Source organism: Amycolatopsis sp., from assembly GCF_025464955.1.
Taxonomy (GTDB): domain Bacteria; phylum Actinomycetota; class Actinomycetes; order Mycobacteriales; family Pseudonocardiaceae; genus Amycolatopsis.
The window spans coordinates 56,468-112,843 of record NZ_JAODNM010000037.1; the positions used below are offsets into that span (position 1 = coordinate 56,468).

General features: G+C 68.8%; 55 protein-coding genes (2 of these 55 only partly in view). 30 read left to right on the plus strand and 25 right to left on the minus strand.

Annotated features, from left to right (window positions below; translation table 11 throughout):
- Positions 1–578: the 5' end (the start) of a GTPase HflX gene (hflX, locus tag JWQ81_RS07520; protein ID WP_297538975.1), read on the minus strand. Its footprint begins 850 nt before the window's first position; 578 of the gene's 1,428 nt are visible here — the first part of the coding sequence; it begins with the start codon at positions 576–578; the stop codon falls past the left edge of the window.
- A 43-nt stretch (positions 579–621) separates the two neighbouring features.
- The gene (locus tag JWQ81_RS07525; protein ID WP_297538977.1) at positions 622–1,119 is read right to left on the minus strand and encodes a winged helix-turn-helix domain-containing protein; all 498 of its coding nucleotides are present in this window, start codon (positions 1,117–1,119) and stop codon (positions 622–624) included.
- A 61-nt stretch (positions 1,120–1,180) separates the two neighbouring features.
- Here JWQ81_RS07525 and JWQ81_RS07530 point away from each other — a divergent pair, with 61 nt between their 5' ends.
- Positions 1,181–2,419, plus strand: coding sequence for an MFS transporter (locus tag JWQ81_RS07530; RefSeq protein ID WP_297538979.1), 1,239 nt, complete (start codon positions 1,181–1,183; stop codon positions 2,417–2,419).
- Here the strand turns inward: JWQ81_RS07530 and dapF are convergent.
- Complete coding sequence (gene dapF / locus JWQ81_RS07535) at positions 2,416–3,243, minus strand: diaminopimelate epimerase (RefSeq protein WP_297538981.1); 828 nt, start codon at positions 3,241–3,243, stop codon at positions 2,416–2,418. The two genes, JWQ81_RS07530 and dapF, sit on opposite strands and share 4 nt — an antisense overlap.
- A 9-nt stretch (positions 3,244–3,252) precedes the next feature.
- Positions 3,253–4,155: a tRNA (adenosine(37)-N6)-dimethylallyltransferase MiaA gene (gene miaA, locus JWQ81_RS07540; protein ID WP_297539107.1), complete on the minus strand. Its 903-nt coding sequence runs from the start codon at positions 4,153–4,155 to the stop codon at positions 3,253–3,255.
- Between the two features lie 287 nt (positions 4,156–4,442).
- Between miaA and JWQ81_RS07545 the strand changes: the two genes are divergently transcribed.
- The gene (locus JWQ81_RS07545) at positions 4,443–5,759 is read left to right on the plus strand and encodes a DUF349 domain-containing protein (RefSeq protein WP_297538983.1); all 1,317 of its coding nucleotides are present in this window, start codon (positions 4,443–4,445) and stop codon (positions 5,757–5,759) included.
- 104 nt (positions 5,760–5,863) lie between these two features.
- Here the strand turns inward: JWQ81_RS07545 and JWQ81_RS07550 are convergent, their stop codons facing one another.
- Positions 5,864–6,310 carry a hypothetical protein gene (locus JWQ81_RS07550; protein WP_297539109.1) on the minus strand — a complete coding sequence of 149 codons (447 nt, stop codon included), beginning with the start codon at positions 6,308–6,310 and terminating at the stop codon, positions 5,864–5,866.
- Between the two features lie 41 nt (positions 6,311–6,351).
- Positions 6,352–7,833 (minus strand): tRNA (N6-isopentenyl adenosine(37)-C2)-methylthiotransferase MiaB, encoded by a 1,482-nt coding sequence (gene miaB / locus JWQ81_RS07555; RefSeq protein WP_297538985.1) that lies wholly within the window; start codon positions 7,831–7,833, stop codon positions 6,352–6,354.
- 70 nt (positions 7,834–7,903) lie between these two features.
- On the opposite strand from miaB, the gene JWQ81_RS07560 reads away from it, so the two are divergent.
- Positions 7,904–8,857: a TAXI family TRAP transporter solute-binding subunit gene (locus JWQ81_RS07560; RefSeq protein WP_297538987.1), complete on the plus strand. Its 954-nt coding sequence runs from the start codon at positions 7,904–7,906 to the stop codon at positions 8,855–8,857.
- On the opposite strand, the gene JWQ81_RS07565 is transcribed toward JWQ81_RS07560, so the two are convergent.
- Positions 8,847–10,259, minus strand: coding sequence for a HAMP domain-containing sensor histidine kinase (locus tag JWQ81_RS07565; protein ID WP_297538989.1), 1,413 nt, complete (start codon positions 10,257–10,259; stop codon positions 8,847–8,849). The genes JWQ81_RS07560 and JWQ81_RS07565 overlap by 11 nt on opposite strands.
- A 4-nt stretch (positions 10,260–10,263) precedes the next feature.
- Positions 10,264–10,950, minus strand: a complete 687-nt coding sequence (locus JWQ81_RS07570) for a response regulator transcription factor (RefSeq protein ID WP_297538991.1) — start codon at positions 10,948–10,950, stop codon at positions 10,264–10,266.
- A 180-nt stretch (positions 10,951–11,130) separates the two neighbouring features.
- On the opposite strand from JWQ81_RS07570, the gene JWQ81_RS07575 reads away from it, so the two are divergent.
- From JWQ81_RS07575 to JWQ81_RS07590, 4 genes are all read left to right on the plus strand, one after another.
- On the plus strand, positions 11,131–11,859 hold the full coding sequence (locus tag JWQ81_RS07575; protein WP_297539111.1) for an amino acid ABC transporter ATP-binding protein: 729 nt from the start codon (positions 11,131–11,133) through the stop codon (positions 11,857–11,859).
- Between the two features lie 35 nt (positions 11,860–11,894).
- Entirely contained in the window at positions 11,895–12,752 is an 858-nt protein-coding gene (locus JWQ81_RS07580) for a glutamate ABC transporter substrate-binding protein (RefSeq protein WP_297538993.1), read from the plus strand.
- Positions 12,753–12,838: 86 nt separating this feature from the next.
- Positions 12,839–13,525, plus strand: a complete 687-nt coding sequence (locus JWQ81_RS07585; protein ID WP_297538995.1) for an amino acid ABC transporter permease — start codon at positions 12,839–12,841, stop codon at positions 13,523–13,525.
- Positions 13,522–14,412, plus strand: a complete 891-nt coding sequence (locus tag JWQ81_RS07590) for an amino acid ABC transporter permease (protein WP_297538997.1) — start codon at positions 13,522–13,524, stop codon at positions 14,410–14,412. The genes JWQ81_RS07585 and JWQ81_RS07590 overlap by 4 nt, the downstream gene beginning before the upstream one ends.
- A 289-nt stretch (positions 14,413–14,701) precedes the next feature.
- On the opposite strand, the gene JWQ81_RS07595 is transcribed toward JWQ81_RS07590, so the two are convergent.
- The 4 genes from JWQ81_RS07595 to JWQ81_RS07610 are packed head-to-tail and all read right to left on the minus strand — an operon-like array spanning position 14,702 to position 18,533.
- Positions 14,702–15,448, minus strand: a complete 747-nt coding sequence (locus JWQ81_RS07595; protein ID WP_297538999.1) for a succinate dehydrogenase/fumarate reductase iron-sulfur subunit — start codon at positions 15,446–15,448, stop codon at positions 14,702–14,704.
- Entirely contained in the window at positions 15,445–17,361 is a 1,917-nt protein-coding gene (locus JWQ81_RS07600) for a fumarate reductase/succinate dehydrogenase flavoprotein subunit (RefSeq protein WP_297539001.1), read from the minus strand. Before JWQ81_RS07600 ends, JWQ81_RS07595 begins: the two co-directional genes overlap by 4 nt.
- Before the next feature lie 57 nt (positions 17,362–17,418).
- Positions 17,419–18,252: a hypothetical protein gene (locus tag JWQ81_RS07605; protein ID WP_297539003.1), complete on the minus strand. Its 834-nt coding sequence runs from the start codon at positions 18,250–18,252 to the stop codon at positions 17,419–17,421.
- Positions 18,249–18,533: a hypothetical protein gene (locus JWQ81_RS07610; RefSeq protein WP_297539005.1), complete on the minus strand. Its 285-nt coding sequence runs from the start codon at positions 18,531–18,533 to the stop codon at positions 18,249–18,251. Before JWQ81_RS07610 ends, JWQ81_RS07605 begins: the two co-directional genes overlap by 4 nt.
- A gap of 250 nt (positions 18,534–18,783) precedes the next feature.
- On the opposite strand from JWQ81_RS07610, the gene edd reads away from it, so the two are divergent.
- The 5 genes from edd to JWQ81_RS07635 all read left to right on the plus strand — a co-directional run bounded on the left by edd (position 18,784) and on the right by JWQ81_RS07635 (position 24,781).
- Positions 18,784–20,670, plus strand: coding sequence for a phosphogluconate dehydratase (gene edd / locus JWQ81_RS07615; protein ID WP_297539007.1), 1,887 nt, complete (start codon positions 18,784–18,786; stop codon positions 20,668–20,670).
- Positions 20,667–21,293: a bifunctional 4-hydroxy-2-oxoglutarate aldolase/2-dehydro-3-deoxy-phosphogluconate aldolase gene (eda, locus tag JWQ81_RS07620; RefSeq protein ID WP_297539009.1), complete on the plus strand. Its 627-nt coding sequence runs from the start codon at positions 20,667–20,669 to the stop codon at positions 21,291–21,293. Before edd ends, eda begins: the two co-directional genes overlap by 4 nt.
- Positions 21,294–21,495: 202 nt before the next feature.
- Positions 21,496–22,728, plus strand: coding sequence for a hypothetical protein (locus JWQ81_RS07625; protein ID WP_297539011.1), 1,233 nt, complete (start codon positions 21,496–21,498; stop codon positions 22,726–22,728).
- Positions 22,729–22,767: 39 nt separating this feature from the next.
- The gene (locus JWQ81_RS07630) at positions 22,768–23,496 is read left to right on the plus strand and encodes a PEP/pyruvate-binding domain-containing protein (RefSeq protein WP_366942270.1); all 729 of its coding nucleotides are present in this window, start codon (positions 22,768–22,770) and stop codon (positions 23,494–23,496) included.
- A gap of 34 nt (positions 23,497–23,530) precedes the next feature.
- Complete coding sequence (locus tag JWQ81_RS07635) at positions 23,531–24,781, plus strand: MFS transporter (RefSeq protein WP_297539015.1); 1,251 nt, start codon at positions 23,531–23,533, stop codon at positions 24,779–24,781.
- Positions 24,782–24,822: 41 nt separating this feature from the next.
- Here JWQ81_RS07635 and JWQ81_RS07640 read toward each other — a convergent pair whose 3' ends face one another.
- Positions 24,823–25,356, minus strand: coding sequence for a CGNR zinc finger domain-containing protein (locus JWQ81_RS07640; RefSeq protein WP_297539017.1), 534 nt, complete (start codon positions 25,354–25,356; stop codon positions 24,823–24,825).
- An 86-nt stretch (positions 25,357–25,442) separates the two neighbouring features.
- Between JWQ81_RS07640 and JWQ81_RS07645 the strand changes: the two genes are divergently transcribed.
- Positions 25,443–26,261, plus strand: a complete 819-nt coding sequence (locus JWQ81_RS07645; protein WP_297539019.1) for a trans-aconitate 2-methyltransferase — start codon at positions 25,443–25,445, stop codon at positions 26,259–26,261.
- Positions 26,262–26,317: 56 nt separating this feature from the next.
- Here JWQ81_RS07645 and JWQ81_RS07650 read toward each other — a convergent pair whose 3' ends face one another.
- The 4 genes from JWQ81_RS07650 to JWQ81_RS07665 all read right to left on the minus strand — a co-directional run bounded on the left by JWQ81_RS07650 (position 26,318) and on the right by JWQ81_RS07665 (position 30,586).
- Positions 26,318–26,896, minus strand: a complete 579-nt coding sequence (locus JWQ81_RS07650; RefSeq protein WP_297539021.1) for a regulatory protein RecX — start codon at positions 26,894–26,896, stop codon at positions 26,318–26,320.
- Between the two features lie 12 nt (positions 26,897–26,908).
- Entirely contained in the window at positions 26,909–27,952 is a 1,044-nt protein-coding gene (gene recA, locus JWQ81_RS07655) for a recombinase RecA (protein WP_297539023.1), read from the minus strand.
- A gap of 218 nt (positions 27,953–28,170) precedes the next feature.
- Positions 28,171–28,365 (minus strand): DUF3046 domain-containing protein, encoded by a 195-nt coding sequence (locus tag JWQ81_RS07660; protein ID WP_297539025.1) that lies wholly within the window; start codon positions 28,363–28,365, stop codon positions 28,171–28,173.
- Positions 28,366–28,672: 307 nt separating this feature from the next.
- Positions 28,673–30,586: an Hsp70 family protein gene (locus JWQ81_RS07665; RefSeq protein ID WP_297539027.1), complete on the minus strand. Its 1,914-nt coding sequence runs from the start codon at positions 30,584–30,586 to the stop codon at positions 28,673–28,675.
- Between the two features lie 173 nt (positions 30,587–30,759).
- Here JWQ81_RS07665 and JWQ81_RS07670 point away from each other — a divergent pair, with 173 nt between their 5' ends.
- The 3 genes from JWQ81_RS07670 (at position 30,760) to def (ending at position 36,760) form a co-directional block, all read left to right on the plus strand.
- Positions 30,760–35,382 carry an ATP-dependent helicase gene (locus JWQ81_RS07670; RefSeq protein ID WP_297539029.1) on the plus strand — a complete coding sequence of 1,541 codons (4,623 nt, stop codon included), beginning with the start codon at positions 30,760–30,762 and terminating at the stop codon, positions 35,380–35,382.
- A 163-nt stretch (positions 35,383–35,545) separates the two neighbouring features.
- Positions 35,546–36,205 carry a GPR1/FUN34/YaaH family transporter gene (locus tag JWQ81_RS07675; protein WP_297539031.1) on the plus strand — a complete coding sequence of 220 codons (660 nt, stop codon included), beginning with the start codon at positions 35,546–35,548 and terminating at the stop codon, positions 36,203–36,205.
- Between the two features lie 54 nt (positions 36,206–36,259).
- Complete coding sequence (gene def / locus JWQ81_RS07680) at positions 36,260–36,760, plus strand: peptide deformylase (protein WP_297539034.1); 501 nt, start codon at positions 36,260–36,262, stop codon at positions 36,758–36,760.
- A gap of 21 nt (positions 36,761–36,781) precedes the next feature.
- Here def and JWQ81_RS07685 read toward each other — a convergent pair whose 3' ends face one another.
- The 3 genes from JWQ81_RS07685 to JWQ81_RS07695 all read right to left on the minus strand — a co-directional run bounded on the left by JWQ81_RS07685 (position 36,782) and on the right by JWQ81_RS07695 (position 39,201).
- Positions 36,782–37,801, minus strand: coding sequence for a GNAT family N-acetyltransferase (locus JWQ81_RS07685; protein WP_297539113.1), 1,020 nt, complete (start codon positions 37,799–37,801; stop codon positions 36,782–36,784).
- Positions 37,802–37,996: 195 nt separating this feature from the next.
- Positions 37,997–38,746, minus strand: a complete 750-nt coding sequence (locus tag JWQ81_RS07690; RefSeq protein WP_297539036.1) for a maleylpyruvate isomerase family mycothiol-dependent enzyme — start codon at positions 38,744–38,746, stop codon at positions 37,997–37,999.
- Positions 38,747–38,760: 14 nt separating this feature from the next.
- Positions 38,761–39,201, minus strand: a complete 441-nt coding sequence (locus JWQ81_RS07695; RefSeq protein ID WP_297539038.1) for an SAV_6107 family HEPN domain-containing protein — start codon at positions 39,199–39,201, stop codon at positions 38,761–38,763.
- Here JWQ81_RS07695 and JWQ81_RS07700 point away from each other — a divergent pair.
- The 3 genes from JWQ81_RS07700 to JWQ81_RS07710 all read left to right on the plus strand — a co-directional run bounded on the left by JWQ81_RS07700 (position 39,200) and on the right by JWQ81_RS07710 (position 40,574).
- On the plus strand, positions 39,200–39,361 hold the full coding sequence (locus tag JWQ81_RS07700) for a hypothetical protein (RefSeq protein ID WP_297539040.1): 162 nt from the start codon (positions 39,200–39,202) through the stop codon (positions 39,359–39,361). The two genes, JWQ81_RS07695 and JWQ81_RS07700, sit on opposite strands and share 2 nt — an antisense overlap.
- A gap of 128 nt (positions 39,362–39,489) precedes the next feature.
- On the plus strand, positions 39,490–40,011 hold the full coding sequence (locus JWQ81_RS07705) for a YbaK/EbsC family protein (protein WP_297539042.1): 522 nt from the start codon (positions 39,490–39,492) through the stop codon (positions 40,009–40,011).
- On the plus strand, positions 40,008–40,574 hold the full coding sequence (locus JWQ81_RS07710; RefSeq protein ID WP_297539044.1) for a GNAT family N-acetyltransferase: 567 nt from the start codon (positions 40,008–40,010) through the stop codon (positions 40,572–40,574). The genes JWQ81_RS07705 and JWQ81_RS07710 overlap by 4 nt, the downstream gene beginning before the upstream one ends.
- A gap of 188 nt (positions 40,575–40,762) precedes the next feature.
- On the opposite strand, the gene JWQ81_RS07715 is transcribed toward JWQ81_RS07710, so the two are convergent.
- Together JWQ81_RS07715 and JWQ81_RS07720 are read right to left on the minus strand one after the other, a co-directional pair.
- A complete protein-coding gene (locus JWQ81_RS07715; RefSeq protein WP_297539046.1) occupies positions 40,763–42,448 on the minus strand; it encodes a DUF885 domain-containing protein in 1,686 nt (561 codons plus the stop codon).
- Positions 42,449–42,490: 42 nt separating this feature from the next.
- Positions 42,491–43,375 carry a methylenetetrahydrofolate reductase gene (locus JWQ81_RS07720; protein ID WP_297539048.1) on the minus strand — a complete coding sequence of 295 codons (885 nt, stop codon included), beginning with the start codon at positions 43,373–43,375 and terminating at the stop codon, positions 42,491–42,493.
- 143 nt (positions 43,376–43,518) lie between these two features.
- Between JWQ81_RS07720 and merB the strand changes: the two genes are divergently transcribed.
- The 6 genes from merB (at position 43,519) to JWQ81_RS07750 (ending at position 48,815) form a co-directional block, all read left to right on the plus strand.
- Positions 43,519–44,220, plus strand: coding sequence for an organomercurial lyase (gene merB / locus JWQ81_RS07725; RefSeq protein ID WP_297539050.1), 702 nt, complete (start codon positions 43,519–43,521; stop codon positions 44,218–44,220).
- Positions 44,221–44,230: 10 nt separating this feature from the next.
- A complete protein-coding gene (locus JWQ81_RS07730) occupies positions 44,231–44,452 on the plus strand; it encodes a hypothetical protein (RefSeq protein WP_366942268.1) in 222 nt (73 codons plus the stop codon).
- Positions 44,453–44,522: 70 nt separating this feature from the next.
- Positions 44,523–45,614, plus strand: coding sequence for a polyprenyl synthetase family protein (locus JWQ81_RS07735; protein WP_297539052.1), 1,092 nt, complete (start codon positions 44,523–44,525; stop codon positions 45,612–45,614).
- On the plus strand, positions 45,614–47,089 hold the full coding sequence (crtI, locus tag JWQ81_RS07740; protein ID WP_297539054.1) for a phytoene desaturase family protein: 1,476 nt from the start codon (positions 45,614–45,616) through the stop codon (positions 47,087–47,089). The genes JWQ81_RS07735 and crtI overlap by 1 nt, the downstream gene beginning before the upstream one ends.
- On the plus strand, positions 47,089–48,030 hold the full coding sequence (locus tag JWQ81_RS07745; RefSeq protein WP_297539056.1) for a phytoene/squalene synthase family protein: 942 nt from the start codon (positions 47,089–47,091) through the stop codon (positions 48,028–48,030). The genes crtI and JWQ81_RS07745 overlap by 1 nt, the downstream gene beginning before the upstream one ends.
- Positions 48,027–48,815, plus strand: coding sequence for an LLM class F420-dependent oxidoreductase (locus tag JWQ81_RS07750; protein ID WP_297539058.1), 789 nt, complete (start codon positions 48,027–48,029; stop codon positions 48,813–48,815). The genes JWQ81_RS07745 and JWQ81_RS07750 overlap by 4 nt, the downstream gene beginning before the upstream one ends.
- Positions 48,816–48,873: 58 nt before the next feature.
- On the opposite strand, the gene JWQ81_RS07755 is transcribed toward JWQ81_RS07750, so the two are convergent.
- A complete protein-coding gene (locus tag JWQ81_RS07755; protein WP_297539060.1) occupies positions 48,874–49,440 on the minus strand; it encodes a CGNR zinc finger domain-containing protein in 567 nt (188 codons plus the stop codon).
- A gap of 23 nt (positions 49,441–49,463) precedes the next feature.
- Between JWQ81_RS07755 and JWQ81_RS07760 the strand changes: the two genes are divergently transcribed.
- A complete protein-coding gene (locus JWQ81_RS07760; protein ID WP_297539062.1) occupies positions 49,464–50,483 on the plus strand; it encodes an MFS transporter in 1,020 nt (339 codons plus the stop codon).
- Here JWQ81_RS07760 and JWQ81_RS07765 read toward each other — a convergent pair.
- Positions 50,452–50,820 carry an Rv2175c family DNA-binding protein gene (locus JWQ81_RS07765; protein ID WP_297539064.1) on the minus strand — a complete coding sequence of 123 codons (369 nt, stop codon included), beginning with the start codon at positions 50,818–50,820 and terminating at the stop codon, positions 50,452–50,454. The genes JWQ81_RS07760 and JWQ81_RS07765 overlap by 32 nt on opposite strands.
- Before the next feature lie 134 nt (positions 50,821–50,954).
- On the opposite strand from JWQ81_RS07765, the gene JWQ81_RS07770 reads away from it, so the two are divergent.
- Positions 50,955–53,030, plus strand: a complete 2,076-nt coding sequence (locus JWQ81_RS07770) for a Stk1 family PASTA domain-containing Ser/Thr kinase (RefSeq protein ID WP_297539066.1) — start codon at positions 50,955–50,957, stop codon at positions 53,028–53,030.
- A gap of 47 nt (positions 53,031–53,077) precedes the next feature.
- Positions 53,078–53,803 carry a hypothetical protein gene (locus JWQ81_RS07775; protein ID WP_366942269.1) on the plus strand — a complete coding sequence of 242 codons (726 nt, stop codon included), beginning with the start codon at positions 53,078–53,080 and terminating at the stop codon, positions 53,801–53,803.
- Positions 53,804–54,309: 506 nt separating this feature from the next.
- On the opposite strand, the gene JWQ81_RS07780 is transcribed toward JWQ81_RS07775, so the two are convergent.
- Positions 54,310–54,684, minus strand: coding sequence for a helix-turn-helix domain-containing protein (locus JWQ81_RS07780; protein ID WP_297539068.1), 375 nt, complete (start codon positions 54,682–54,684; stop codon positions 54,310–54,312).
- Between the two features lie 48 nt (positions 54,685–54,732).
- Here JWQ81_RS07780 and JWQ81_RS07785 point away from each other — a divergent pair, with 48 nt between their 5' ends.
- Together JWQ81_RS07785 and JWQ81_RS07790 are read left to right on the plus strand one after the other, a co-directional pair.
- On the plus strand, positions 54,733–55,575 hold the full coding sequence (locus tag JWQ81_RS07785) for an SDR family NAD(P)-dependent oxidoreductase (protein ID WP_297539070.1): 843 nt from the start codon (positions 54,733–54,735) through the stop codon (positions 55,573–55,575).
- Between the two features lie 92 nt (positions 55,576–55,667).
- Positions 55,668–56,376, plus strand: the 5' portion of a protein-coding gene (locus JWQ81_RS07790) for a glycosyl hydrolase family 18 protein (protein ID WP_297539072.1). 887 nt of this gene lie beyond the right edge of the window; the window shows 709 of its 1,596 coding nt (coding positions 1–709); its start codon is at positions 55,668–55,670; its stop codon lies beyond the right edge, outside the window.

The window sequence follows — 56,376 nt, forward strand, 5'->3', positions numbered from 1 at the left end:
CCACCGCCCTGCCGGGACAGCGCGTCACCCCACCCGCGCAGTCGCGGGATCAGATACTGCAGCTGGGCCAGCTCGACCTGGGCCTTGCCCTCGCGGGACTGGGCGTGCTGGGCGAAGATGTCGAGGATCAGGGCCGTTCGGTCGATCACCTTGACCTTCACCTTGGCTTCGAGCTGCCGCAGCTGGCCGGGCGAAAGCTCGCCGTCGCAGATGACGGTGTCGGCGCCGGTGGCGACGACGATGTCGAACAGCTCGCGGACCTTGCCGGAGCCGATGTAGGTGGCCGGGTCGGGATGGACGCGGCGCTGGACCAGGCCTTCCAGTACCTCGGAGCCAGCCGTTTCGGCCAGGCGCGCGAGTTCGGCGAGTGAAGCCTCCGACTGTGCCGCCGTACCCTCTGCCCACACGCCGACCAGTACCACGCGCTCCAGCCGGAGCTGCCGGTACTCGACTTCGGTGACGTCCGCGAGTTCGGTGGACAGCCCGGCGACCCTGCGGAGCGAAGCTCGTTCCTCCAGCTCCAGTTCGCCGGTCGAGAGGTCCTTGGCGATTGTGTCTTCGTGTGTCAGTTCCGTCATCGTCCTTCCATAGTCCCACGGTTCCCCGCGGGCGCCGAGCCGATTACCTGCTCGGATACGTTGCGACGTAGATCGCGAGACGCTCCCCGGCCGGTCCCGGGCGCCTGGTGCGGAATTCTTCCAGCAAGTCGGCCAGCCGTCGCCGGAATTCCTCCCGATCGTCTTCGGTGACGTCCACGACCAGCCTGGTCTGGTCCAGATCGCCGGCTTCAAGCTCGCCGACCTCGGCGAGGTAAGCCTCCAGCATGGCCTGATCGACGACGTCGCCCGGCGCCCTGACGTGCCAGGACAACCCGGTCGAAAGATAGGGGATCTCCTTGGCGCCGCGAGCGCCCCGACGCGGCTGCTGAGCGGTCAGGAAGCCCGCGTCGGCCAGCTTGCGCACGTGGTAGAGGGTGGTCGCCGGGTCCTTGTCCAGCCGTGCTGCCAGCTCCTTGTTCGTCAGCGCTTCCCCGAAGGTCAACCGGATGATCCTGAGGCGTATTCCGGAGGCGAGCGCGCTCGCCTCCGCATCAGTCGCCTTACGTCGTTGCCTGGCCACCCGATCAGCGTAGAACGTTAAGTGATTGACACTCTCCAATCACTCCTCCAGAGTGATTCCCGTGCGCAGCGACTCCCTGTTCTTCCATCGCGACTTCCGCCGCCTGTGGGCCGGCGACACGGTCAGCCAGCTCGGCTCGTTCGTGGGGCAGATCGTCATCCCGTTGCTGGCGGCGACCGTGCTGGCCGCGACGCCGTTCGAGATGGGCGTCCTCACTTCGGCCGAGACCGCGGCCTTCCTGATCATCGGGCTCCCGGCCGGAGTATGGGTGGACCGGCTGCGCCGCCGGCGGCTGATGCTCCGAGCCGACTTCGCCCGTTCCGCGCTGCTGCTCACGGTGCCCATCGCCTGGTGGGGCGGCTGGCTGACGCTGGCGCAGCTGATCGTGGTCGCGCTGCTGGTCGGGGTCGGCACGGTGTTCTTCGACGTGGCTTACCAGTCGTACCTGCCTTCGCTGGTCGGTCGCGAGAACCTGGTCGAGGGCAATACGAAGCTGCAGGCGAGTCAGTCCGTCGCCCAGGTCGTCGGGCCGGGTATCGGCGGAGTACTCACGCAACTGGCCGGCGCGGCGAACGCTGTCCTTGTCACCGGACTCGGCTTCCTGACCTCGGCGTTGTGCCTGCTGCGCATCCAGAAATCCGAGCCCGAACCCGAGCGGCACGAAAACCCCAAACTGTGGCCGCAGATCACCGAAGGCCTCCGGTTCGTCTTCGGCAACCCCACTTTGCGGGCCATCACCTCCACCACGGCGACGGCCAACCTGGCCGCCGGCATGTTCAGCGCGGTCGAGGTGCTGTACCTGACCAGGTCGCTCGGGCTGAGCCCGGCCGGAGTCGGCACCATGTTCGCGCTCAGCGGCGTTGGCGGGGTCCTCGGCGCACTCACCGCGGGCCGGGTCACCAAGAAGTTCGGCCAGGCGAGGTCGATCTGGCTGGTCCCGGCGCTGACCTCACCGATCCTGCTGCTGGTGCCACTGGCCGAACCCGGGTGGCGGATCGGACTGGTGGCCGTCGGGCTGGCGACTTTCTCCTACGGCGTCATCGTCTACAACATCGCGCAGGTCAGCTACCGCCAAGCGATCTGCCCGGACCGGTTGCTGGGGCGCATGAACGCGAGCGTCCGGTTCGTCGTCTGGGGAATCACCCCGTTCGGCGGCCTCGCCGGAGGCGCCCTCGGCGAGTGGATCGGCCTGCGGGGCACCGTGTGGATCGCCACGGCCGGTGAGACGCTGGCGCTGCTCTGGGTTATCTGCTCACCGCTGCGTCAGCAGCGCGATATCCCCGACGCGGTCGCGGTTTAGGCGTCCGCTGCGGCCCACCAGGCCTCGTCCAGCTCGCCGCGCGCGACGATCTCGGCCGGGCCGGTGAGCGTCGAAGCGCCGCGGGCGATGGTCACCGTGACAACACCACCGGGGATCTCGACGACGGCCTCGCCGGTGTCCGTGCCCGCAAGGTGCAGGCTCGCCGCCACCGCGGCGACGGTGCCGGTGCCGCACGCCCTGGTCTCGCCGACCCCGCGCTCGTGGACGCGCATCCGCAGCGCGCCGTCGGCGAGCGGGTTGACGAACTCCAGGTTGACACCGCCGGGGAAGAAGTCGTGATCGAAGTCGGGCTGGTCGCGCAGGTCCAGCAGGGCGACGTCGTCATCCACAATGGACACCAGATGCGGGTTGCCGACGTCGACGGAGATCCCGGAGAACGGACGGCCGGCCACCACGGTGACCGAAGATCCGGTGATCGCGGCCGGTCCCATGTGGACTGTCACGGTGCCGTCGGGACACACCTGGACCTGCTTGTCCCCAGCGCGGGTGCCGATCGGGAAGTCGGTCCCGGTGACCAGGCCCGCCTCCACCAGGTACCGGACGAAGACCCGGACCCCGTTGCCGCACATCTCGGCGATCGAACCGTCGGCGTTGCGGTAGTCCATGAACCAGTCGCCACCGGAGGTTTCACCGATCGCCTCCGGCCGCACGACACGCAGGACGCCGTCCGCGCCGATGCCGCGCCGCCTGTCGCACAGCGCGGCCACCCGGGCCGCCGTCAGGTCGAGGCGGCCAGTCGGGTCGGGCAGGAGAACGAAGTCGTTCTGCGTGCCGTGCCCCTTGAGAAATTCGATACCGCCCATCGGTCCAGATTACTTGGCCAGGAGTGACAACACGCTATCGGCCAGGTGCTCTTCGCCACCGTCGAGCCAGTGGATCCGGTTGTCGCGCTTGAACCAGGCACGTTGCTTCCGGACGAACCTCCGCGTCGCCTGCGCGGTGGCCGCCGCGGCCGCTTCGAAGTCGAGGTCGGTGTCCATCGCGGCCAGCACCTGCTGGTAGCCCAGGGCCCGCGACGCCGTCTTCCCGCGGCGCAACCCGCGTTCGGTGAGCGCGCTCACCTCGTCCACCAGGCCGCCGGCGAACATGCGCTCGACGCGGAGGTCGACCCGCGCGTCGAGTTCGCCGACGGCGCGGTCGATCCCGATCATCACGGTGTCGTACCGGGCGGGTCCCGGCTTGGGCAGGTTCGCCGAGAACGGCTGCCCGGTGATCTCGATGACCTCCAGCGCGCGCACGATCCGGCGGACGTTGGACGGCAGGATGGCCGTCGCGGCGGCCGGGTCCAACGTCGTCAGCCTGCGGTACAGGGACTCGACGCCGCCTTCGGCCGCTTCGGCGTCCAATCGCGCGCGGACCTCGGGGTCGGTGCCTGGGAAACGTAGATCGTCGACGACGGCCTGGACGTAGAGGCCGGACCCGCCGACGAGGATGGGAACACGACCGGACGCGAGAAGCGCCTCGATGCGTTCGCGGGCGTCACGCTGGTAAGCCGCGACGGACGCGGTCTCGGTTACGTCCAATACGTCGAGCAGGTGGTGCGGGACCCCGCGCGTCTCGTCATGGCTGATCTTCGCGGTTCCGATGTCCATCCCGCGGTAGAGCTGCATGGCGTCGGCGTTGACGACCTCGCCGCCGAGGGCGAGCGCGAGCGCCACGGCCAGGTCGGACTTGCCGGTTGCGGTCGGCCCGACCACCGCGACGGGACTAGGGATGGGACTAGTCACGCGTGATCACGTTTGACGACGATACCGGCCACCTTCGGGCGCGCGCGCACCCAGTCCTCACCCGCAGTCACCCCGTTCGTCGATCGCGGGGACCCCTGACGAAGTAGGATCACTGGCTCGGGTGGCACTTCGGAGTACCACGGCGGACCCTGAGCTGCTTGAATGCGGCAAGGGGATCGCTGTCCCGAACACGATCCGCGTATCCGCATGACCCGGCCCCACTCGAAGAGTGGGGCGCCCGCCACGGCGGGCGTACAGGCGATAAGGAGCCTGCGATGGCCCAGGAGAACACCCCCACCGGTACCCCGGCACCACACCCGATGCCCCACGCGCTCGGCGGTGGACACGCGACGATGCCGCCGGTGCCGCCCGCGGAGCCGCACCCGGCCAAATGGGGCCGCGTGGACGAAGAGGGGACGGTGTACGTCTTCACCGCCGAGGGCGAGCGCACGGTCGGGATCTGGCAGGCCGGCACCCCCGACGAGGGCCTGCTCCACTTCGCACGCCGGTTCGACGACCTCCGCACCGAGATCGAGCTGCTGGAAACCCGCCTGGCCTCCGGCGCCGGCGACCCGAAGCACGCTCTCTCCAGTGCCACCCAGATGAGGGATGGGCTAGCCGACGCCGCTGTCGTGGGTGACCTGGTCGCTCTCGGTAACCGGATCACGCACGTCATCACCCACGCCGAGAAGGCACTGGCCAGCGCCAAGCAGGAGCGCGACGAAGCCCGCACGGCCGCGGTGGCACGCAAGCAGGAGCTCGCGGAGGAGGCGGAGAAGCTCGCCGCCGAGTCGACACAGTGGAAGTCCGCCGGGGACAGGTTGCGCACGATCCTCGACGAGTGGAAGAGCGTCAAGGGCGTCGACAGGAAGACCGACGACGAGCTGTGGAAGCGGTTCTCCAAGGCCCGCGAGGCGTTCAACCGGCGTCGCGGATCGCACTTCGCCGAGCTCGACAAGCAGCGCGCCACGGCCAAGACGCGCAAGGAAGAGCTGATCGTCGAGGCCGAGAAGATCGCCGAGTCCGACGAGTGGGGTGACACCGCCAGCCGGTACAAGGACCTGATGAACGACTGGAAGGCCGCCGGCCGCGCGCCGAAGGACAGCGACGAAGCGCTCTGGCAGCGGTTCCGCGCGGCGCAGGACAAGTTCTTCGCTCGTCGCTCGTCCGCGTTCAACGAGCGCGACGCCGAGTTCACCGACAACGCGACGAAGAAGGAAGAACTGCTCAACGACGCCGAGAAGATCGACCCCGCGGTCAACCTGGAAGCGGCGAAGAACCAGCTGCGCAAGATCCAGGATCTCTGGGACGAGATCGGCAAGGTGCCCCGCGAGCGCATCCGCGATCTGGACGGCAGGCTCAAGATCGTCCAGGACAAGGTGAAAGACGCCGAAGAGAGCAAGTGGCGCCGCACCGACCCCGAGGCCGAGGCCCGGGTCGCACAGTTCCGCGAGCGGATCGCGCACTTCGAGTCTCAGGCTTCGAAGGCTCGCACCGCCGGGGACGAGCGCCGCGCGAAGAAGGCCGACGAGCAGGCCGCGCAGTGGCGCGAATGGCTCGAAGCGGCCGAGAACGCCGTCGCCGACCGGTAGTAGTCGAGAACGCCGTAGTCGTCACCGAGCTGAATCAGGGGACCCCTGGTACGAATCATTCGTACCAGGGGTCCCCTGATTCAGTTTTGAAGCCGGCGGATCAGCTAGTCGCGGGACCAGGCGGTGCGCATCCACTGGACGGCCAGGACGATGATCGCGAGCCACGCGATGATCATGCCGATCCCCGGGCCGCCGCCGGCGGCGCCGTTGGCGTGCGAGGACTGCTGCGACCAGATCGACAGCACCCCGTCGACACAGGAGAACCAGCCGCCGACGGCGCAGACCCAGGCGAGCGCCCAGCGCCGGGTCGCCAGCGCGAGCGCCGAGGCCAGGATGCCGATCACGGTCGACGTCGCGGCGAACAGCTGCGGCACCGGGCCGCCGCGCCCGACCAGCACCTCCCAGCCGACGTGTCCGCCGACCCAGGGCAGCAGCTGGCCGATGATCAGCACGAACACCAGCACCGAGATGACGAAGCCGCGTTTCCCGAGCTCGACCGTGCGGGAGACCTTGCGGTTCGACTCCTCGATCTGGGCGACCAGATCGGCCACCTCGGCGGAATTGTTGTTGATCGCCCCGACCGGGTTTTCCCTCACAGCGCACATCCCTCTGTCGTCACGGATCCGGGGCTCGGCGCGCCGAAGGACGGCAGGCCGAGGCCGACGCCGTTCGTCTTCGGCCGAAGACCGGCTTCGACGTTGTCACCCGCTTTGGTCCGGCGGTGCGATAGCAGTACGCCGTCGGCCACCAGGTGGTGCGGAGCGCCGTAGGTCACCACTGTTTCCACCACGTCGCCTGGGCGCACCGAGCGATCGACCGCCGCTCCCGCCGGGGCGAAGTGGACGAGCCTGCCGTCTCGCGCGCGGCCGCTCATCCGGTGCGTCGCCGCGTCTTTGCGGCCTTCGCCGGTGGCGACCAGCAGCTCGACCTTGCGCCCCACCAGGTTCTTGCTCTCCCGCCAGGCCATTTCTTCCTGCAGCTCGATCAAGCGCTCGTAGCGTTCCTGCACGACCGCCTTGGGCACCTGGCCGTCCAGCTCGGCGGCCGGCGTCCCCGCGCGCTTCGAGTACTGGAACGTGAACGCGTTCGCGAACCGGGCCTGGCGTACGACGTCGAGCGTGGCCTGGAAGTCTGCCTCGGTCTCGCCGGGGAACCCGACGATGATGTCGGTGGTGATGGCCGCGTCCGGCATGACCTCACGGACGCGGTCGAGGATCGAGAGATAGCGGGCAGAGCGGTACGAACGCCGCATTTCCTTGAGCAGTCTGTCCGAACCGGACTGCAGCGGCATGTGGAGCTGGTGGCAGACGTTCGGGGTCTCGGCCATCGCCTCGATGACGTCGTCGCTGAACGCGGCCGGATGCGGTGAGGTGAACCGGACGCGCTCGAGGCCGTCGACCGCGCCGCAGGCCCGCAGCAGCTTGCCGAAGGCCAGCTTGTCCCCGAACTCGGCGCCGTAGGAGTTCACGTTCTGCCCGAGCAACGTCACCTCGAGCACGCCTTCGGCGACCAGTGCCTCGACTTCGGCCAGCACCTCACCGGGGCGCCGGTCGCGTTCCTTGCCGCGCAACGACGGCACGATGCAGAACGTGCAGGTGTTGTTGCAGCCGACCGAAATCGACACCCAACCCGCGTAGGCCGACTCACGGCGCGCGGGCAATGTCGACGGGAACGTCTCGAGCGATTCGAGGATCTCGATCTGGGCTTCGGCGTTGTGCCGCGCGCGCTCCAGCAACGTCGGCAGCGAGCCGAGGTTGTGGGTGCCGAACACGACATCGACCCAGGGCGCGCGGGCGAGGATCTCGCCGCGGTCCTTCTGCGCGAGGCAGCCGCCGACGGCGACCTGCATGTCCGGGTTCGCCAGCCTGTCCGGGCGCACCTGCCCGAGCGTGCCGTACAGCTTGTTGTCGGCGTTTTCCCGGACCGCACAGGTGTTGAACACGATCAGGTCCGGGGTGCCGTCGCCCTCAGCCGGGACATACCCGGACTCTTCGAGGCTGCCGGCGAGCCGTTCGGAATCGTGCACGTTCATCTGGCAGCCGAAGGTGCGGATCTGGTAAGTACGCGCGCTCATCTCGGCTCCGAGGGTACGCGCCCGGCCGCCGGGCGTATCGGCGCGGGCACCGGTCTGGCACGATCTCGGGATGGCTCGGACCGGGGACGTCATCAGGGCCGGAATGCTCACGCTCGTGCTCGTGGCCGTGAGCGGGTTGCTGGGCGCCTGCGGCCCCGACTTCTCCGGCCTGCACCTGCGGATAGCCGCCGGCAACAACGGCGGTGTCTACTACCAGCTCGCGCAGCCGCTGTCCTCGGCGTGGGCGGCGCAGCTGGGTATCGAACGGCCCGAGGTCGAGCAGACTCGCGGCTCCCCCGACAACCTCAACCGGCTGCAGTCGGGCATGGCCGACGTCGCGTTCAGCGCCGCCGACGTCGCCGCCGACACGGCCGCGACCCCCCGGACGCCCAAGCTCCGCGCGCTGGCCCGCATCTACGACGACTACCTGCACGTGGTCGTCCGCGCGGACTCCCCGATCAAGTCGATGGCCACCATGCGCGGGCACAAGGTGTCCATCGGCGCGACGGACTCCGGGGTCGCGGTGATCGCGAAGAAGCTGTTCGCCGCGTCGGACCTGTCCGCGCCGGGCGCGGTGACGATCTGGAACCTCGGCCTCGACGACTCGCTCCGCGCACTGGCCAGCGGCGACATCGACGCCGTCATCTGGTCCGGCGGCCTGCCGACGACGTCGATCTCCCTGGAAAACCAGCACACGAAGCTCAAGCTGGTGGACATCGCCGACGTGCTGCCCAAGCTGCTCGAGCTCAACAGCGTCTACCGGTCCGCGACGATCCCGGCGACCACCTACCAGCTCACCGGCGGCCCGGTCACCACCCTGGTGGTGCCCAACTACCTCATCGTCTCGGAGACGATGTCCGACGACGTCGCCGAGGCACTGACGAGAGGCCTGTTCCTCGCGCAGGCGGACCTGGTCAAGGCCAACCCGACGGCGCTGGCGATCGACGTGCACCCGGCGATCGAAACCGCGCCGATCGCACTGCACCCCGGCGCGCTCCGCTACTACCGGGAGATCAAGCCTTAAGACCGAGGGCTTTGGGGAGCCGGACGCTCACGCGGAGACCACCGCCCTCGGGCAGGTCCAGGCGGCTCGAGCCGCCTGCCTTGGCCGCCACCTGGCTGACGATCGCGAGACCGAGCCCCGAGCCCTGCACGTTCTGATGTGCCGTGCTGCGCCAGAACCGGTCGGCGGCCCGCTCCAGTTCTTCGGGGCGAAGGCCGGGCCCGTGGTCGCGGACCGCCAGCTCGACCATTCCGTCACTTGAGGAGACGTCGACGGAGACGCTGGTACCCGGTTCGGTGAACTTCAACGCGTTGTCGAGCAGAGCGTCCAGGATGGTGCCGAGCCCGCGCGGCGGGGTGAGGACAGCGAAACCGTCGCCGAGCCCGGTCACGTCCAAGGTCACGTCACGCGCCGAGGCGACGACCCGCCAGTCCTCGACGCGCTCCGCGAGCACCGTGTCGACGTCGACCGGCAACACGTCGCCACCGGACGCCTCGGCGCGGGCCATCGACAGCAGGCCGTCGAGGATCTGGTTGAGCCTGTCGGCGTCGGAGACCGCCGCGTCGCGGTGTTCGTCGGCTTCGCCGTCGACGTGGCCTTCGAGGTTGTCGAGGCGGAGCTTCAGCGCAGTCAGCGGGTTACGCAGCTGGTGAGAGGCGTCGGCGACGAACGCGCGTTGCGCCGCGAGGGTTTCACCGACGCTGGCCGCCATCCGGTCGAACGAGCGTCCCAGCTGCCTGAGTTCGCGCGGGCCGCTCGCGTCACCGACGGGCTCGACGTCACGGCCGCTGACCACCGCCGCGACGAGCGACCCGGTTGCCTCGTCCAGCCGGCGGACCGGCCGAAGGATCCACCGCACCACCGGAATCGCCACCAGCAGCGCGAGCCCGAACGCCAGCGCCCCGCCCAGCACGAGCAGCGCCCATCTGACCCACAGCACGTCCCGCGCGTTGTTCGTCGGCGACACCATCAGCACCGCGCCGCGGACCTCTCCGTCGACGAGCACCGGCTCGGCAAGGATCAGCGGGTTGCTCGCCCAGGGCATCAGCAACGACCCCGGGGTGGACCGGCGCCCGGCCAGCGCCTCCCGGATGTGGACGGTGATCGACGGGTCCCGCAGGTCGACCGGGACGGCGCCGCGCGCGTCCGCCGAGCTTGCCAGCGGGCGGCTGTCCTGGTCGAGCACCACGACCGTGCCGCCGTAGACCTCCCGGTAGCGCTGCAGGTCGGTGGTGAGCACGCCCGCACGCGCGTCGACCAGCGGCTGCTGCGCGAGCGAGGCGAAGCGCGCGGTGTCGGTCAGCCTGTCGAGGAACAGCTGCTGCTGCACGCTGTTGGCCGTGGACAGCGCCAGCGGCACGCCGAGCCCGAACACGAGCAGCGCGACCAGCGACAACACGATGGCTTGGAGCCGTACCCGCATCCGCTCAGCGTTCCAGCTGGTCCGGGTGTTCAGCCAGGCGGTACCCGACCCCCCGCACGGTTTCGATCAGCGCCCGGCCGACCTTGGTCCGCAGCGTGGCGACGTGGACGTCGAGCGAACGGCTCTCCGCCGCGCCCGAACGGCCCCACACCTCGTGCAGCACCTGGTCACGCGGCATCACAGCGCCCTGGGCGGTGATGATCAACGCGAACACCTGGAACTCCTTGCGGGAAAGCGGTACCGACTGGTCGCCCAGGGTCACCTCGTGCCGGTCGAGGTCGACCGTGACCTCCCCCAGCTTCACAACGCCGCCGGGCCCGGCGGGCACGGCGACGCGGTCGCCCCGGCGCCGCCGGACCGCCTGCACCCTGGCCACCAGCTCGTCGACGTCGTAGGGCTTGACCAGGTAATCGTCGGCGCCGGTACGCAGCGCGAGGATGCGGTCGTCCACCTCGCCGCGCGCGGACACCACGATCACCGCGACGTCGCTGACCGCGCGGATCTGCCGGCACAGGACCATGCCGTCGACGTCCGGCAGGCCGAGGTCCAGCAGCACGACGTCGACCTCGTGCACTCGATCGAGTGCTCCTGCGCCGGAAGCCAGCCGGTGGATGGCGAGGCCTCTACGTTGCAAAGCAGGTATCAGGGCCCCGGCCACCCGGTCGTCGTCCTCTATCAGCAGTACCCGCACACGTCCCCTTAGTACATTCGATCGAGGGTGTAACAGACTTGAAACCCTAAGTATTGCTCAAGCCGCCTGTACATCAAGCCCGGCTGGAGTAAGTTTCCGCCATCGCGTGCGCCAAGCGCTCGTAACCTGTACAAACACGCTCACGGAGGCCAGATGACCGCCGCGCCGACGGCACCGCCGATGATCAAGGCGGCTGCCGTCAACAAGTTCTTCGGCGAGCTGCACGTGCTCAAGGACATCAACCTCGAGGTGCCCCGCGGGCAGGTGCTCGTGGTGCTGGGCCCCTCGGGCTCTGGCAAGTCCACGCTGTGCCGGGCCATCAACCGCCTCGAACCCATCGACTCGGGCGAGATCGCGGTCGACGGCACCGCACTGCCCGCCGAGGGCAAGGCACTCGCCGCGCTGCGCGCCGACGTCGGCATGGTCTTCCAGTCGTTCAACCTGTTCGCGCACAAGACCATCGTCGAGAACGTGATGCTCGCGCCGCAGAAGGTCCGGAAGGTCAACGCCACCGAGGCCCGCAAGACGGCCATGGAGCTGCTCGAGCGCGTCGGGATCGCCAACCAGGCCGACAAGTACCCGGCGCAGCTCTCCGGTGGCCAGCAGCAGCGGGTCGCCATCGCCCGGGCGCTGGCCATGCGGCCGAAGGTGATGCTGTTCGACGAGCCGACCTCGGCGCTGGACCCGGAGATGGTCCAGGAGGTCCTCGACGTGATGACCGGACTGGCCAAGGACGGGATGACGATGCTCGTCGTCACCCACGAAATGGGCTTCGCCCGCCGCGCCGCGCACCGCGTCGTGTTCATGTCCGACGGGGAGATCGTCGAAGACGCCACCCCGGACGAGTTCTTCACCAAGCCGAAGTCCGACCGGGCCAAGGACTTCCTCGGCAAGATCCTGACCCACTGATTTTCGCTTCATTCATCGGAAGGAACTGGAAGATAATGCGGTTGAGCCGAGTTCTACGCGTGAGCGCGGTCGTCGTGGCGGCAGGGCTCGCCCTGGCGGCCTGTGGCGGCGGCAGCAGCACCAGTGGCAGCAGCGGCAGCACGAACGTCGTGTCGAAGGCCAAGAACGACAAGAAGCTGACCATCGGCATCAAGTTCGACCAGCCCGGCCTCGGCCTGAAGACCGCCGACGGCAAGTACGTCGGCTTCGACGTCGACGTCGCGACCTACATCGCCAAGCAGCTGGGTGTCGACGCGTCCGGGATCACCTGGAAGGAAGCGCAGTCCGCGCAGCGTGAGGACCTGATCAAGAAGGGTGATGTCGACTTCATCGTCGCCTCCTACTCGATCACCGACGCGCGCAAGAAGGTCGTTTCCTTCGCCGGTCCGTACTTCGTCGCCGCGCAGGACCTTCTCGTTCGCCAGGACAACACCGACATCACCGGCCCGGAGTCGCTGACCGGCAACAAGAAGCTCTGCTCGGTGAAGGGGTCCACCCCGGCGCAGAACATCCAGAAGAAGTACGCCCAGAAGGTCCAGCTCCTCGAGCGGGCGAAGTACACCGACTGCGTGACCTCGCTGCTCAGCGGTGAGGTCGACGCGATGACCACGGACAACGTGATCCTCGCCGGTTACGCCGCCCAGTACCCGGGCAAGCTCAAGCTGGTCGGCAAGGGCTTCACCACGGAGAACTACGGCGTCGGCTTCAAGCTCGGCGACACCGAGACCCAGACCGCGATCAACGCGGCCATCACCAAGATGGAGAGCGACGGATCCTGGGAAGCCTCGCTGAAGACCAACGTCGGTCCGTCGGGCTTCACCATCCCGGCTGTCCCGGCCATCACCGAGAAGTAGCCAGCAGCTCGATTTTTCACGGCTGAACGGTGCGCCACGCACTCGCGTGGCGCACCGTTCCCATAGGCGAGACAGGGTTGAACACCGTGTTCGATTTCCTCAACAACCCGGACTACCACTTACTCGACTCGTTCTGGACGACCATCCAGCTCACGTTCTTCTCCGCGATCGGCGCGTTGATCTGGGGAACAGTGCTGGCCGGCATGCGGGTGAGCCCGGTTCCGGTCATGCGCGCCTTCGGCACCGCCTACGTGAACATCTTCCGTAACACGCCGCTGACGGTGATCATCCTGTTCGCCTCGCTGGGGCTGTCCGCGACGCTGCACCTGAAGCTCGCCCCGTCGGCTTCGCCGACCTTCCTGGTCGACAACTCGTTCCGCATCGCCATCCTCGGATTCATCGTCTACACAGCGACCTTCGTGTGCGAGTCGATCCGGTCGGGCATCAACACGGTGCCCGTCGGTCAAGCTGAAGCAGCCCGCGCACTCGGCCTGAACTTCACGCAGGTCCTGTGGCTCATCGTGCTGCCGCAGGCGTTCCGTTCGGTGATCGGGCCACTGGCCAACGTCATCATCGCGCTGCTGAAGAACACCACCGTGGCGTCGATCATCGGGGTTGCCGAAGCGTCACTGCTGATGTCGACCATGGTCGAAAACGAATCGGACCATCTGTTCTCCGTCTTCGCGATCTTCGCGGTGGGCTTCGTGATCCTGGTCCTCCCCCTCGGCCTGCTGCTCGGCTGGGTCGCCAAGAAGGTCGAGGTCAAGCGATGAGCACGCAGACAGTCCTCTACGACATCCCCGGGCCCAGGGCCAAGGCCCGCAACAGGCTCTACAGCCTGCTGTTCGCGGTGGTCATCCTCGCGATCGCGTACCTCATCTATTCGGGGTTCGCCAACAACGGTCAGTGGGCCGGCAAGCTGTGGAAGCCCTTCGTACAGGGCGATACCTGGTCGCAGTTCATCCTGCCGGGCCTGGTGAACACCCTCGAGGCCGCCGCACTGTCCATTGTGATCGCCCTGCCGATCGGCGCCCTGCTCGGCATCGGACGGCTTTCCGAGCACAAGTGGATCCGCATCCCGGCCGCGGTGATCGTGGAGTTCTTCCGCGCGATCCCGGTTCTGCTGCTGATGGTCTTCGCGGCGGCGTACTACTCGTACTACACCAGCGTCGCCAGCGACTCCCGTCCGCTGTTCGCGGCGGTCACCGGTCTGGTGCTCTACAACGGTTCGGTGCTGGCAGAGGTCTTCCGCGCGGGCATCCTGTCGCTGCCCAAGGGCCAGGCCGAGGCGTCGTCGGCGCTGGGGATGCGCAAAACGCAGACCATGATCAGCGTCCTGCTGCCCCAGGCCGTCACGCTCATGCTGCCGGCCATCCTCAGTCAGCTCGTCGTCATCCTCAAGGACACCGCGCTGGCCGGTCAGCTGACGGTCGGCTTCAACGAGCTGATCCGCAGCACCGGTCCGATTACCGCGAACTTCGGTAACACAATCCCGATCCTGATCTTCGACGCGCTCGTCTACATCGTCCTGAACCTGATGCTCACGGGACTCGCGTCGTACTTGCAGCGCAAGCTTTCACGGCGCAAGAAGGCACCGCGCGGAGCCACCCCGCTAGCGATCACCGCCGTCACGGACATGGCGACGGGCCGAGCGGTCTGAGTCCTCTCCCAGGCCCGGGATTCCTCTCTGCCCCATCGCGCAGAGAGGAATCCCGGGCCTTTTGTGTCTCCTCGGAGTCGGTTAGCGTCCGCTGTGGACTAGGAGGGAGAATCCTGATGACGGACCAGTACGACGCGATCGCGGACGTCTATGAAGAGGTCAAGCGGATCCCGATCGGACTCGCGGAGCACACGACGCTGGCGTAGCACAAACGACTCGGGGGACGTTTCGTACAATTGAATTGTACGAAACGTCCCCCGAGTCGTTTGAAACCTCAGCGTGGGAAACCTCAGCGGCGGAAAAGTTTGTTGCCCAGCCAGACGATCGGGTCGTAGCGCTTGTCGGCGACACGCTCCTTCATCGGGATCAGCGCGTTGTCGGTGATGTGGATCCCTTCGGGACAGACCTCGGTGCAGCACTTGGTGATGTTGCACATGCCGAGTCCGTGCTCTTCCTGCGCGGCGTCACGCCGGTCCTCGACGTCGAGGGGGTGCATCTCGAGCTCCGCGATCCGCATCAGATACCGCGGCCCGGCGAAGGACTCCTTGTTCTCCTCGTGGTCGCGGACGACGTGGCAGGTGTTCTGGCACAGGAAGCACTCGATGCACTTCCGGAACTCCTGCGAGCGCTCGACATCCACCTGCTGCATGCGGTACTCGCCGGCCTTCAGCCCCGGAGGCGGGGTGAAGGACGGGATCTCGCGTGCCTTCTGGTAGTTGAACGACACGTCCGTCACGAGGTCGCGAATGACCGGGAAGGTCCGCAGCGGCGTCACCGTGATGACGTCTTCCTCGGTGAACGTCGACATCCGGGTCATGCACAGCAGCCGCGGCTTCCCGTTGATCTCCGCCGAGCACGAGCCGCACTTGCCCGCCTTGCAGTTCCAGCGCACCGCGAGATCCGAGGCCTGGGTAGCCTGCAGCCGGTGGATGATGTCGAGGACGACTTCACCCTCGTTGACCTCGACCGTGTAGTCCCGCAGCTCGCCGGCGTCCGAGTCGCCGCGCCACACCCGGAAGCTCGCCTTGTAGCTCATTCCGCTTTCCTTCCCGGATGCCCGGCCAGTTCCCCGGAGGTGTAGTACTTCTCCATCTCCGACAGTTCGAACAGCTCCAGCAAGTCCTGGCGAAGCGGCAGCTGCTGTTTCGGCGTGATCTTGACGTCCGGAACAGTCGGGTCGCCACCGTCCACACTGCACACAAGCAACCGGTTGCGCCAGTCCGGATCCATCCCGGGATGGTCGTCGCGAGTGTGCCCGCCCCGGCTCTCGGTCCGCAGCAGCGCGGCGTGCGCGACGCATTCACTGACCAACAGCATGTTGCGCAGGTCGACGGCGAGGTGCCAGCCGGGGTTGAACTGCCGGTGTCCCTCGACGGTCACGCTCGGGATCCGGGCCTTGATCTCGCTCAGCTTCACCAGCGCCTGCTCGATCTCCCCGGCCTTGCGGATGATGCCGACGAGGTCGTTCATCGACTGCTGCAGCTCGGTGTGCAGCGTGTACGGGTTCTCCTCGACGCCTTCGGACGGCGGGTTGAACGGGTCCAGCGCCATCTTGGCCGCGTCGTCCACATCGGACTGATTGACCGTCGGCCGCTTCTCCAGGCCCTCCACATAGGACGCCGCGCCGAGTCCGGCTCGACGGCCGAACACGAGCAGGTCCGACAGCGAGTTGCCGCCGAGGCGGTTCGAGCCGTGCATCCCGCCGGAGCACTCGCCGGCCGCGAAGAGCCCCGGCACGGTGGCTGCCGCGGTGTCCGGGTCGACCTCGATCCCGCCCATCACGTAGTGGCAGGTCGGGCCGACCTCCATCGGCTCGGCGGTGATGTCGACGTCGGCCAGTTCCTTGAACTGGTGGTACATCGACGGCAGCCGCTTCTTGATCTCCTCGGCGGGCAGCCGGCTCGCGATGTCGAGGAACACACCGCCGTGCGGGGAACCGCGGCCGGCCTTGACCTCGGAGTTGATCGCGCGGGCGACCTCGTCACGCGGCAGCAGGTCCGGGGTCCGGCGGTTGTTCTCCTGATCGGCGTACCAGCGGTCGGCTTCTTCTTCGCTCTCCGCGTACTGCCCCTTGAACACGTCCGGGACGTACTCGAACATGAACCGCTTGTCCTCGGTATTCTTGAGCACCCCGCCGTCGCCGCGGACGCCTTCGGTGACCAGGATTCCCTTGACACTGGGCGGCCAGACCATGCCGGTCGGGTGGAACTGGACGAACTCCATGTTGATCAGGTTCGCCCCGGCCCGCAGCGCGAGCGCGTGGCCGTCACCGGTGTACTCCCACGAGTTCGAGGTGACCTTGAACGACTTGCCGATCCCGCCGGTGGCCAGCACCACGGCCGGCGCGTCGAACTGGATGAACCGGCCCGACTCGCGCCAGTAGCCGAAGGCGCCGGCTATGCGGTCGCCGTCCTTGAGCAGCTCGGTGACCGTGCACTCGGCGAAGACCTTGATCCTCGCCTCGTAGTCACCGGTCGCCTTGAAGTCCTCCTGCTGCAGCGAAACGATCTTCTGCTGCATGGTCCGGATCAGCTCGAGGCCGGTCCGGTCGCCGACGTGCGCGAGCCTCGGGTACGTGTGGCCACCGAAGTTGCGCTGGCTGATCCGGCCGTCCGCCGTGCGGTCGAACAGGGCGCCGTAGGTCTCCAGCTCCCAGACGCGGTCCGGGGCCTCCTGGGCGTGCAGTTCGGCCATGCGCCAGTTGTTCAGGAACTTCCCGCCCCGCATGGTGTCGCGAAAGTGGACCTGCCAGTTGTCGTTCGAGTTCGCGTTGCCCATCGAGGCCGCGCAGCCGCCTTCGGCCATCACGGTATGGGCTTTGCCGAACAGTGACTTGCACACCACGGCGACACTGAAGCCGCGCTCGCGGGCTTCGATGACGGCACGCAATCCGGCGCCACCGGCACCGATCACCACCACGTCGTAGCTGTGCCGTTCGACTTCGGTCATGAAGAGAATTCACCTCGGGAGTTCAGACGACGTCGTTGTCTTGGTGCGAACCGCGAATCACTTGACGAAACGCAGATCCGTGATCGCTCCGCTGGAAACGAGCATCACGTACAGGTCGGTGAGAGTGAGCGTGCCCAGCGTCGTCCAGGCGAGCGTCATATGGCGGGTGTTGAGCTTGGACACGAACGTCCAGATCTTGTACCGGACCGGATGGGCGGAGAAGTGCTTCAGCCTGCCGCCGGTGACATGCCGGCAGGAGTGGCACGACACCGTGTACGCCCACAGCAGCACCACGTTGGCCGTGATGATGATGTTGCCCAGCCCGAACCCGAACCCGCCGCCCTTGCCGTGGAACGCGTTGATCGCGTCGTAGGTGTTGACGAGCGAGACGAGCACGGCCACGTAGAAGAAGTACCGGTGCACGTTCTGGATGATCAGCGGCAGCCGAGTCTCGCCGGTGTACTTGGCGTGGGGCTCCGCGACCGCGCACGCCGGTGGCGACATCCACACCGAGCGGTAGTACGCCTTGCGGTAGTAGTAGCAGGTCAGCCTGAAGCCCAGCAGGAACGGCAGCACGACGAACCCGAGCGGGATGATCCCCGGCAGGTGTCCGAACGGCGTGCCGAAGTCACTGGAGCCCGCGACGCACGACTCGCTCAGACACGGCGAGTAGAACGGCGTCAGGTAGTGATAGTCGTTGACCCAGTAGGCCGTGCGAACGAAGGACCGGATCGTCGCGTAGATGACGAACGTGGCCAGGCCGGTCGTGGTGAGCAGCGGTTGCAGCCACCATCGGTCGGTACGCAGGGTGCGCTGAGCGATCTTGGCCCGCGACGGCGCGTGGACCCCGGTTCCCTCTCGGCCTGTCCGGTTGTCGGCGGGGGCGCTCACGTCTGATCGCGCTGGTAGCCGCCGACGCCCTCGTCGTCCGCGCCGTGCCACAGCGACCGGTCGTACGGGGTGTCCGGCACGACGACGCGGTCGACAGCCTTCAGCTGGGCGGGCACGGGGGGTGCTTCGTCCAGGTCGCACGTGTCGATGTCGAGCCGTTCGATGTCGTTGGCGATCCGGCGGATGGGTTGCGCGTCGCCGTAGCGGGAGCGCAGGGCGCCCACACATTGCCTCAATTGACCGATCATGCGACGAAGTTCGACGATTTCGGTGGTGGACATCGGTACCTCCGAGTCAGTTCGACGGCAAGGCCGGTAGCGGTTCTCGCGCCACTACCGACTCTGCCGTGCCGTGTGCACTGTGACAAGTAGCACACAGTGCGTTTCGTGCGTGATCGGGGTCACTTCCCAAGATCTTCTGAATCGATTTTGTTTCGAGCGGGAGACCCGAGTACTGTGGCCACTGTCACCACCCAGCGACGCCAGCGCCGCCGTCCGCCCGCATCCCAGTGATCCGAGCCGGAGACCAGCCATGAGCGACGCCCCAGCCATCCATCCGAAGATCGCGGAAGTCACCGCCCGCATCATCGGCCGCAGCGCATCGACGCGCTCGGCCTACCTCGAACGCACCGCTGCCGCCTACGCCGAAGGCCCCGCCCGCCGGGGACTCGCGTGCAGCAACCTCGCCCACGGCTTCGCCGCGATGGGCGGCGGAGACCGTGAAGCCCTCCGCGCCGCGCGCAAGCCGGGCGTCGCGATCGTCTCGTCCTACAACGACATGCTGTCCGCGCACCAGCCGCTCAAGGAGTACCCGGACTGGCTGAAGACTTCGGTCCGCGAGGCCGGCGGCGTCGCGCAGTTCGCCGGCGGCGTGCCCGCCATGTGCGACGGCATCACCCAGGGCCGCGCCGGTATGGAGCTGTCGCTGTTCAGCCGCGAGGTCATCGCGATGGCCACCGCGATCGCGCTGTCGCACGACATGTTCGACGGCTCGCTGCTACTCGGCGTGTGCGACAAGATCGTCCCGGGCCTGCTGATCGGCGCGCTCTCGTTCGGCCACCTCCCGGCGGTGCTGGTGCCGGCCGGGCCGATGAACTCGGGCCTGCCGAACAAGGAGAAGGCCCGGATCCGCCAGCTCTACGCCGAGGGCAAAGCCACCCGCGAGGACCTGCTGGAAGCGGAATCGGCGTCGTACCACTCGCCGGGCACCTGCACGTTCTACGGCACCGCCAACTCGAACCAGATGGTCGTCGAGGTGATGGGACTGCACCTGCCGGGCGCCAGCTTCGTCCACCCCGGGACGCCGATCCGTCGCGCTCTCACCGAGGAGGCCGGACGTCGTGTCGTCGAGTTGGCCCGCGGCGAGTCCTACACTCCGCTCGCCGAGATCGTCTCCGAGAAAACGGTCGTCAACGGCCTGATCTCGCTGCTGGCGACCGGCGGCTCGACCAACCACACGCTGCATCTGGTGGCCATCGCCGCGGCCGCCGGCATCCAGCTGACTTGGGACGACTTCTCGGACCTGTCCGCGGTGATCCCGCTGCTGGCCCGGGTCTACCCCAACGGCAGCGCCGACATCAACCACTTCCACGCCGCCGGCGGCATCCAGTTCCTGATCGGCACCCTGCTCGACGCCGGTCTGCTGCACCCCGACGTCCGCACGGTCGCCGGAGACGGGCTGCACCGCTACCGGCAGGAGCCGATCCTCGACAACGGATCACTCCGCTGGCGCGAGGTTCCGACGCGGAGCCTGGACGAGGACGTGCTCCGGCCCGCGAGCAGGCCGTTCTCCGCCGACGGTGGTCTGCGGATGGTCTCGGGCAACCTGGGCCGGGCGGTGATCAAGGTGTCGGCGGTCGCCGATGAGCACCGGGTGGTCGAGGCGCCTGCCCGGGTCTTCACCTCGCAGCAGGGCTTCGACCAGGCGTTCTCCGCCGGAGAGCTCGAACGAGACGTCGTAGTCGTCATCCGGAACCAGGGCCCGCAGGCCAACGGCATGCCTGAGCTGCACGGGCTCACCCCGGCCCTCGGCGTCCTGATGGACCGCGGTTACCAGGTGGCGCTGCTGACCGACGGCCGGATGTCCGGCGCGTCGGGCAAGATCCCGGCGGCCATCCAGCTGACCCCGGAGGCGGCGGCCGGTGGTCCGCTCGCGCGGATCGCCGACGGCGACGTCGTGCGCCTCGATGCCGACGCCGGCACGCTCGACGTGCTGGTCGGCGAGACCGAACTCGCACTGCGCGAGCTGGTGGACGGACCCCCTGACGAGGCATCCTGGACGGGCACCGGCCGGGAGCTGTTCGCCGCGCTGCGCCGCTCGGTCGGCCCTGCCGACCAGGGCGCGAGCGTGTTCGGCCCGCTCACCCCGGAGCATTTCGGCGTGCCCATTCGTTCGAACACCGTGGAGGTAGGCAAGTGAGGACCGGAGCGGACCTGCTCGAGCTGTCGCCCGTGATGCCCGTCGTCGTCATCTCGGACGTGGACGACGCGGTGCCGACGGCGCAGGCGCTGCTCGGCGGCGGGATCGGGGTGATCGAGCTGACGCTTCGCACCCCCGTGGCGCTCGAAGCGATCGCGCGGATCGCCACCGAAGTGCCGGGCATCGTCATCGGCGCCGGCACGATCACTTCGCCGGACCAGGCGAAGCAAGCCGCCGACGCGGGTGCCGCGTTCCTGGTCACCCCCGGCTGCACCGACCGGCTGCTCGACGCCGTCGTCGACACCGGCCTGCCGTTCCTGCCGGGTGCGGCCACGGTGTCCGAAGCCATGCGCCTGGCCGAGCGCGGGCTGACCGCGCTCAAGTTCTTCCCGGCCGAAGCCAGCGGCGGGATCGCCTATTTGAGCTCGATCGGCGGGCCGCTGCCCGGCCTGAAGTTCTGCCCGACGGGCGGAATCTCCGTCAAGACCGCGCCGGACTACCTGGCGCTGGCGAACGTCGGCTGCATCGGCGGGTCCTGGCTGACCCCGAAGGACGCACTGCAGGCCAAGGACTTCACCCGCGTCGAGACGCTGGCTCGTGAAGCGGCCGCATTACGCGTGTAAGGAAGGTCACCGGGCGAATTACCAGTGTTTTCGTCCAGATGGCAGGACGGGCGTCTCATTTCCGTGGAGAAATAGACCATCGGAGTGAGGCGCCCGCCATAGTTCCCGCCCGCTGCCCGATCACCGGTACTTCACGGCGGTAAACCAGGCGTAAAGGTCTGTTATCTTTGCTCGTTGCCCACAAACGAGCAAGGAGAAATCGGTGTCCGACGCGGCCACTTATGAAATGGACACCGTGGCCGCATTGGTCGGTGAGCGGCTGACGCTGTCGGCACTCAAACAGCTCGCCGGAAACCTCGGGGGTTACTCCTTCGTCAAGGTCGTCGTCGATCGGCAGACGTCAACCATTCACTTCCTGAACAACGCCAAGCATTCCTTCCACGCGATATACACCGGTGAGCGGATATTGGAACTGGCGCCAGGGGAGCTGGAAAGCTCGATCGACGAGTACAACAAGAGTTTCTACAACGACACCGACCGCCGCTTCTATCTCGGGATTCTGGCGCTGCACAGCCGCAAGGACGTCGAAACCGGCCAGGAACGGCAGATCTTCTCGCTGGAAACCGTCGAGGTGGACACGATGTCCGCCGAGATGATCGTCTTCTTCTACGGGTTCGTCCGCGAATACCTCGACCCGGTGCTGCCGCTGCTGTTCAAGCCGGCCAACCACCTGCAGGAGCGAGCCGTTCTCGAACTCTCCCCCGCCGAACTCCCCCGGATTCTCGCGCACGAACTGTTTTCCACCGCACGGTTCGTCCCGCTCAATCCTGGCAAGACCACCGGGCGGCTTCGCGCTTTCCGCACGGAAGAGGACTACCGCTCCGCGCTGACGTCACTCGAATGGCACGACATCATCGTCATGCACCGGGTGCCCGACGACATCCCGCGTCTCGCCGGAATCATCAACGCGCACCACACCACGCCGCTTTCGCACACGAATGTGCTCGCGACCGGTTGGCAGATCCCGAACGCGATCCAGATCGGCGCCTTCGACACGATCGAACGCGAGAAGCTGGACGGGCACTGGGTCGAATACTCCGTCGATGGCGGACTGGCCGAAGTCGGCCTCCGGCTCATCGACGAACCGGCCGACCTCGGTAAGCGCCCCGCCTGGTACGCACAGCGGATCACGCTGGAAGAGGCCGAATCGCAGTACAGCCCCATCGCGAGCCTGACCGACCTGCGGCACAACGACCGGCACCGCTACGGGACCAAGGCGGCCAACCTCGGCGAGCTGAACCATGTCCTGGCCCACGGTTCGCGGCGACTGCTCGGGTTCTTCCAGGTGCCGCGCCCGCCGCGCGAGAACCTGTTGCCGTACCTGGCCCGGCTACTCGACGTCCCCGAGGACAGCGACCTGATGGCCGCGACCCGGAAGCTGCTGGCCGAGCGGCTGCGCGTGCCCCGCGGCATCGCCGTGCCGTTCTCGTTCTAGCAAAGGTTTCTCGAGTCTTCACCGCGGATCCAGCAAGCCATCGGCAAGCTGAAGATGGCGCTGGAACTCGACGCCCGCGAGGTCGAGCCGCTCTGCGTCGAACTGCAGCAGCTCATCCGCTCGACGCGAATTCCGCCGGACATGGTCTCGGACATCGACAACGCGCTGTTCACCACGCTGGCCGGCGTGCGCACCTTCGTCGTCCGCAGTTCGTCGAACGCCGAGGACCTGGCCGGCTTCTCCGCCGCGGGGATCTACGAGTCGATCAACCACGTCACGACCGCGGAAAAGATCATGCACAGCGTCAAGGAGGTCTGGGCCTCGCTGGTGTCCTCTCGCAGCGTGCGGTTGCGTCAGCAGGCCGGGATCTCGCTCGACGAGTGCTTCATGGGCGTCGTCGTCCAAGAACAGGTCGCTGCCGACTTCGGCGGGGTACTCGTGACCGGGAACCCGATGAACCGCGGCGACTTCCGCAATGTGTACGTCAACGTGTCGCCGAAGGTGACCGATGTGGTCGACGGGTCCACGCTGCCGATGCAGTACCTGTACAGCACGGTCGAGGGCGGCGGGCGGACCGTGTCGCTCGGCGACGCCGAACACGACCTCGACGAGGCTGCCAAGGACCAGCTGCAACGCCTCGCGCTGATCGGTCGCGTGCTGCAGTCGCACTTCTCCCCCGACTACACCTTCGATTCGCCGGTGGACATCGAGTGGCTGGCCGACCGTGATCAGATCCACATCGTGCAGCTGCGGCCCTACTCGCTCTAGCACTTACCCCGAACTTTTTCCTAGGAGACAACAGATGTTGGGCTTGCGCCTGCCCGCGAACCCGGCCGTGCGAAGAGCGGTCCGGCTCACCTACGGCTTCCAGTTCTTCTTCGGGCTGCTGCTGTGGGTGCCGATCTTCTACAGCTACCAGCAGCAGCTCGGGATGAGCAACAGCCAGATCTTCGGCATCCAGAGCATCTACTACATCGCGTTCTGCCTGCTGGAGATCCCGACCGGCATGCTCGCCGACCGGTTCGACTACCGGACGTCGCTGGTCGCCGGTGCTTCGGTGCTCGTCGTCGCGAACCTCGTGCCGGTGTTCATGGGTTCGTATTCCGGCTTCCTGATCCACTTCCTGCTGATCGCGCTGGCGAGGTCGCTGATTTCGGGGGCGCAGAGCGCTTATCTCTACGAGTACCTGCACGCGCACGGCGCCGGTGAGCACTATCTGAAGGTCGAGGGCGTCGGCCGGTCGTACAGCCTGATCGGCAAGATCGTCTTCTGGCCGGTCATCGGTCTGCTGATGCAGTGGAGCATGCCTTCGCCGTACTGGCTGACGGCGATCAACGCCGGTATCGCGGTGGTGCTGGCGTTGAAACTGCCGCCGATCCCCGGCTGGAAAGCCAAGGAGCAGGGTAAAACCGCGACGATGGTCGCGGGCATCGGCGGCGCTTTCACCACCCTGCGCAAGTCGCGCTGGCTGTTCCTGCTGATGGTGCAGGGCGTCGCGATGTTCACCCTGGTCCGGATCTGTCAGGTAAACCTGTTCCAGCCGATCCTGGAGTCGAAACACCTGTCGGTGACCGCTTTCGGCGGGGTGCTGGCCGCTATGACGATCTTCGAAGCACTCGGCGCCGCACGTCCGCACCGCCTGCGTCGAGCGATCGGGCCCGCCGCCGCGGTGTTCTTCCTGACCATCGTGATGGCGCTGTGCCTGGGATTCATCGCGCTGGGCAGCGCGGTGGTGGCGGTGCTCCTGCTGTGCGTGTTCGCCGTGGCCACGGGAATCTCGTTCCCCATCCAAAAGCAGCTGCTCAACGACGCGATCCCGGATTCGCGTTACCGGGCGACGCTGCTTTCGATGGAGTCGATCCTCGACCGCGCGGTCTGTGCCGTGGTCGCCGTGGCGTTGGGCGCCTATCTCTCGGCAGGACAGCTGAACGAGTTCCTCGTGCTTTCGGCGATCGTCACCTGCGTGATGATGGCGTTGCTGGCAGCGCTGCTGATCTCCGTCAAGCGGCGTTCGGGCATCAACACACGAGTGCGTCAGACGGTGAGTTTCTAGAGCTCGTGAGCATTCTTGCCGGTTCTAGGCAGCCGGAACGCTCACGAGCGCTGGCGCGCACGGAACGCCGCCGCCTTGACGCGGTTCTGGCATGCCGTGGAACAGAACCGCTTCGCGCCGTTGCGTGAGGTGTCGACGAAGACGCGGTCGCAAACCGGTGCCGTGCACACACCGAGCCTGTCGAACATCGGGTTGCCCAGCACGACGGCCAACGCCGTCGCCATGGGCGCGGCCCAGCTACTTGCCCAGTCGGCGTCGGTGGCGTGGAAGTGCAAATGCCAGGGCTCGTCGTCGTGTCTGGCGAGCACTGGAACGGCCTGGGTGCGGCGTAACAGGTCGTTTGTCCGCTCACACGCGTCATCGATACGTCCGGAGTCGACCGCGACGAACACCTCCCGAAGCTCGCCCGCGTACGCGCTGAGCTGATCGATCTCGTCGTCGGACACTGTGGCGCCCGGCTTGATGTGACTCCAGCCGCGCAACACATCCGAGCCGTCCTTGACCTCTGGCTTGTACTCGCGTCCGAGGGCGTAACCGGGTGTCAGCACGTTGACAGCCTCCACAGCAGCTGCCACGACATTGCTCGTGTGACTGTCAAAGTCCACTTGACCAGTCACCCCTTTCCGCCCTATGTTCATCACTGGCATACAGACTATAGACAGTGACGGAGTGGGATATGGGGAAGACCGGCACTACCGCGACCGTGCCCGGCGAAACGGCCTCGAAATGGCTGCGGCGCTGGGATGCACAACAGGAACGTTATGTCGCCGACCGGGAAGAACGCTTCGCGGTGCTCTGCGATGTCGTCGAGGCCGCGCTCGTCGACGTCGCCGAGCCAGTGGTCCTCGACCTCGGCTGCGGCCCGGGTTCACTGGCCGGGCGGCTCCACGAACGCATCCCGGCAGCCAAGATCATCGGGATCGACGCCGATCCGCTGCTGCTCGGCCTGGCCCGGGGGAACTACGGCGACGACATCACCTGGGTGAACGCCGACCTGAACAGTCCGACCTGGCGGCAGAACGTGCCCGCCACCATTCACGCCGCGGTGTCCACCACGGCGCTGCACTGGCTGCCGGTGGAGCGGCTGGCCGAGCTCTATCGCACGCTTGGCGGCCTGATGGGCCCCGGCGGCGTGTTCGTCGACGGGGATCACATGGGCGTGGGAACCGACCCTGTGAGCGCGCTGGCGAAGACCGTTGGCGAGCGCAGGGCAGCACGGGCCGGAGTACTGGCCAACGAGGAATGGAAGCCCTGGTGGGCCGCTCTCAAGGCCGATCCGGCACTCGCCGAACAGGTCGAGGCCCACGAAGCCTGGGCGACCGAAGTGAGCGCGACCCGCGCCGCCGACGCCTCGACGCACAGTGGCACCAATGCCCTGACCGTCGGCGAGCACTCGGCCATGCTGACCGATGCCGGCTTCAGCAGTGTGGCGCCGGTGTGGCAGGTCGGCGACGACCACGTGCTGGTCGCCGTCCGCTGACCGCTTGCCCCGCTCGTGTGCCCAGAACACCCCTGGGGCACGAGCGGGGCTCAGCGTCAGTCTGCGGTGGCCTCGTCGAGCAGGCTCGACTCGGCTCCGAACGCCCCCAGCTCTTCACGGATCACGGAGTACGACAGCCCCTGCGGATACCCCTTGCGTCCCAGGACGCCGAGCAGCCGCCGGATGGCCGTCTGCTCGTCCACTTCACCCAGGCTTCGCAGCTTCTTGCGGACCAGCTCGCGAGCCCGCTGCTCCTCGGACTCCCGATCCACCTCGCTCGCCGCGGCTACGGCGATCTCTTCGTCGACGCCTTTGCGCTTGAGCTCCGCGACGATCGCGGTGCGCGACAGACCCCGGTGGGTGTGCCGGGCCTGGACCCAGAGCTCCGCGAAGGCCGCGTCGTCGACAAGACCGGCTTTGTCCAGCTTGCCCAGCAGGACCTCGATGGTCTCGTCATCGAAGCCCTTACGGCGCAAGGTCTGCCGAAGCTCACCTTGGGCGCGCGGCCGGGCGGCCAGCAGATCGAAGCAGATCTCCTTGGCCTTCTTCCGCCTCTCTTCAGGCGAAAGCTCCATCGGATCGAACTTCGCCCTGCCCCTTGGGGGTGAACTCGCTTCCTCGACCTCGTCGGTCATCGAACGCGACCCCTAGAACTCGACGGGGGCCGGTACGACCTCGTCGGCGTCGACCTGGGCACCGATGCCCAGCTTCTCCTTGATCTTCTTCTCGATCTCGTTGGCGACATCGGGGTTGTCGAGCAGGAACTTGCGGGCGTTCTCCTTGCCCTGCCCCAACTGGTCGCCCTCGTAGGTGTACCAAGCTCCGGACTTGCGCACGATGCTCTGGTCGACACCCATGTCGATGAGCGAACCCTCGCGGGAGATGCCCTTGCCGTAGAGGATGTCGAACTCGGCCTGCTTGAACGGCGGGGCGACCTTGTTCTTGACGACCTTGACGCGGGTGCGGTTACCGACCGCCTCACCGCTGTCCTTCAGCGTCTCGATGCGCCGGACGTCCAGCCGGATGGAGGCGTAGAACTTGAGCGCCTTACCACCGGTCGTCGTCTCCGGGGAGCCGAACATGACGCCGATCTTTTCACGCAGCTGGTTGATGAAGATCGCGGTAGTACCGGAGTTGCTCATCGCGCCGGTCATCTTCCGGAGCGCCTGGCTCATCAGCCGGGCCTGCAGGCCGACGTGGCTGTCGCCCATCTCGCCCTCGATCTCGGCACGCGGCACGAGCGCGGCCACCGAGTCGATGACCAGGATGTCGAGCGCGCCGGAGCGGATCAGCATGTCCGCGATCTCCAGGGCCTGCTCACCGGTGTCCGGCTGGGAGACGAGCAGCGCGTCGGTGTCTACGCCGAGGTTCTTGGCGTACTCCGGGTCCAGCGCGTGTTCCGCGTCGATGAACGCCGCGATGCCGCCGGCCCGCTGCGCGTTGGCGACCGCGTGCAGCGCGACAGTGGTCTTACCGGAGGACTCCGGACCGTAGATCTCCACCACGCGGCCGCGGGGAAGACCGCCGATGCCGAGCGCGATGTCCAGCGCGATGGCGCCGGTCGGGATCACGGCGATCGGCACGTGGCCCTTGTCGCCGAGGCGCATCAGCGAGCCCTTGCCGTACTGCTTGTCGATCTGCGCAAGGGCCAGTTCCAGCGCCTTGTCCCTGTCCAGTGCTGCTGGTGCCATGGGAATCCACCTCGTTGGTTGGGAGCCTGTGGGGCTTTTCAGGTTGGTGAGCTGTCGGGCCCGACGTTACGGGCGAGGTCCGACAATTCCAGGCCTCGGCGTCGATCTGTGGATCGCTGACCCCGGGTGTGGACAACACGATAGACGAACACCTGTTCGAGGGTAAAACCGACACACCCCTGCGCTAGAATTTTCGCCTCGCTCTTTCGAGTGCACCGTCAGCGACGCTCGGCAGGCACGTCGAACTCCGCGCAGACCGTCCGCCAGATCTCCTTGGTCGGGGTGCCCGCCGCGAGAGCCTGCTCGACCGTGCGGCCGCCGAGCCTGCTGAACACGTGGTCCTTGCTCAACGTTTCGGCCCGGCCGGGGCCGAACTCGTCCACCATCATCTGCCGAAACACCGTGATACGCATCGGTTCTCATCGTAGAGCCCGCCTGCGGAGCCCCCGGCCCCGGTGGCTCCGTCGCGTCGGCGCCTTTGGAGGGGTGGCGTGGTGACTGGTTGGCGCGGTCGGTCCTGTCTACGGCAGCAAGGACCGGGGCGAGAGGGGGCTCGTAGCGGAGGCAAGGGCCAGTCACGTCGTGCAGGTGATGGCAAGTGACTGCTGGGGCTCCTGAAAGCACGTTCGGCAGGGCAGAGACGTTGTCAAGGCCTAGTTGAGTGCGCCTTACGCCATGAAGGTGGCCTTCACGACAGGTCACAGCGTCACACCTGCCGTCTCACGAACCGGGCTGGACGCTCTTCTCGAAGTAGTCGGCCAGCGCGTCAGGGGTGGTCGCAGCCGACTGGTCGCCGGAACTCACCTGGTAGATGAAGCCGGCCAGCGGCCGGTCGTCGACGGTGAAGACCAGCACGGCGGCGGTCGCGCCCGCGGCGGACGAATACTGGCCGTTCAGCCCGTTCCCGGTCCATTTCGCCTGGGTGCGGTTGCCGCCGGCGGAAACCAGCAGCTGCTCGGTGTACTGCTTCAGCGTGTCGGCCGAAGTGCCCTGGATGTAGGTCACCTGCGTCCCGGCACGACTCGGCGCGGAGCAGGTGGTGGAGACGCCGAGGTTCTGCGCGGAGGCGGCCGGCCCGGTGCCCATGCCGGGCTTGCAGGCGCCGGTGTCGGCGATCTTGCCGGCGAGCTGGCGCAGACAGCTCGTCATCCCGGAGGCGTCGGCCGATCCCGGCTGCTTGCACTGGTCCGCGGTGTAGGTGGTGGCCGAGGACGATGACGTCAGGAAGATCGTCAACCCGGCCCCGAGGAGCACCACCAGCGCGACGGCCAGGCCGATGACCAGTTTCTTCTTCTTGCCGTCAGGCTTGCGCTCGGTCTCGCCGCCCGAGAGCGAGTACGTCGGGAAGTTGGACGGCGCCTGCTGCTGACCACCCAGCGCGGGCTGCCTGCCGCTGTTCGGGAACGAGGACTGCGGGTAGGCGCCCGACGGCGGCCCCGGGTAGCTGCCGGACTGCGCATGCTGCGGCGGGTACGGGCCGGGGTGGTAGCCAGGTGCGACGGGCTGCGGACCGGTGCCGCTGGCGGCGAGCCTGCCCTCGACGTTCTGCGTGCGCATGCTGATGCCGTCCGGGGCCACGTGGTGCGCGCCGAGCGCGACCGCGGTCTCCGGCTGGTCCAGGCTGCCGGGGACGACCCCGAGCTTCTCCGCGATCAGGGTGCCGACCAGCGGAAGCCTGCTCGATCCACCGACCAGGTAGATCCCGGCGAGGCGTTCGGGCGCGAGCCCGGCCGAGCGGATCGTCCTGGACAGCAGTTCGACACTGCGCAGCATGGCCGGGCGGACCAGTGCCTCGAGTTCGGCCCTGGTCACCAGCACGTCGGAGAACGGCTCCGGCATCGGGACCTCGGTCTGCGGGTGCCGGGAGAGGGCCTCCTTGGCGGCCTTCACGTCCTCCTGCAGCGCGCGCCGGGTGCGCCGGTCCGGGGTGGACTCCGGGCGCAGCAGCCGCTGCCAGCGTGCCGGGTCCTTGTGCGAGACCTCGCGGCCGACGTGCACCAGCAGCGCCTGGTCGACGTCGAGGCCGCCGAGGTCGGGCAGGCCGTCCTCGGCGAGCACCGCGAACCCGCTCTGGGTCGCGCCGACCACCGCGACGTCGAAGGTGCCCGCGCCGAGGTCGTAGACGGCGAGTGCCTGGCCGGGAGCCAGCGTCTTGCCGGGGAACGAGGCGAAGTGCGCCGCCGCGGCGACCGGCTCTGGCACCAGCGAGACGGCCATGCCCATCCCGGCCAGGCGGGCGGCCGAAAGCAGCACGTTGCGCCGCACCGGCCCCCACTGCGCCGGGTGGGTCAGCCGGACCTCGTCGGGCTGTTCGCCGCCGAGCTGGCGGGTGGTCTCTTCGAGCACCCGCCGCAGGATCGCCGCCAGTGCCTCGTTGACCGGCACGATGTCAGTGCCGAGCAGCAGGGTCTGCTCGTCGATGCGCCGCTTCGGGTTGGGCTCGAACCGGGTGGGGTCGAGCCGGGCGCGGCGCTCGGCGTCCCGGCCGATCATGAGCGTGCCGTCCTCACCGGCGAAGACCGCGGACGGCATGTTCGCCGAACCGTCGACCTCGACGACTCTCGGCGGCCGCCCGTACGCCGACAGGACGGCGACGGTATTGGACGTCCCGAGGTCCACCGACAAGATCCGCACAGCTCTCCCCTCATCAACGCCTGCTGGCAGGCGCGCGCGATGCCGGTGCATGCTCCCACGTCAGGAGCGGCCGCGTGTGCGGACCCGGCGGATTCACCCGGTGATCCGTCCCGCCGGGCAAGCTGCCGGGTGCTCGATCGAAAACTGTCGGTGGATGCGGTCATGATGGGGGTATGGCCACGGCCGATGTCCTCGAGCTCTTTTCCCCCGCCACGCGAGAGTGGTTCCAGGGGGCCTTCGCCGCGCCCACCGAGGCTCAGGCCGGGGCCTGGCGCGCGGCGTACGCGGGTGAGCATGCGCTGGTCGTGGCGCCGACGGGTTCCGGGAAGACGCTGGCCGCCTTCCTCTGGGCGCTGGACAAGCTGGCGTCCGGGCCGGGGCCCGCGGAGCCGATCAAGCGCTGCCGTGTCCTCTATGTCTCGCCGCTCAAAGCCCTCGCGGTCGATGTCCAGCGGAACCTGCGTGCCCCGCTGGCGGGGATCTCGCAGGCCTCGCGCCGGCTCGGCCTCGCGCCGCCGGAGATCGAAGTCGGTATGCGTACCGGGGACACCACCGCGGCCGAGCGGCGGTCGTTCGGCAAGACACCGCCGGATGTGCTGGTCACCACGCCCGAGTCGCTGTTCCTCATCCTGACTTCGTCCGCGCGCGAGTCGCTGCGCGGTGTCGAGACGGTGATCGTCGACGAGGTGCACGCCGTCGCGGGCGGCAAACGAGGCGCACACCTCGCGGTCTCCCTCGAGCGGCTGGACGCGCTGCTGCCCAAACCCGCCCAGCGCATCGGCCTGTCGGCGACCGTGCGCCCGGTGGACGAGGTGAGCGCCTTCCTCGGCGGCCGCCGCCCGGTGCGGGTGGTGCAGCCGAAGCTCGCCAAGACGATCGAAGTGCGCGTCGAGGTCCCGGTCGAGGACATGGGCAACCTGGACGGCCCGTCCGGTCCGCCGGAGCCGTCGCCGGGCATGCCGTCCGAAGGGGGCATCGGCACCCAGGAGGAGATCGGCGGGAGCGCGGTCAAGCGGCCGTCCATCTGGCCCGCGGTCGAGGAGCGGGTGCTCGAACTGATCCGCGCCCACCGGTCCACGATCGTGTTCGCCAACTCCCGGCGGCTCACCGAGCGGCTGACGGCCCGGCTGAACGAACTGGCCGCCGAGCAGTCCGAACTCGTGCCGGGGCAGCGTTTCCCGGCCGAGGCGATCGGCGAATCAGGGCTCACCACGGGTGCCGAGGCGACCATCGCGAAGGCGCATCACGGGTCCATGTCGCGTGAGCAGCGCACCCACGTCGAAGAAGAGCTCAAGTCCGGGCTGCTGCCGTGCGTGGTGGCCACTTCTTCACTGGAGCTGGGCATCGACATGGGCGCGGTCGACCTGGTCGTCCAGATCGAGGCACCGCCGACGGTCGCCTCCGGGCTGCAGCGGGTCGGGCGCGCCGGGCACCAGGTCGGCGCGATCTCGCGCGGGGTGATGTTCCCCAAGTTCCGCGGCGACCTGGTCTCCTGCGCGGTGGTCGCCGAGCGGATGGCCGCCGGCAAGATCGAAGCGGTCCGCTATCCCCGCAACCCGCTGGACGTGCTCGCCCAGCACATCGTCGCCATGGTCGCGCTGGAGACGTGGACGGTCGACGGGCTGGCCGAGCTGGTCCGCCGCGCGGCGCCGTTCGCGGCGCTGCCTGACGACGCGCTGTTCGCGGTACTCGACATGCTGGCCGGCCGCTACCCGAGCGAGGAGTTCGGCGAGCTGCGGCCGCGGATCACCTGGGACAGGGTCACCGGCGAGCTGAAGGGCAGGCCGGGCGCCCAGCGGCTCGCGGTGACCTCGGGCGGCACGATCCCTGACCGCGGCCTGTTCACCGTGATGACCCCGGGCCCCGGCGACCGCCCAGGTTCCCGGGTCGGCGAGCTCGACGAGGAGATGGTCTACGAATCACGTGTGGGAGACACGATCCTGCTCGGGACGTCGTCGTGGCGGGTCACCGAAATCACCCGCGACCGGGTCATCGTCGTCCCGGCTCCCGGGGAGCCCGCCAGGATGCCGTTCTGGAAGGGCGATGCCCAAGGGCGGCCGCTGGAGCTCGGCCGCGCGCTGGGCGCCTTCGTCCGCGAACTGTCCACTCTGGACTCCGCGGCGGCCCGCACCCGCGCGGAGGTAGCCGGGCTGGACGAACGCGCCTGCGACAACCTGCTGGGATACCTCGAGGAGCAGCGCGCCGCGACGCGGCACATCCCGAACGACCGCACGGTGCTGCTCGAGCGGTTCCGCGACGAGCTCGGCGACTGGCGGATCGTGCTGCACTCGCCGTTCGGCGACCAGGTCAACGCGCCGTGGGCGCTGGCCATCGCCGCGCGGCTGCGCGAAAGCCGCGGGATCGACGCGCAGCTGGCGCATTCCGACGACGGCATCGTGCTGCGGCTGCCGGATGCGCTGGACGCCGACGGGGCCGAGGTCACCGTGGGCGTCGACGACATCCTGATCGACCCGGAGGAGGTCGAGCAGCTGATCGTGGCCGAGGTCGGCGGATCGGCGTTGTTCGCCGCCAGGTTCCGGGAGTGCGCCGCGCGCTCGCTTCTGCTGCCGCGACGCGATCCAGGCCGCCGGACCCCGCTCTGGCAGCAGCGGCAACGTGCCTCGCAGCTGCTGTCGGTCGCGGCCAAGTACGAGCGTTTCCCGGTGGTGCTCGAAGCCATGCGGGAGTGCCTGCAGGACGTGTACGACGTCGGCGGCCTGCGTGAACTCATGTCGGACGTGCGCGCCCGGCGGGTCCGGGTGGTCGACGTCGAGACGCCATCGCCGTCGCCGTTCGCGAGGAGCCTGCTGTTCGGCTACGTCGGCATGTTCCTCTACGAGACGGACGCGCCACTGGCGGAACGCCGGGCGGCGGCGTTGTCGCTGGATTCGACACTGCTGGCCGAGCTGCTCGGCACCGAGGCGATCCGGGAGCTGCTCGATCCCGAGGTGATCACCGAAATCGGGCGGTCGCTGCAGCGGCTCGACGAGGACAGACAGGCACGCAACCTCGAAGACGCGGCAGACCTGCTGCGGTTCCTGGGTGATCTGACCGTCGAGGAGGCCCAGGCACGCGGGATCCGGCCCGAGTGGCTCATCGAACTCGAAACCACCCGCCGGGCGATCGGGGTGCGGATGGCCGGCGAGGAGCGGTACATCGCCATCGAGGACGCCGGCCGCGTCCGTGACGCCCTCGGCACCGCGCTGCCGGTCGGCATACCGGAGGCGTTCACCGAACCGGTGGCCGATCCGCTCGGCGACCTCCTCTCCCGCTATGCCCGCAGCCAGGTCCCGTTCACCGCCGCGCAGGTGGCCGGGCGGTTCGGGCTGGGCACGGCCGTGGCCACCGGTGTGCTCGACAGGCTCACGTCCGAGGGCAGGGTCGTCCGGGGCGAGCTCAGCCCGTTGGGCCATGACTCGCGTGGCACCGGCGGCATGGAGTACTGCGACGCGGCGGTGTTGCGCCGGCTCCGCCGGGCCTCGCTGGCCCGGTTGCGGGCCGAGGTGGAGCCGGTCGAACCGGCCGCGTTGGGCCGGTTCCTGCCGTCCTGGCACGGCGTCGGTGCCCGGCTGCGGTCGGCACCGACAGCGGACGACGTGCTGTCGGTGGTGGAACAGCTGGCCGGGGCGCCGCTGCCGGCGAGCGCGGTGGAGTCGCTGATCCTGCCCAGCCGGTTGCCCGGCTATTTCCCGGCCCTGCTCGACGAACTCACCACCGCGGGCGAAGTCACCTGGTGCGGCTGCGGGTCGCTCTCGGGCGGTGACGGCTGGTTGGCGCTGGCCCCCACCGATGTCGCGGACCTGCTGCTGCCCGAGATCGAGGAGTCCCTGCCGGACAGCCCGTTGCACGAGGCCATCGTGTCCGCTTTGGATGGCGGCGCGTTGTTCTTCCGCCAGCTCGTGGAGCGCGTCACCCCGCTCGTCGAAATCGCCCCGAACGACGGTGACATGGTGGCGGCGTTGTGGGACCTAGTCTGGGCCGGTCTGGTCACCGGAGACACGTTGGGCCCGTTGCGTGCCCAGGTCTCCGGCAAGGGCGCGGCTCACAAACCACGACGGGCCGCACCACGCGGACGTTACACGCGGATGCGGGCGAGCAGGCCGGCGATGCCGTCCCGCTCCGGCCCGCCGACGGTCGCCGGGCGGTGGGCGCTGACCCCCGCCCGCGAGCCCGACCCGACGCGGCGCGCGCATGCCCGCACCGAGGCGTTCCTCGAACGCCATGGGGTGCTGACCAGGGGCGCGCTCGAAACCGAGCGGGTCACCGGCGGCTTTTCCGGTATCTACAAGGTGTTGCGCGGGATGGAGGATTCCGGGCAGGTCGTCCGCGGTTACGTGGTGGAGGGGCTCGGGGCCGCGCAGTTCGCCGCCAAGGGCGCGGTGGACCGGCTCCGGGCGCTGTCGGACATCGGCAGCCCCCGCGAGCAGACCGGGGCCGTCGTGCTGGCGGCGGCCGATCCGGCACAGCCCTACGGTGCCGCGCTGCCCTGGCCCGCCGCGACCGGGGACACCAAGCACCGGCCGGCCCGTAAGGCGGGCGCGCTCGCGGTCCTCGCCGACGGCGTCCCGGCGCTGTACGTCGAACGCGGTGGACGTTCGCTGCTGACCTTCACCGAGGAGCCCGCGCCGCTGCGCGCTGCCGCCCGAGCGCTGTCCACCGCCGTCCGGGAGGGCTGGCTCGGCCACCTCGCGGTCCAACGCACCGACGGCGAGAACGCCCTGGGCACGGACCTGTCCCAGATCCTCCAGGAAGCCGGCTTCCGCGCCACCCCGAAAGGCCTACGCCTCCGCGCCTGATTCACGCGCGTCCGAGTGCGCTGCATGACCGGGCGTGTGCGGTCTGCGATCGGAGGCGCTTCAAATTGAGACATACCGTCAGGTCCGAACGGCGTACAACTCCGGATGTGCCCCCCGCGACGTCCACGGCACGCCGGAGTTGTCCTGCGAAAGGGAACCCGTTATGACCACGATTGACGCCGGGACCGAAACCAGCCAACGGACATCCGCACATCACGCCGCCGAAGCCGAGGCGGTGGCAGCCGCACCCGTCGGCGACCCGTCCATGATCGGCTTACCCTGCTTCATAGCGGGTTCGGTTGCACTCGGCCTGGCCCTAGTCGGCTACGTATCGGCCGCCTCGGTCGGCGCTCCACTCGCCATCATCGTCGCCGCGACCGGGCTGGGCCTGCTGATCGCGGCGATCTGGGCCGCCACCCTGGGCCAGAGCGCGGTCGCCAGCGTTTTCGGCGTCTTCGCCGGATTCTGGCTGAGTTATGCCCTGCTGGTATTGGGGCTGACGCACTCCTGGTTCGGGGTCGCGACCGCGGACGTAGTGCACGCGCAAGGCCTGTTCCTGATCTCCTGGATAGTCGTGATCGGCATGCTGACGCTGGCCACGATGCGACTGCCGATGGCTTACACGCTGCTGCTGGCACTCGTCGAGGTGGCACTGATCCTGGTGCTGATCGGCACCCTGCAGGGGTCGGCGAGCGTGCTGAAGATCGCCGGCATCGTGGTGTTCTTGTTCGCCGCGGTGGGTGTGTACCTGTTCTTCAGCTCCGCGTCGCAGGCGACCGGGGGCGACGCCCTCCCGCTGGGACCGCCGGTGATCCACGGCTGAGGTTCACTGAACCGATCCTCTAAAGTTCGCACGGCCAGCAGGAAGGAAACGATGATGGCCGTGCGCGAACTGCGCTATTTCGGTGACCCGGTGCTCAAGACCGTGTCCGATCCGGTGACCCGGTTCGACAAGACCATCGAGTCACTGGTCACGGATCTGCTCGACGGGGTGAAACTGCCTGGCCGGGCCGGTCTCGCGGCGCCGCAGATCGGGGTGAACCTGCGGGTTTTCAGCTACCACGTCGAAGGCCTGACCGGTTATGTGATCAACCCGGAAATCGTCGAGCTCTCCGAGGAAACACACGAGATCGACGAGGGCTGCCTGTCGGTTCCCGAGCTGTGGTTCCCCACTGTGCGGGCGAAACGGGCCTTGGTCCGCGGAGTCGACGTGAAGAACGAACCGATCGAAGTGGAGGGTTTCGGCGTGCTGGCACAGGCTTTGCAGCACGAGACCGACCACCTGGACGGCCTGCTCTACCTGGATCGGCTCACCACCGAGCGGAAGAAGCAGGCTATGCGCGAAGCCCGGGACAAAGACTGGTTCTGGCGGCGCTGATCCGTTCAGTGCTTAATCCGTTCAGGGGAGCGGGATCTTCACCATCCCGTCCCCCTGAGCGGGCTTCTCCGGCCGCAGGCCGGCCCTGGTCGCGGTGCGGGCGATGGTGTCCTGACTCGGCAGGCAGACAGCCGTGAGCTCGCGGTGTCCGCGGGCGCGGGCGATCACCGCCAGCCTGGCCATCAACGCCGTGCCGAGTCCGTTGCGCTGCCACGAGTCCTCGACCAGCAAGGAAACTTCGGCACTTTCGCCGCCAGGTGCGGCGATGAGCTGGCCGAGCCCCACGACCTCCCGCCCACTGACGGCGAGCAGGCTGACACCCCGCGGCGGAACAAGCAACCGGTGCAGCCAGCGACGCGGCACTGTCCTCACTCCCGTGTGATAACGCTGGAACAACGTCGTCATCGAGCACCGGTCGTGCAGCGCGAACACGGCGTCGGCGTCACCGGGGCGCCCCTGCCGGAGCACCAGGTCGGCACCGTCTTGGCAACTCACCACCACGGGCCCGGCCACGTTGGCGCGGACGGACTCCAGCAGTCCCAGCAGCGCCCCGGCGCGGGCCAGTTCCAGCTGGACGAACGGTGCCCAGCCGCGACGGGCCACCAAGGCCTTGTCCCCGTCGACTTCGAACACCTCGCGGTGGCCGCCTTCGGTGCGGGCCGGGTTCGCTTCCGCGGCCGGGACCAGGGTCACCATGTCCGCGGCGAGGACTTCGCGGAGTACGTCGGCCAGTTGAGCGGGGTCGTCGACCACCCTGCCCGCGGCGACGAGCATGGCGGCCGAGGTGTCGACGAGCTCACGCACATCGGCATCGACGATCCCCGCGCACTCGCATCCTTCCGCGCGGATGGCGGTGACCAGGTGTTCCCTGGTCAGTCCGGTCGCCGGGCGGACGACGATCTCGTCGAGCACACCGCCGGGCACCGGGAGCACCGTCAGCCCGAGGATGTTGCACTCGAGGTCGGCGAGCCGGATGGCGATCCTGGCGAGCGTGCCTGGCCGGTCGTCCATCCGGATGCGCAGCCGCCAGGTGAGCGACATGGGGTACTCGTCCTCCACGGCCGGCAACCGGACGACCTGCTCGGCAGGTGCTGTGCGAACTCGGCGCATCTCCATCCACCCACCGTGCCTGCCGGTTGTTGCCGGTCAAGGGCGTCGATGTGGCGCCGATGTTTCGCTCTTGCCGGGCTCCCCTGGCCGGCGCAACCCGGCCGAAACACTGGCTACCTGCGGGTTCTACCGCGTCGCCAGCCGAAGGAGGGCCCAAAGCTGGCCCGCGAGGTCGAACTCACCGCCGAATACCACGGCCGTCAACGGCAGGCGCCCCCACAACCAGAGGTAGACCTGCGCCGGGTCACCCGAAACGGTGGCGTCGGCGCCCTCGGCCTCCCGCGCCGAGCACCGCCAAGCCGTCGTTTCGCCAGGTCCGGCCCGCGTCACCCAGGCCTGGCCACCGGTACGCACCGCGACCGTGCCGGCCTTGGTGCCGGACAGACCCAGCACCGGGAGCTTCTGGGCGAACCACAGCGTGAGCACCTCGTCCACGCCGTCGAGGGCGAGATCCTCGGCGATTTCGGTGCGTTCGAGCCCCGCGGCGGCTTGCACGTCCGTGCGGTGGATGACCGTCTCGTGGGCCATGCGCCGGCGCCAGAACCCGAAGGTGTGATCCGCGGGCCACCAGGTCGACGCGTACTCGTCCGGCGGGTGGGCGGCCAGTCTTTCGAGCAGGACGCGCAGGGCATCACGCTGGTAGGCCACGGCGGACTCGCCCGGCTCCTGGTCGCGGTGCCAGTCGCCAGGGCGCCTGCCCTCGTCCAGCCAGGCGACGACCAGGCGGTAGACGCTGCCGACATGCCGGACGGTGCCCCCGATCGTCATCCCCGGACACATCGCGACCGGCGCGTCTTCGGAGGCGTCCTCGGCCGAGGACGCCAGCAGCTCACCCTCGACACCGAGCACGTCCAGCAGGCGGCTGTGCTCGATCATGGCCTGCCTGGTCACTAGCCGGCCCCGTGGACGACCCGGCGAGCGAGCTCGACGAACTGACCGCTCCGCCGGAACAGCTCATCGGCGGCTTCGACGTCCAGCCCCCTGGTGATACCGGACTGCGCGGCGGCCTGGGTGGCCGAGTGGCCGGCGAAGAACACCGCCCACTCCCGCAGCTCGGGTGCGGCCGATTCGAGCAGGGTCCAGACGCTGGTGGGCTTGGCCCGGCCCCGGTGCGGACGGCCGCGCGCCGCGAGCACGGCCGCGCCTGCCCGCAGGGCGGACAGGTAGGAGGCGATGAACCGCTCGACCGGATCCGCTTCGCCACCGGCGTCGGCCAGTCCGTGCTGAGCATGCGAAAGCAGGGCGACGGCGGCCCGGGGTGCCGGCGGGCGCACCTGAAACGGCAGCCCCGGCTGCACTACGTCCTCATGGGACGTGACTGCGACAGACATGACCCCTCCTCCCGCTCCGCACGGCCGGCGGTACCCGGCGCTGAGACGCTTCCCCCGTCCCCGCGCCGGATACCGGACCCGGAACACCGCTAACGACCTCGACCAACAGCCCGACGACCGGGAACTCGACGACCGGGAACTCGACGACCGGGAATCCTGATCAAGACCTCGAACGTATGTTCGAACATCTCCACTGTAACCCCAACCAGGCAGTTTTCTCAACCTGGTGAAAAGTGAGCTGGGATACGGCGTCACCGCCGGGGCGGCGTCCGTGATCTCATGTCCGGTATGAACACGCTCGACCACCCATCCGTTACCAGGGTCGCCACCGCGCTCACCGAAGCCGGGCAGCACGACGCCGCGAAGGGGATCCGCATCCTGCCCGCCGAGGTCCGCACCGCCGCGCAGGCAGCCGAAGCGCTCGGCGCAGCCGTCGGTGCGATCGCGAACAGCCTCGTCTTCAGCGCGGACTTCGGGGACCGCGTGGTGCCGCTGCTGGCACTGACCTCCGGCGCGCACCGCGCGGACACCGGAGCCCTCGCCGCGCTCGTCGGCGCGGTTTCGGTCGGCAAGGCGAACCCCGCGTTCGTGAAGGAGCACACCGGCCAGGTGATCGGCGGAGTCGCGCCGATCGGCCACCCGGAGCCGCTGCTCACGCTGGTCGACACGGCGTTGCGGGAGTACGACGTCGTCTGGGCCGCGGCCGGTCACGCCAAGTCCGTGTTCCCGACCACGTTCGGTGAACTCGTCACCCTCACCGGGGGCAAAGCAGCGGACCTGGCGGCAGCCGGGCAGGATATTCACCCGTGACCGCGATGTCCTCCAGTTGCACCCGTTACGTCGAGCTCTCGGCGGAAGAGTTCCGACTACGACTGCCCGAGGCGCTGACGCTCTACGTCAGCGCCATGCGCTATCCCGAGGGGACCGCGGAGCAGCGCGCCCCCATGTGGCTGACCCACGCCCTGCGTGACGGCTGGCGCTGCGTAGCGGCACTGAACGCCGAAGGGGTCATGCTCGGGCTCGCCTACGGCTACCGCGGGCGAGCAGGCCAGTGGTGGCACGAGCAGGTGCGTCGCGGGCTGGCCAGGCAGGCCGGTGAGCAGGAGGTCGAGGGCTGGCTGGGTGACTACTTCGAGCTGACCGAGATCCACGTGCGCCCGGAGAACCAGGGCAACCAGATCGGGGAGGACCTGCTGCGGCGGCTCCTCGACGGCGTACCGAACGCGAACGTGCTGCTGTCCACCCCCGAGGGCCCGAGCCGCGCGTGGAAGCTGTACCGCCGGATCGGGTTCGTCGACGTCCTGCGGCACTACCACTTCGCCGGCGACCCGCGCCCCTTCGCCATCCTGGGCCGCCCCCTGCCGCTGAGCTGAGCCGCCGGCCCCCTCGGGGGTCGCGGGGCTGATGGGGCAGAGGATGCTGCTGCCCCAGTCCCTGCTGCTGTAGACCGGAACCCGACACGACGTCCCCGCCCTGCATGTCGTACGCCGAAGACCCCTCGGGGCCACCCTGATGGCGTTCAACGCCACAGGGGTGGCCCCGAGGGAACGTCAAAACCGGGTCAGGACAGCCGGGAGAGCTGGTCGCGGAGGGTGTCCAGGCCCATGCCGCCGAGTTGGAGCGCGCGGGTGTGGAAGTCCTTGATGTCGAAGGAATCCCCCTGCCGTTGACGCACTTCCTCGCGGGCGCTCAGCCACAGCCGCTCGCCGAGTTTGTACGCGGGTGCCTGGCCCGGCCAGCCGAGGTAGCGGTCGATCTCGTCGTAGACGTGAGCGGCGTCGGTGATCGTCCGGGTGAGCAGGAACTCCAGGCCCAGCTCCGGGGTCCAGCGCTCGCCCTCGTGGAAGCCGGTGCCGGCCGGGATCTCCAGCTCGAGGTGCATGCCGAGGTCGACGACCACCCTGGCGGTGCGGAACAGCTGCTCGGAGAGCATGCCGAGCAGGTTGCCATCGTCGCTGAGGTACCCGAGGTCCTTCATCAGCCGCTCGGCGTAGAGCGCCCAGCCCTCGCCGTGGCCCGAGACGAACGACATCACCCGCTGGTACTTGTTCAGCGACGCCGCCTGGGCTACCGCGGTGGCGATCTGCAGGTGGTGACCCGGGACGCCCTCGTGGTAGACGGTGCTGACCTCGCGCCAGGTGATGAACTCCTCCTTGTCGGCCGGGACCGACCACCACATGCGGCCCGGGCGGCTGAAGTCCTCGCTGGGGCCGGTGTAGTAGGCGCCGATCCCGCCACCGGGCGGCGCGATCTTGCACTCGAGCGCCATGAGCGCGTCGGGGATGTCGAAATGCTTGCCGCGCAAGGACTTCAGCGCGTCATCGGAGAGGTCCTGCATCCACTTTTCGAACGCGACGCGGCCGTTGACGCGGTATCGCTCGTCGGCGTCGAGCACTTCGGCGGCTTCGGCGAGCGTGGCTCCGGGCTTGATGCGCTCGGCAACGGCGAACATCTCCGCCTCGATGCGCGCGAACTCCGCCCAGCCCCACTCGTAGGCTTCTTGCAGGTCCAACGCCGCGCCGGTGAAGTACCGCGACCAGAGCCGGTAGGCGTCTTCGCCGACGGCGTCCTTCGTCGGCGCCTTCGGGGCCAGCTCCGCGCGCAGGAACCCGGCGAGCTCGGCGTAGGCCTCTTGCGCCGCGCGGGCAGCCTTGTCGAGTTCGGCGCGCTGCGCCTCGGACAGGTCTTTCGCGCCTGCAACGAACGTGGTGAAGAAGCCGGGCTCACTGCCCAGCCCGGCCCAGGTTTCGGCCTGCCCGGCGACCTTGGAGACCTGACGCAACGCCGAGACGTGGCCCTCGTCAGCCGCTCGCAGCAGCGAAGCCCGGATGCCGTCGAGCGCGCGAGGCACCTTGGTGAGCCGAGCCGCGATGACCGCCCAGTCCTCGGGAGTTTCGGCCGGCATCAGGTCGAAGACCACGCGCACGTCCTGGACCGGGCACGCGATCACGTTGAGCGCCGCGATGTCCAGTCCGGCCCGGTGGATCTCCAGTTCGAGGCCGATCCGCTCGCCGAACAGCGCCTTCGCGGCACGCTCGGAGTCGTCTACCGGTTCGGCCGCTTCGACGTCGGCGAGCGCGCGTGCGGATAGCGATGCCCTGGCCGCGTACCCCTCCGGTGTGTAGTCGGGCAGCTGGTCGTCGTATCCGGTGATGCCCAAGAGCGTCGCCGTGACGGGGTCCGCCGCCGCGTACTCGTCGACAAAACGATCACAGATCTGGTGCACGCCTGGGTGAGGGGAAGCCATTCCGGCACCGTACCGGGCCACCCGTAATGGCGGCAGTCGGATTTACGCCCTGGCGGGCACCAGGCCGAGCCTGCCGACGACTTCGCTGGTCGCCTTGGACCGGTTGAACGTATAGAAGTGCAGGTCCGGCACGCCCTCGGCGATGAGCCGCTCGCACAGCTCGGTGACGACGTCGATGCCCTCCGCCCGGAACGCCTTCGGGTCGTCGGCGAGCGGCTCGAGCCGGTCCAGCAGGATCTTCGGCGCGGGCGCGCCTGACAGCTTCACGGTCGTCTGCAGGGTGCGCAACGTCGTCAGCGGCATGATGCCGGGCAGCACCAGCGCGTCACAGCCGGCGGCCGCCACCCGATCGCGCAGACGAAGGAAGATCTCGGGCTCGAAGAACAGTTGGGCGATGGCGAAGTCCGCACCGGCTTTGAGCTTGCGCACCAGGTACTTCGTGTCGCTGTCGAGGTCGGGCGAACGCGGGTGGCCGTACGGGGACGCGGAGACGCCGACACAGAAGTCGCCGAGCGAACGCACCAGCTCAACGAGCTCCTCGGCGTAGCAAAGGCCCTCCGGGTGCGGAATCCACTCGCCGTACGGGTCGCCGGGAGGGTCCCCGCGCAGCGCGAGGATATTGCGCACGCCGACCGCGGCGTACCAGCCGATGACGTTGCGGAGCTCGGCGACGGAGTGGTTGACCGCGGTCAGGTGGGCCATCGGCACGAGCGTGGTCTCGGTGGCGACCCTGGCGATACTGCGGATGGTGCCCTCGCGGCTGGACCCGCCCGCGCCGTAGGTGATCGACATGTACGCCGGGTCGTAGGGCTCCAGTTCGCGGATGGCGCGCCAAAGGATGGCTTCGTCCGCCACGTCCTTGGGGGGAAAGAACTCGATGGAGAACACCGGGGTGTCTCCTTGCAACCGTTCGACCACCGAAGTCATGGCGCCCATATTATCGGGAATTGTCCGTAGTATGAGAGGCGCTCTCGCGATCCGGCAGTCAAGCCCGCCTGGACCGCGGTGTGGCAGTACCGCTCCCGCGACCTCGAATTGCGCGGAACCGGCTCAGACCGGAGGGTGAGGCTATGACCAGCACAATTGCCCAGCACGTGGCAGGCGTCGACCCGCGGACGGACGAGGAGGTGCGGGTCGCGGTCTTCCGTGCGTTCGCCACCTACGGCAGAGCGCCTTCCTGCGCCGAGCTGGCCCAAGCCGCCGGCGGTTCGCTGGCGGTGGCCAAGATCTCACTGCACCGGCTGGCCGAGGACCACCACCTGGTGCTGGACGAGTGCGAACACATCGTGCTGGCTCATCCGTTCGCGTCCATTCCGCTCGGTTTCTCCGTGATGGGCGCGAAGACGCTGTGGTGGGGAGGCTGCGCGTGGGACTCGTTCGCGCTGCCGCACCTGGTGCCCGCCGAGCCGGAGGTGCTCGTCTCCACCCGTTGCCCCGGCTGCGCGGAGCCCCACGCGATCGTCGTCAACCGCGAGGCCCCGCCGGCCGGTGACCAGGTGGCGCACTTCCTCGTGCCCGTCGGGCACATGTGGGATGACGTCGTGCACACGTGCGCCAACCAGCGGATCTTCTGCGGCGAAGCCTGTGTGGAGGCCTGGCTGGCCGAGACCGGCGGCGACAAGGGCCACGTGATGGACCTGACGACGCTGTGGAACCTCGCCTCCCGCTGGTACGAAGGCCGCCTCGACCGCGGCTACCGGCGCCGGGACCCGAAAACCGCGTCCGACTACTTCGCCGGAGCCGGGCTGACCGGGCCGTTCTGGGGCTCGTAGGCTGCCGGGCATGCCCAAGCCAGTGTCGAAGCCAGCCCAGCAACCGGCCGCGAAGCCGCGGTGGAAGCCGACACCGCTGCAGGTCCGCAACATCCTCGTGGCCATCCTGATGGCCGCCGGGCTGGTGTGGAACCTCGCCAACGGCAGCGTCTGGTGGCTCCCCGCCATCTTCGCGATGGGCTGCGCGCTGGCCATCGCCTCGGCCGTGATCAATCGCAACGGACTCCGCTAACGCTGAGCGGTCCGCCACATCTTGGCCACCCCGCGACGTACGCCCGGCGCGGTTCCCGCAGGATAGGACCATGAGCGCGCCCGGCTACGACGAAGACCTCCCGGCGAACGTCGAGCGGGCACTTGCCGAGTTCCTCGGCCGCGCGGGCGAGGAGATCTGCCGCACCGAGCCCAGCGTCCGGCCAGGGATCGACGCGCTGGGCGAGTTCGTGCTCGGCGGTGGCAAGCGCTTGCGACCCACTTTCGCGTGGTGGGGCTGGCGCGGCGCGGGCGGCGATCCCTCGGGTCCCGACGCGGAAGGCGTCCTCCAGGCCGCCGCGAGCCTGGAGCTGATCCAGGCCTGCGCGCTGATCCACGACGACCTCATCGACTCTTCGGACTCGCGCCGCGGCTCCCCCACCGTGCACATCGCGTTCGCCAAGCAGCACGCCGACCAGGGCTGGCTGGGCCTGCCCTCGACGTTCGGCCTGGCCAGTGCCGTGCTGATCGGCGACCTCGCGCTGGCCTGGGCGGACGACATGTTCGCCGACGCAGCCCTCCCTGCCGCGGCGATGGCCGCCGCGCGCCCGGCGTGGCGCGCCATGCGGACGGAGGTCCTCGCCGGGCAGTACCTGGACGTACGCACGCAGGCCACCGGCGACGCGTCCGTCGAGGCCGCGCTGCGCATCGACATGCTCAAGACCGCCGCGTACACCGTGCAGCGGCCGCTGCACCTCGGCGCTTCGCTGGCCGGCGCCGAAGACGAGCTGATCGCGACGCTCCTCGAGTTCGGCGGCGATCTCGGCGTCGCGTTCCAGCTGCGGGACGACCTGCTCGGCGTCTTCGGGGACCCGTCGGTGACCGGCAAACCCGCGGGTGACGACCTCCGCGAAGGCAAGCGGACGCTGCTGGTCGCGCTCGGCCTAGAGCTGGGCGCCGAACAGGGCAAGTCCGCCGCGGCCGGGGTCATCGCGGACGCGATCGGAAAGGCCGACCTGTCCGATCAGGCCGTCGAACTGGTCCGCGAGGCGCTGACCGAGGTCGGCGCACCGGACGCCGTCGAGCGGCGCATCGACGAGCTGACCCACACCGCGATGGCCGCGCTCGACCGGGCCCACCTGGCCGATCCCGCGCCCGCCCGACTCACCGAGCTGGTGGTCAAGGCCACCAAGCGGGCGTCCTAGTGCGGACGGTCACCGGGCGCACCGACCACGTCGTGGTGATCGGCGCCGGGCTCGCCGGGCTTTCCGCGACGCTGCACCTGCTCGGTGCCGGGCGCGGCGTCACGCTGCTGGAGCAGGACGAACGACCGGGCGGCCGGGTCGGGCAACGCACGTCCGACGGGTACACCGTCGACACCGGGGCCAGCGTGCTCACCATGCCGGAGCTGCTCGACGAAGCGTTCGCCGCCGTCGGCGAGACCCTGGCCGGCAATCTCACGCTCACCCGGCTAGACCCCGCCTACCGCGCACACTTCGCCGACGGCAGCACGATCGCCGTACACACGGACGCAGCCGCCATGGAAGCCGAGATCCACGAGAAGGCGGGAGCGCGCGAAGCGGACGGTTACCGCAGGCTTCGTGCCTGGCTGACCGAGTTGTACGCCGCGCAAAAGGACCACTTCATCGGCGGCAACTTCGACTCGCCTCTGGATTTGGTACGCCCGGAGCTGGGGAAACTCCTCGCGCTTGGCGGGTTCGGCAGACTCGGTCCGCGCGTCGGGCGTTTCCTGCATGACGAGCGCGTGCGAAGGCTCTTCTCGTTCCAAGCGCTGTACGCGGGACTCGATCCGATGCGGGCGATCGGCGCTTACGGCGTCATCTCGTACATGGACACCGTCGGCGGCGTGTACTACCCGGCGGGCGGGATGGGCCGGATCGCCGAGACGATGGCCGAAGCCGCTGGGCGCGCGGGTGCCGACGTGCGGTTCAAGACCGACGCGGCCTGGCTGGAGCGCGTGAACTCGCGTGTCCGGGCCGTACGCACTCGCACCGGTGAACGCATCGAGTGCGACGCCGTCGTGCTCGCGACGGAGTTGAGCAGCGCGTACCGGTTGCTCGGCGCGAAGCCACGACGTCTGCTTCCGCTGCGCTACTCGCCGTCAGCCGTCGTGGTGCACGGCCACACCGCGACGACGTGGCCGCAACTGGACCACCACACGATCTTCTTCGGTGCCGCGTGGGAAAAGACGTTCTCCGAGCTCATCCGGGAAGGTGCGCTGATGAGCGACCCCTCGCTGCTGGTCACCAGGCCCACCGCGACCGACCCGGCGCTCGCCCCGGACGGACGCCAACTCGTCTCGGTGCTGGCCCCGGCGCCGAACCTCGTCCGCGGACGCATCGACTGGGCCCGCGTCGGTCCCGCCTACCGCGACGAACTGCTCGGCACGCTGGCCGCGCGCGGGGTCACCGGTTTCGACCGTGAGTTCGAGGTCACCGAGGTGGTCACCCCCGCCGACTGGGCCGCTCGCGGACTTGCCGCGGGCACGCCGTTCTCGCTGGCCCACACCTTCGCCCAGACCGGGCCGTTCCGGCCGCGGAACATGCCGCTGGGCCTGGAAAACGCGGTACTCGCCGGCTGCGGCACCACCCCGGGTGTCGGCATCCCGCCGGTCGTCATCTCCGGGCGGCTGGCCGCGGCGCGGGTCACCGGCGTCTGATGAGTACGAGCGAGCTGGACGCGGCCGGCATCTCCGAACCGGCGATGCGCGCGGCGTACACCGAGTCCCGCCGGATCAACGCGCACCACGGCCGCACGTTCTTCCTCGCGACGCGGCTGCTGCCGCCTCGAGTCAGGCCGGCCGCGCATGCGTTGTACGGGTTCGCTCGCGCGGCGGACGAAGTCGTCGACAACCCCGCTCCCGGCAGCGATCCGAGTGCCGCGTTGAAGACACTGGCTGAATCGCTGTACGCGGTGTTGGACGGCGAAGCGCCGGTTGACCCGGTACTGGCGGCCGTCGCGGATACGGCCCGCCGCTACGACATCGACCGCGGGCTGTTCGGCGCGTTCCTGCACTCGATGCGTATGGATCTGCACGTGACCGAGTACGCGACCTACGCCGACCTCGGCGAGTACGTCTACGGCTCGGCGTGTGTGATCGGCCTGCAGATGCTGCCGATCCTCGGCACGGTCGTGCCACGGGAGGAGGCTGCGCCCAGCGCCGCCGCACTCGGCGAAGCCTTTCAGCTCACCAACTTCCTGCGCGACGTCGGCGAGGACCTCGACCGCGGGCGGGTCTATCTGCCCGCCGAGGAACTCGCTGTGTACGGAGTGGACCGTGAACTGTTGTCATGGTCACGGTTGCGGGACACCCCGGATCCGCGGATCCGGCGCGCGCTGGCCGGGGCGGTGTCGAGGAACCGGGCCGTCTACCGTCGCGCGGCGGTAGGGATTCCCTTGTTGCGCAGGGAATCCCAGCCTTGCGTGCACACCGCGCTGACGCTGTACGAAGCGATTCTGGACGAGATCGTCGACGCCGGCTACGACATCCTGAACCGCCGAGTATCGATCGGAAACGGACGACGGCTGGCTGTCGCCGCACGAAGCTGGTGTAGCTCCACGTGGCAACGACAACGCGTCGCGCCTAGCCTGCGAACATGACGACAGCAGCACAAAGGCCGGTCCGGATCGGCCTGCAGATCCAGCCCCAGCACGCCGACTACAAGACCATCCGCCGCACCGCGTCGGAAGCCGAAGACCTCGGTGTCGACATCGTGTTCAACTGGGACCACTTCTATCCGCTGTACGGCGAAGCGGAAGGCCTGCACTACGAGTGCTGGACCATGCTCGCCGCCTGGGCGGAATCCACCTCCCGCGTCGAAATCGGCGCGCTGGTGACGTGCAACAGCTATCGCAACCCGGAACTGCTCGCCGACATGGCCCGCACGGTCGACAACATCTCCGACGGCAGGCTCATCCTCGGCATCGGCTCCGGCTGGTTCGAAAAGGACTACGACGAGTACGGCTACGAGTTCGGCACCGCAGGTGGGCGGCTGAACAGTCTCGCCGAGTCGCTGCCGCGCATCGAATCCCGGCTGGCCAAGCTGAATCCGCAGCCGGTCCGCGACATCCCGGTGCTCATCGGCGGTGGCGGCGAGAAGAAGACCCTCAAGCTGGTCGCCAAGCACGCCGACATCTGGCACAGCTTCGGTGACGCGGAGGTCCTCAAGCACAAGCTGGAGGTCCTCGCGGGGCACTGCAAGGACGTCGGCCGCGATCCGGCGGAGATCGAGGTCTCCACCGCCGTCAGCAAGGAGCCGGAGGAGGTCGGCGGGGAGCTGCGCGACCTCGGCGCCAGCCTGTTCACCGTCGCCGCCAGCGGCCCCGACTACGACCTGGACCTGCTCAAGCGCTGGATCACCTGGCGGGACAAGCAGCACTCGTGAGTGTTCCGGCTCGTTACTGTGCCCTGCGGGACACCCGCACCCGGGCATGCCGGAACACTCAGGAGTCCTGGTCTCGCTGCGCACGGCGATGAGCGGCCACCCGCTCCCTCGTCGCGCAGCGTGGTGAGCAGTAGCGCTGAGGACTCCCGCCGGCGGCGTGGACGAACGCCTTCCCACAGGTCGGGGACGCGCACACGCCGCCGGGCGGGGTCTGGCGGTCGGCCAGCAGCACCGCGAGCGCCAGGCAGGACGACGTGACCAGCCAGGTGCCCCACGGACCGTCGTCCTCGCTGTCGACGTGCAGGTGCCAGCCGAACTTGCCGCCGTGCGTGGTCAGCCTGGGCGGAAACGCGTGGCGGGCGAGCAAGCCGTTGAGCAGCTCCGCCGCCTGATCGACGTCGACCGCCGCGAACACTTCGCGCACTAAGCCGGCTGCTTCGCGCATCTCATCGACGGCCTCGCGGGAAAGATCGCCGAGGTCGGTTTCGCCATGCGCGCGCAGCACTTCGGCGACTTTCTCCAGGTCGGGCCGGTCGACCTCCAGCACCTCCAGCAGGTCGGCCGCGCGCCGAGCGGCGTCGCGGGCAGCGCGGCCGGGCCGAAAATCCTCTTGCGGGACGGGCATGTCCACACTGTAACGTCTCATTTATGAGAAGGCGTTACCCGCTCTCCCGATATCTAGCCGGAGCCGCCGCCGCGAGAACGGGTGACGAGCTGTCCGGACCCGCACTCCTGCTGCTGGGCATAGCCATCACCGGTTCGGCGAGCACCGCGTCGTGGCTGCTGGCGGGGCTGACGGCGTCAGCAGCCCTCGGCGGACCCGCTCTCGGAGCGGTCCTCGACCACAGTCCCAGGCCAGGCCGCGTGCTCGCGTACGCCTTGGGCCTCTACGCCGTCGACGCAATGACCTTCAGCACCGCGAGCCTGCTGGGCCCAGGCGTAGCCGGGCTGCTGAGCACGGTGGCGGGCGCGCCGGCCGCGCTGGCCGTGGCGGTCTTCCTGGTCACTGCTGCCCTGCCCGCGGCTTGGTCCCTGCCCGTACGCGCGGTCTCGACGTCATCCTGGCGACTGTCCGCGGGTTTCGCCGGGATCTGGGCGAGCAGACCGCTGAGGCGGGCCACTGCGACGTCGATGGTGTCCTATGTCGGCGTCGGCATGTCGGTCGTGTGCTTCCCCCTGCTCGGTCTGCACGAACTCGGCGGAGCCGGCCGGGGCACGCTGCTGATGACCGCGGCGGCCGCGGCGGCGCTGGTCACCAACGCGGTTTTGGCACGGTACCGGCCGCCGATGACCCCGGACACGATCGTCTGGGCGAGTACTGGCGCGCTCGCCGCCGGCGCGCTCCTCGCGGCACTGGCCGGTGGCGTCGTCGGGCTGGTGCTCGCGGCCGCGGTGACCGGGTTCGGCGAAGGCCCTCAGCTCACCGCCCTGTTCGCGGTGCGGCATCGGGAGGCCACGGACCGGCTGCGGGCTCAGATTTTCACCACGGGTTCGAGTGTGAAGATCACCGCGTTCGCCGCGGGTTCGGCGATCGCCGGACCGCTCGCGACGGTCTCGCTGACAGCTTGCTTGCTCGCGGCGGCCGGGGCGCAGCTGCTCGCCGCGCTGACCTACACCGCTTTCGGCAGGCTCGGGGTCAGAAGGCCATCGCCTGCGCGCGCCGCTTGACCTCGGTGTGATGGCTCGTCCGCAGGGCGTTGACCGGGGTGGACCCGGGCAGCGACTCGTCGGGGGTGAAGAGCCACCGCAGCATCTCGGTGCGGCTGTACCCGGAGTCCGACAGCACCGTGATGGTGCCGGAGAGCCCCTTGACGATCCCGTCCTTCACCAGGAAGGGAGCGGGTACGAGCAGCTGCCCCTTGCGACGGACGGCGATCAGGTCGCCGTCGCGGAGCATCTGCCGAATTTTGCTGGACGACGTCCCGAGGGCGGCGGCCGTCTCGTCGAGCGAGAGCACGGCTACATCGGCATCGAGCACGTCATCGGCGACAGGAATCCCACTCACAGTCGACACTCTGCCACATCGTCGCCTACACCCAGCAACCTCGCTCCCATGGCGTAACGAAACCTGTACGTCCCAGGCCGCCAAACCCGGACTCCCCGTCCGCCCCGCCTCGCCCGCCCGTACGATCGGCAGTTGTGACACGCACGGACACCAGTTTGGTCGGCGCGCTTCTCGAGCGCCGCTACCGGGTTGACCAGCTGCTCGCACGCGGCGGGATGTCTTCGGTGTACCGAGGGCTGGACACGCGGCTGGACAGGCAGGTCGCGATCAAGATCATGGACCCGCGGTTCGCCGACGACCGTTCCTTCGTCGAGCGCTTCCAACGCGAGGCCCGCTCCGCCGCCGGACTGCACCACCCGCATGTGGTCGCCGTGCACGACCAGGGCGTCGACACCCAGGGCGACAACGCGCGCGCCTTCCTGGTGATGGAGCTCGTCGACGGCGGCACGCTGCGCGACCTGATGGACGAGCAGGGGCCGCTGGACATCCCGCTGGTGCTGAGCGTGGCCGAGCCGGTGCTGTCGGCGCTGGCCGCCGCGCACGGTGCCGGGCTGGTGCACCGCGACGTCAAACCCGAGAACGTCCTGATCGGCCGCGGCGGCACGGTCGGCGCCGGCGGCGTGGTGAAGGTCGCCGACTTCGGGCTCGTACGGGCCGTCGCCAGCGCCGGGACAACCAGCTCCAGCGTCATCCTGGGCACCGTCGCCTATCTCTCGCCCGAGCAGGTCACCCTCGGCGCGACGACGTCACGCGGTGACGTCTACTCCGCCGGCATCCTGCTGTACGAAATGCTCACCGCCCAGGCACCGTACGTCGGCGACACCGCGATCTCGGTGGCATACCGGCACGTGAACGACGACGTCCCGCCGCCGAACCTGCTCCGGCCGGACCTCCCCCAGCCGCTGAACGACCTGATCGTGCGGGCGACCCGCCGCGATCCCGAAGCCCGGCCCGCCGACGCGGGTGTTTTCCTGACCGAGCTGAACCGCGTGCGCATGGAGCTGAACATCCCGCTCGTCGCCGTGCCGGTCCCGCCGCCACCGGACGGCGACGGCGTCTCCGACGTCGAACGCACCATGCCGGGCATCACCACGATCAACATCGCGTCGCCGCCACCAGTCGCGCCGGCTGTGCCGCCTGCCGGCCCCCGCGGCACCATGGCGCTCCAGCGTCCGACGCCGATGGTCGCTCCGCCGACCGGTCAGTTCCCCTCCGGGCCGCCGACCGGGCCGAACACGACGCACCGCGCGGCCCCGCGGCCGCCTGAACGCCCCGCCCGTCGGAGCAAACGCCCGCTGGTGATGGCCATCGTCGCCGTGGTCGTGCTCGGTGCCCTGATCGGCACCGGCGCCTGGCTCCTATCCACCCCCAACCGCCCGACTAGCGTAGCGGTTCCCTCGCTGGTGGGGCAGACGCAGGACGCGGCGGGCACGTCGCTGCGCAACCTGAAGCTCACTCCGAAATACACGGGGCAGGAGCGGAGCAACACCGCGCCCGTCGGCAGTGTCCTGCGGACCGACCCCGCCGCCGGCAGCCAGGTGGAGCTGGGCGCGGTGGTCACCGTGGTGCTCTCCTCCGGTAAGCCGAGGGTGCCCGACATCACTCCAGGCATGACCCCGGACCAGGCCCAGCAGGCGATCAAAGCCGAGCAGCTGACCCCCGTGGTGACCCCGAACTCGGACTACAGCCCGACCGTGCCGGAGGGCATGGTGCTCAGCATCAATCCCGCCGCGGGCACGCTGCTCGACATCGGCGGCCAGGTCACGGTGCTGCTGTCCAAGGGCGCGATCCCGCTGCCGCCCGTGCCCGACGTGACAGGCAAGAGCAAGGACGACGCATTCGCCATGCTCACCCAGGCCGGCTTCGCGCCGTACCAGGCCGGCGAGGAGTTCTCCCAGGACGTCGCCGCCGGCAGCGTCACCCGCACCACCCCCGCCGCGAACGCGACCGCGGCCGGCGGGAGCAACAAGGTCGGCGTGTACCTGTCGAACGCGGTCCAGGTGCCCAGCCTGTTCGGGATGTCGATCGACGACGCCAAGAACGCGCTCTCCGCGGTCGGCCTCCAAGCCGACTTCAAGGGCAACAACGGTGGGGGTGGCGGTGGTGGCGGGCACCACGGCGGCTTCAGCGTCGTGTACAAGCAGTCGCCGGATCCGGGGACAAAGGTCCCCAAGGGCAGCAAGGTTCAGCTGGACGTGTTCGGAGGTTGACCGAAACGGGTCAAGGTTCGGTAACGTAAGGCGCATGGTGGCGCTCAATGACGCCGGCGGTCCGTCGGTCCTTCCCTGCTGAGGCGGGGATGAACTTCTTCGAGGAACGGTCGGCACGTCCGCGTCCGGTGTTCCCGATCCCGGACAAGGAGCTCTACGGCTACAGCGGGCGGCCGTGGGTCGATGCGCCCGACGAGTACATCGTGCCCGCCGTCCTGCCGTGGTCAGTGCCGCTGGGCCGGTCCGAGCGGACGATCGTCGCGCTGCGGCGGATCGACGTGTGGCCGGAGGCCATGACCCTGCGCGTCTCGGTGTACGCGCTGGACAACCTCATCGAGGACGCCCGCAACGGGCTCGTCGGCCACACCCGCGTCCCCGATCGCCGAGGCCTGCTGATCGGTGTCCTGTTCGCCGACGGGAGCCGAGCGGGCTCGGACACGATTTCGATGCCGTCGCCGACGCAGCCCGACCACCCCGTGTTGCGCGCCGACGGCGGCGGCGGCAGCCAGTTCCATTTCCAGCACACGGTGTTCGTCTGGCCGCTGCCGCCGGAAGGCCCGATGAGCCTGGTCGTACGGTGGCTGGACCGGGAGATCGACGAGACGTACACCGAACTGGACGGCGGCGCCATCCGCGCGGCCGCCGTGGAAGCGCGGGAGGTCTGGCCGGGCCTCCCCAAGCGAGCCCCCGAAAGCCTCAGCGTGCGTCGAGTCCTCCGCCCCGCGAAAGACGCCACCGAAGACTGGACCCCCTTCGGCAGCCCCGACTCCTGACCCCGCCGCGAGTCCCACGTTCGCGGCGTCGAGTCCCACACTCGGCACGCGCGAGTCCCACGTTCGGCACGCTCCAGGCCGTGTGCGAGAACGTCGTGTGAGGTTCCGGTCTACCGCAGCAGAGACTGGGGCGGCTGGGGCACATGGCCTGGATCAGAGAGCCGCGTCCGTGGGGCTGGTGGTGTCGGTGTGACTGCTGGGGTCGGGCGGCCCAGTTGCCTTGTGTACGAAAGGTCTCCCGATACAAATGATTTGCACTAAACGTCCCCCGAGTCGCTCGCGCGCGAGCCTCAACGCCACAGCAGCACCCACTGCCCCACCAACCCCACGACCGAACCGACCCCGCACCACCTGCCTGGTGGAAGCGGCCCTCGGATCCGTTCGAGAACCCCGGCCGTCCCAGTCCTTGCTGCAGTAAACCGGCGCCGCCTGACTACCGAACGGCACGTACTTTCCCGTCAGCGAAAGACAAACACCGACCCGCGACATCAGTCTCCCAAACTGACCTAACCCGCAGTGCCCTCCGAAAGGACAAGGGCCAGGAGGCCGGGGAACCGGGCGTCGAATTCGGCGCGGCGGAGGCGGTTGAAGCGGCGCGAGCCCTTGTCGACCTGTTCCAGGAGACCGGCGGCGCGCAGGACGGTGAAGTGGTGGCTGGCGGTGGCTTTCGACACTGGGAGGTCGAAGGTGCCGCAGGCGCGGGTGAAGTCGGGTTCGGCGGAGAGTTCGCGCAGGATCGAGCGGCGTACGGGGTCGCCGACGGCGTCGAGGGCGTCCTGCAGCGCGACCTCCGCCGGGTCGGCATGGACCAGGTTCCTGGCCCGGCGCGTAGCTGGCTCGGTGATGGCGAACCCCCTCGGGTTGACGTGTTTGACCGTCATCGTACACTCGATTGTGTTCGATTTGCATCTAACACATGAGGAGACGGTATGAGCGAGATTGCTGTGGTCACCGGAGCGACCCGGGGCGCGGGCAAGGGCATCGCCCTCGCGCTCGGCGCGTCCGGCGCGACCGTCTACGTGACCGGGCGCAGCAGGCAGTCGACCGACTCGCCCTACGGCGGCACCATCGCCGAGACGGCGGCCCTCATCGACGAAGCCGGCGGCAAGGGCATCCCGGTGTCCGTCGACCATTCCGACGACGAAGCCGTCGCGGAGCTGTTCGCCCAGGTCAAGCGCGAACACGGACGGCTCGACATCCTCGTCAACAACGCGGCCAAGCTGGTCAACTCGACGCAGTCCGGCGGGTTTTGGGAGAAGCCGCTCGAAACGGCCGACCTGATCAACGTCGGCCTCCGGTCGCACTACGTCGCGAGCTTCCACGCCGCACCCCTGCTGATCGCGAACGGCCGCGGGCTGATCGTCAACACCGGGCACTATGGCTCGGTGGCCCACTACCAAGGCCCCGCCTACGGCGCGCAAAAGGCCGGCTCCGACAAAATGGCCGCCGACATGGCCAAGGAACTCCGGCCGCACAACGTGGCCGCCGTTTCGATCTGGATGGGCGGCCTCGACACCGAGCGCGCCCGCGCGCACCTCGCCTTGCTCCCGCCGGAAAAGCGGCCGACGGCACGACGTGAGTCGCCGCAGTTCACCGGACGCGTGATCTCGGCCCTCTACGCGGCTGACGACCTCATGGACTACTCGGGCCGGGCCCTGATCGGCGCCGAACTGGGCGCCTACCTCGGCGTAACCGACATCGACGGGACCGCGCCACTCTCGCTTCGGTACACACTGGGCGGCCCACCGGAACTCCACGCCAGCCTGCGGTAGCGGTATCGAAATGGTCCAGACCTTGACAGGCCGCGTTGTGGTCTAGTCCAATTCAGGTTCGTACCACGGGAACTCCCTGGAGGTCGGCCCTGATGCGCAGACGGACTTCGATACTCGCCGGGCTGGTGGCCGCCGCGCTCCCCGTCCTCGGTTTGGTGCTGGTGCCGGGTAACGCCTCGGCCGCGGCCAACCTGGCCGCCAACCCCGGCTTCGAGGCCGGGACCACGGGATGGTCGTGCGCCGCCGGAACCACGGTGACCACGCCGGTGCACTCCGGCACACACGCCCTGTCCGCCACGCCCAGCGCGTCGGCCACCGGTCAGTGCTCGCAGAGCGTGAGCGTTCAGCCGAATTCCTCGTACACGCTTTCCGCCTGGGTGCAGGGAAGTTACGTCTACCTGGGCGCCAGCGGAACGTCCGCGGGCGATGTCAGCACGTGGACACCGGCGGCCACCTCGTGGACCCAACTGACGACCACGTTCACCACGGGCGCCTCCGCGTCCAGCGTCAGCGTCTACCTCCACGGCTGGTACGGGCAGCCCGGCTACTTCGCCGACGACGTCACGCTGACCGGCCCCGGCGGCGCCCCGCCCCCGACCAGTTCGCCCACCACGCCGCCCCCGACGACGCCCACCACCCCCACGACGCCGACCCCGCCGTCGAACGGCTCCCTGCCGACGCACGCGCTGGTCGGCTACCTGCACTCGAGCTTCGCGAACGGATCCGGCTACATCCGCATGCAGGACGTACCGGACGCCTGGGACGTTATCGACCTCGCGTTCGCGGAGCCGACATCGCCGA

Coding starts and splice junctions, on each gene's coding strand:
- dapF (WP_297538981.1), bottom strand. CDS start 3,243: ATGGGCGGTATCGAATTTCTCAAGGGGCACGGCACGCAGAACGACTTC.
- JWQ81_RS07545 (WP_297538983.1), top strand. CDS start 4,443: ATGGCCCAGGAGAACACCCCCACCGGTACCCCGGCACCACACCCGATG.
- miaB (WP_297538985.1), bottom strand. CDS start 7,833: ATGAGCGCGCGTACTTACCAGATCCGCACCTTCGGCTGCCAGATGAAC.
- JWQ81_RS07560 (WP_297538987.1), top strand. CDS start 7,904: ATGGCTCGGACCGGGGACGTCATCAGGGCCGGAATGCTCACGCTCGTG.
- JWQ81_RS07565 (WP_297538989.1), bottom strand. CDS start 10,259: ATGCGGGTACGGCTCCAAGCCATCGTGTTGTCGCTGGTCGCGCTGCTC.
- JWQ81_RS07575 (WP_297539111.1), top strand. CDS start 11,131: ATGATCAAGGCGGCTGCCGTCAACAAGTTCTTCGGCGAGCTGCACGTG.
- JWQ81_RS07580 (WP_297538993.1), top strand. CDS start 11,895: ATGCGGTTGAGCCGAGTTCTACGCGTGAGCGCGGTCGTCGTGGCGGCA.
- JWQ81_RS07590 (WP_297538997.1), top strand. CDS start 13,522: ATGAGCACGCAGACAGTCCTCTACGACATCCCCGGGCCCAGGGCCAAG.
- JWQ81_RS07595 (WP_297538999.1), bottom strand. CDS start 15,448: ATGAGCTACAAGGCGAGCTTCCGGGTGTGGCGCGGCGACTCGGACGCC.
- JWQ81_RS07600 (WP_297539001.1), bottom strand. CDS start 17,361: ATGACCGAAGTCGAACGGCACAGCTACGACGTGGTGGTGATCGGTGCC.
- JWQ81_RS07610 (WP_297539005.1), bottom strand. CDS start 18,533: ATGTCCACCACCGAAATCGTCGAACTTCGTCGCATGATCGGTCAATTG.
- edd (WP_297539007.1), top strand. CDS start 18,784: ATGAGCGACGCCCCAGCCATCCATCCGAAGATCGCGGAAGTCACCGCC.
- JWQ81_RS07635 (WP_297539015.1), top strand. CDS start 23,531: ATGTTGGGCTTGCGCCTGCCCGCGAACCCGGCCGTGCGAAGAGCGGTC.
- JWQ81_RS07650 (WP_297539021.1), bottom strand. CDS start 26,896: ATGACCGACGAGGTCGAGGAAGCGAGTTCACCCCCAAGGGGCAGGGCG.
- recA (WP_297539023.1), bottom strand. CDS start 27,952: ATGGCACCAGCAGCACTGGACAGGGACAAGGCGCTGGAACTGGCCCTT.
- JWQ81_RS07660 (WP_297539025.1), bottom strand. CDS start 28,365: ATGCGTATCACGGTGTTTCGGCAGATGATGGTGGACGAGTTCGGCCCC.
- JWQ81_RS07670 (WP_297539029.1), top strand. CDS start 30,760: ATGGCCACGGCCGATGTCCTCGAGCTCTTTTCCCCCGCCACGCGAGAG.
- JWQ81_RS07675 (WP_297539031.1), top strand. CDS start 35,546: ATGACCACGATTGACGCCGGGACCGAAACCAGCCAACGGACATCCGCA.
- def (WP_297539034.1), top strand. CDS start 36,260: ATGGCCGTGCGCGAACTGCGCTATTTCGGTGACCCGGTGCTCAAGACC.
- JWQ81_RS07685 (WP_297539113.1), bottom strand. CDS start 37,801: ATGTCGCTCACCTGGCGGCTGCGCATCCGGATGGACGACCGGCCAGGC.
- JWQ81_RS07690 (WP_297539036.1), bottom strand. CDS start 38,746: ATGATCGAGCACAGCCGCCTGCTGGACGTGCTCGGTGTCGAGGGTGAG.
- JWQ81_RS07700 (WP_297539040.1), top strand. CDS start 39,200: ATGACCCCTCCTCCCGCTCCGCACGGCCGGCGGTACCCGGCGCTGAGA.
- JWQ81_RS07695 (WP_297539038.1), bottom strand. CDS start 39,201: ATGTCTGTCGCAGTCACGTCCCATGAGGACGTAGTGCAGCCGGGGCTG.
- JWQ81_RS07705 (WP_297539042.1), top strand. CDS start 39,490: ATGAACACGCTCGACCACCCATCCGTTACCAGGGTCGCCACCGCGCTC.
- JWQ81_RS07715 (WP_297539046.1), bottom strand. CDS start 42,448: ATGGCTTCCCCTCACCCAGGCGTGCACCAGATCTGTGATCGTTTTGTC.
- JWQ81_RS07720 (WP_297539048.1), bottom strand. CDS start 43,375: ATGACTTCGGTGGTCGAACGGTTGCAAGGAGACACCCCGGTGTTCTCC.
- merB (WP_297539050.1), top strand. CDS start 43,519: ATGACCAGCACAATTGCCCAGCACGTGGCAGGCGTCGACCCGCGGACG.
- JWQ81_RS07730 (WP_366942268.1), top strand. CDS start 44,231: ATGCCCAAGCCAGTGTCGAAGCCAGCCCAGCAACCGGCCGCGAAGCCG.
- JWQ81_RS07735 (WP_297539052.1), top strand. CDS start 44,523: ATGAGCGCGCCCGGCTACGACGAAGACCTCCCGGCGAACGTCGAGCGG.
- JWQ81_RS07745 (WP_297539056.1), top strand. CDS start 47,089: ATGAGTACGAGCGAGCTGGACGCGGCCGGCATCTCCGAACCGGCGATG.
- JWQ81_RS07750 (WP_297539058.1), top strand. CDS start 48,027: ATGACGACAGCAGCACAAAGGCCGGTCCGGATCGGCCTGCAGATCCAG.
- JWQ81_RS07755 (WP_297539060.1), bottom strand. CDS start 49,440: ATGCCCGTCCCGCAAGAGGATTTTCGGCCCGGCCGCGCTGCCCGCGAC.
- JWQ81_RS07760 (WP_297539062.1), top strand. CDS start 49,464: ATGAGAAGGCGTTACCCGCTCTCCCGATATCTAGCCGGAGCCGCCGCC.
- JWQ81_RS07775 (WP_366942269.1), top strand. CDS start 53,078: ATGACGCCGGCGGTCCGTCGGTCCTTCCCTGCTGAGGCGGGGATGAAC.
- JWQ81_RS07780 (WP_297539068.1), bottom strand. CDS start 54,684: ATGACGGTCAAACACGTCAACCCGAGGGGGTTCGCCATCACCGAGCCA.
- JWQ81_RS07785 (WP_297539070.1), top strand. CDS start 54,733: ATGAGCGAGATTGCTGTGGTCACCGGAGCGACCCGGGGCGCGGGCAAG.